This window comes from Enterococcus viikkiensis (assembly GCF_005405345.1).
Taxonomy (GTDB): domain Bacteria; phylum Bacillota; class Bacilli; order Lactobacillales; family Enterococcaceae; genus Enterococcus_A; species Enterococcus_A viikkiensis.
Genome location: NZ_BJDW01000001.1, coordinates 230,687 through 288,357 on the forward strand (window position 1 = coordinate 230,687; position 57,671 = coordinate 288,357).

55 protein-coding genes and 1 pseudogene (2 of these 56 running past the window's edge) are annotated in these 57,671 nt (G+C 40.8%); 24 read left to right on the forward strand and 32 right to left on the reverse strand.

Annotated features, from left to right (window positions below; all coding sequences use genetic code 11):
* The 12 genes from FFM67_RS01075 to dnaX form a co-directional block, all read right to left on the reverse strand.
* Nucleotides 1–460, reverse strand: the start of a protein-coding gene (locus FFM67_RS01075) for a baeRF6 domain-containing protein (protein WP_137612826.1). Its footprint begins 644 nt before the window's first position; the window shows 460 of its 1,104 coding nt (coding positions 1–460); the start codon lies at nucleotides 458–460; the stop codon falls past the left edge of the window.
* 555 nt (nucleotides 461–1,015) lie between these two features.
* On the reverse strand, nucleotides 1,016–1,360 hold the full coding sequence (locus FFM67_RS01080; protein WP_137612827.1) for a P-II family nitrogen regulator: 345 nt from the start codon (nucleotides 1,358–1,360) through the stop codon (nucleotides 1,016–1,018).
* A gap of 62 nt (nucleotides 1,361–1,422) precedes the next feature.
* Complete coding sequence (locus tag FFM67_RS01085) at nucleotides 1,423–2,637, reverse strand: ammonium transporter (RefSeq protein ID WP_174784445.1); 1,215 nt, start codon at nucleotides 2,635–2,637, stop codon at nucleotides 1,423–1,425.
* 150 nt (nucleotides 2,638–2,787) lie between these two features.
* Nucleotides 2,788–3,645, reverse strand: a complete 858-nt coding sequence (rsmI, locus tag FFM67_RS01090; protein ID WP_137612829.1) for a 16S rRNA (cytidine(1402)-2'-O)-methyltransferase — start codon at nucleotides 3,643–3,645, stop codon at nucleotides 2,788–2,790.
* A 108-nt stretch (nucleotides 3,646–3,753) separates the two neighbouring features.
* Entirely contained in the window at nucleotides 3,754–4,101 is a 348-nt protein-coding gene (locus tag FFM67_RS01095; protein WP_170177969.1) for a DNA replication initiation control protein YabA, read from the reverse strand.
* Nucleotides 4,101–4,913, reverse strand: a complete 813-nt coding sequence (locus FFM67_RS01100; protein WP_137612831.1) for a PSP1 domain-containing protein — start codon at nucleotides 4,911–4,913, stop codon at nucleotides 4,101–4,103. The genes FFM67_RS01095 and FFM67_RS01100 overlap by 1 nt, the downstream gene beginning before the upstream one ends.
* A gap of 28 nt (nucleotides 4,914–4,941) precedes the next feature.
* The gene (gene holB, locus FFM67_RS01105; RefSeq protein ID WP_137612832.1) at nucleotides 4,942–5,880 is read right to left on the reverse strand and encodes a DNA polymerase III subunit delta'; all 939 of its coding nucleotides are present in this window, start codon (nucleotides 5,878–5,880) and stop codon (nucleotides 4,942–4,944) included.
* 2 nt (nucleotides 5,881–5,882) lie between these two features.
* The gene (gene darA, locus FFM67_RS01110; RefSeq protein ID WP_137612833.1) at nucleotides 5,883–6,212 is read right to left on the reverse strand and encodes a cyclic di-AMP receptor DarA; all 330 of its coding nucleotides are present in this window, start codon (nucleotides 6,210–6,212) and stop codon (nucleotides 5,883–5,885) included.
* A 5-nt stretch (nucleotides 6,213–6,217) separates the two neighbouring features.
* Complete coding sequence (gene tmk, locus FFM67_RS01115) at nucleotides 6,218–6,871, reverse strand: dTMP kinase (protein ID WP_137612834.1); 654 nt, start codon at nucleotides 6,869–6,871, stop codon at nucleotides 6,218–6,220.
* A 65-nt stretch (nucleotides 6,872–6,936) separates the two neighbouring features.
* Nucleotides 6,937–7,533, reverse strand: coding sequence for a recombination mediator RecR (gene recR, locus FFM67_RS01120; protein ID WP_137612835.1), 597 nt, complete (start codon nucleotides 7,531–7,533; stop codon nucleotides 6,937–6,939).
* A 28-nt stretch (nucleotides 7,534–7,561) separates the two neighbouring features.
* A complete protein-coding gene (locus FFM67_RS01125; protein WP_071860670.1) occupies nucleotides 7,562–7,876 on the reverse strand; it encodes a YbaB/EbfC family nucleoid-associated protein in 315 nt (104 codons plus the stop codon).
* A gap of 36 nt (nucleotides 7,877–7,912) precedes the next feature.
* Nucleotides 7,913–9,646, reverse strand: coding sequence for a DNA polymerase III subunit gamma/tau (gene dnaX, locus FFM67_RS01130; protein ID WP_137612836.1), 1,734 nt, complete (start codon nucleotides 9,644–9,646; stop codon nucleotides 7,913–7,915).
* Between the two features lie 181 nt (nucleotides 9,647–9,827).
* Between dnaX and FFM67_RS01135 the strand changes: the two genes are divergently transcribed.
* The 4 genes from FFM67_RS01135 (at nucleotide 9,828) to FFM67_RS01150 (ending at nucleotide 14,839) form a co-directional block, all read left to right on the forward strand.
* Entirely contained in the window at nucleotides 9,828–11,063 is a 1,236-nt protein-coding gene (locus FFM67_RS01135) for an SPFH domain-containing protein (RefSeq protein WP_137612837.1), read from the forward strand.
* A 477-nt stretch (nucleotides 11,064–11,540) separates the two neighbouring features.
* Nucleotides 11,541–12,611, forward strand: a complete 1,071-nt coding sequence (locus FFM67_RS01140; RefSeq protein WP_137612838.1) for a TFIIB-type zinc ribbon-containing protein — start codon at nucleotides 11,541–11,543, stop codon at nucleotides 12,609–12,611.
* A complete protein-coding gene (locus FFM67_RS01145; RefSeq protein WP_137612839.1) occupies nucleotides 12,608–13,402 on the forward strand; it encodes a TPM domain-containing protein in 795 nt (264 codons plus the stop codon). Before FFM67_RS01140 ends, FFM67_RS01145 begins: the two co-directional genes overlap by 4 nt.
* A 141-nt stretch (nucleotides 13,403–13,543) precedes the next feature.
* Nucleotides 13,544–14,839 (forward strand): serine hydrolase, encoded by a 1,296-nt coding sequence (locus FFM67_RS01150; RefSeq protein WP_137612840.1) that lies wholly within the window; start codon nucleotides 13,544–13,546, stop codon nucleotides 14,837–14,839.
* A gap of 46 nt (nucleotides 14,840–14,885) precedes the next feature.
* Here the strand turns inward: FFM67_RS01150 and FFM67_RS01155 are convergent, their stop codons facing one another.
* Nucleotides 14,886–15,371 (reverse strand): GyrI-like domain-containing protein, encoded by a 486-nt coding sequence (locus FFM67_RS01155; RefSeq protein ID WP_137612841.1) that lies wholly within the window; start codon nucleotides 15,369–15,371, stop codon nucleotides 14,886–14,888.
* 173 nt (nucleotides 15,372–15,544) lie between these two features.
* On the opposite strand from FFM67_RS01155, the gene FFM67_RS01160 reads away from it, so the two are divergent.
* Nucleotides 15,545–16,738 carry a YdcF family protein gene (locus tag FFM67_RS01160; protein WP_137612842.1) on the forward strand — a complete coding sequence of 398 codons (1,194 nt, stop codon included), beginning with the start codon at nucleotides 15,545–15,547 and terminating at the stop codon, nucleotides 16,736–16,738.
* A gap of 196 nt (nucleotides 16,739–16,934) precedes the next feature.
* Here the strand turns inward: FFM67_RS01160 and FFM67_RS01165 are convergent, their stop codons facing one another.
* Nucleotides 16,935–19,283 carry an ABC transporter ATP-binding protein/permease gene (locus FFM67_RS01165; protein WP_137612843.1) on the reverse strand — a complete coding sequence of 783 codons (2,349 nt, stop codon included), beginning with the start codon at nucleotides 19,281–19,283 and terminating at the stop codon, nucleotides 16,935–16,937.
* 130 nt (nucleotides 19,284–19,413) lie between these two features.
* On the opposite strand from FFM67_RS01165, the pseudogene FFM67_RS01170 reads away from it, so the two are divergent.
* The 3 genes and pseudogenes from FFM67_RS01170 (at nucleotide 19,414) to FFM67_RS01180 (ending at nucleotide 21,523) form a co-directional block, all read left to right on the forward strand.
* Nucleotides 19,414–20,085, forward strand: a pseudogene (locus tag FFM67_RS01170) (response regulator transcription factor).
* Nucleotides 20,082–21,131 carry a HAMP domain-containing sensor histidine kinase gene (locus tag FFM67_RS01175; protein ID WP_137612844.1) on the forward strand — a complete coding sequence of 350 codons (1,050 nt, stop codon included), beginning with the start codon at nucleotides 20,082–20,084 and terminating at the stop codon, nucleotides 21,129–21,131. The pseudogene FFM67_RS01170 and the gene FFM67_RS01175 overlap by 4 nt, the downstream one beginning before the upstream one ends.
* Nucleotides 21,132–21,217: 86 nt before the next feature.
* Complete coding sequence (locus FFM67_RS01180; RefSeq protein ID WP_137612845.1) at nucleotides 21,218–21,523, forward strand: hypothetical protein; 306 nt, start codon at nucleotides 21,218–21,220, stop codon at nucleotides 21,521–21,523.
* A 114-nt stretch (nucleotides 21,524–21,637) separates the two neighbouring features.
* Here FFM67_RS01180 and FFM67_RS01185 read toward each other — a convergent pair whose 3' ends face one another.
* Together FFM67_RS01185 and FFM67_RS01190 are read right to left on the reverse strand one after the other, a co-directional pair.
* Nucleotides 21,638–21,955, reverse strand: a complete 318-nt coding sequence (locus FFM67_RS01185) for an AzlD domain-containing protein (RefSeq protein ID WP_137612846.1) — start codon at nucleotides 21,953–21,955, stop codon at nucleotides 21,638–21,640.
* A complete protein-coding gene (locus FFM67_RS01190) occupies nucleotides 21,948–22,703 on the reverse strand; it encodes an AzlC family ABC transporter permease (RefSeq protein WP_137612847.1) in 756 nt (251 codons plus the stop codon). Before FFM67_RS01190 ends, FFM67_RS01185 begins: the two co-directional genes overlap by 8 nt.
* A gap of 439 nt (nucleotides 22,704–23,142) precedes the next feature.
* On the opposite strand from FFM67_RS01190, the gene FFM67_RS01195 reads away from it, so the two are divergent.
* A complete protein-coding gene (locus FFM67_RS01195; protein ID WP_137612848.1) occupies nucleotides 23,143–23,826 on the forward strand; it encodes a YoaK family protein in 684 nt (227 codons plus the stop codon).
* Between the two features lie 186 nt (nucleotides 23,827–24,012).
* Here FFM67_RS01195 and FFM67_RS01200 read toward each other — a convergent pair whose 3' ends face one another.
* Nucleotides 24,013–24,963 (reverse strand): aromatic acid exporter family protein, encoded by a 951-nt coding sequence (locus FFM67_RS01200; protein ID WP_137612849.1) that lies wholly within the window; start codon nucleotides 24,961–24,963, stop codon nucleotides 24,013–24,015.
* Nucleotides 24,964–25,178: 215 nt separating this feature from the next.
* Between FFM67_RS01200 and FFM67_RS01205 the strand changes: the two genes are divergently transcribed.
* The 5 genes from FFM67_RS01205 to FFM67_RS01225 all read left to right on the forward strand — a co-directional run bounded on the left by FFM67_RS01205 (nucleotide 25,179) and on the right by FFM67_RS01225 (nucleotide 29,147).
* Nucleotides 25,179–25,640 (forward strand): DUF441 domain-containing protein, encoded by a 462-nt coding sequence (locus FFM67_RS01205; RefSeq protein ID WP_137612850.1) that lies wholly within the window; start codon nucleotides 25,179–25,181, stop codon nucleotides 25,638–25,640.
* A 113-nt stretch (nucleotides 25,641–25,753) separates the two neighbouring features.
* Nucleotides 25,754–27,496 carry an ABC1 kinase family protein gene (locus FFM67_RS01210; protein WP_137612851.1) on the forward strand — a complete coding sequence of 581 codons (1,743 nt, stop codon included), beginning with the start codon at nucleotides 25,754–25,756 and terminating at the stop codon, nucleotides 27,494–27,496.
* Between the two features lie 265 nt (nucleotides 27,497–27,761).
* Nucleotides 27,762–28,334, forward strand: coding sequence for an alkaline shock response membrane anchor protein AmaP (gene amaP, locus FFM67_RS01215; protein WP_137612852.1), 573 nt, complete (start codon nucleotides 27,762–27,764; stop codon nucleotides 28,332–28,334).
* An 11-nt stretch (nucleotides 28,335–28,345) separates the two neighbouring features.
* Nucleotides 28,346–28,534 (forward strand): DUF2273 domain-containing protein, encoded by a 189-nt coding sequence (locus FFM67_RS01220; RefSeq protein ID WP_137612853.1) that lies wholly within the window; start codon nucleotides 28,346–28,348, stop codon nucleotides 28,532–28,534.
* A gap of 61 nt (nucleotides 28,535–28,595) precedes the next feature.
* Complete coding sequence (locus FFM67_RS01225; RefSeq protein WP_137612854.1) at nucleotides 28,596–29,147, forward strand: Asp23/Gls24 family envelope stress response protein; 552 nt, start codon at nucleotides 28,596–28,598, stop codon at nucleotides 29,145–29,147.
* Between the two features lie 95 nt (nucleotides 29,148–29,242).
* Here FFM67_RS01225 and FFM67_RS01230 read toward each other — a convergent pair whose 3' ends face one another.
* The 4 genes from FFM67_RS01230 to FFM67_RS01245 all read right to left on the reverse strand — a co-directional run bounded on the left by FFM67_RS01230 (nucleotide 29,243) and on the right by FFM67_RS01245 (nucleotide 33,089).
* Nucleotides 29,243–30,193, reverse strand: a complete 951-nt coding sequence (locus tag FFM67_RS01230) for a P1 family peptidase (RefSeq protein ID WP_137612855.1) — start codon at nucleotides 30,191–30,193, stop codon at nucleotides 29,243–29,245.
* Nucleotides 30,194–30,280: 87 nt separating this feature from the next.
* Nucleotides 30,281–31,285 (reverse strand): nucleoid-associated protein, encoded by a 1,005-nt coding sequence (locus FFM67_RS01235; protein WP_137612856.1) that lies wholly within the window; start codon nucleotides 31,283–31,285, stop codon nucleotides 30,281–30,283.
* Nucleotides 31,286–31,345: 60 nt separating this feature from the next.
* On the reverse strand, nucleotides 31,346–32,017 hold the full coding sequence (locus FFM67_RS01240; protein ID WP_137612857.1) for an ABC transporter ATP-binding protein: 672 nt from the start codon (nucleotides 32,015–32,017) through the stop codon (nucleotides 31,346–31,348).
* 1 nt (nucleotide 32,018) lies between these two features.
* Nucleotides 32,019–33,089: an ABC transporter permease gene (locus FFM67_RS01245; RefSeq protein WP_137612858.1), complete on the reverse strand. Its 1,071-nt coding sequence runs from the start codon at nucleotides 33,087–33,089 to the stop codon at nucleotides 32,019–32,021.
* A 109-nt stretch (nucleotides 33,090–33,198) separates the two neighbouring features.
* Here FFM67_RS01245 and FFM67_RS01250 point away from each other — a divergent pair, with 109 nt between their 5' ends.
* Nucleotides 33,199–33,789, forward strand: a complete 591-nt coding sequence (locus FFM67_RS01250) for a TetR/AcrR family transcriptional regulator (protein WP_137612859.1) — start codon at nucleotides 33,199–33,201, stop codon at nucleotides 33,787–33,789.
* A gap of 35 nt (nucleotides 33,790–33,824) precedes the next feature.
* Here FFM67_RS01250 and thrS read toward each other — a convergent pair whose 3' ends face one another.
* The 4 genes from thrS to FFM67_RS01270 all read right to left on the reverse strand — a co-directional run bounded on the left by thrS (nucleotide 33,825) and on the right by FFM67_RS01270 (nucleotide 40,898).
* Nucleotides 33,825–35,729 carry a threonine--tRNA ligase gene (gene thrS / locus FFM67_RS01255; protein WP_137612860.1) on the reverse strand — a complete coding sequence of 635 codons (1,905 nt, stop codon included), beginning with the start codon at nucleotides 35,727–35,729 and terminating at the stop codon, nucleotides 33,825–33,827.
* A gap of 382 nt (nucleotides 35,730–36,111) precedes the next feature.
* Nucleotides 36,112–38,793, reverse strand: a complete 2,682-nt coding sequence (locus FFM67_RS01260) for an ABC transporter permease (protein ID WP_137612861.1) — start codon at nucleotides 38,791–38,793, stop codon at nucleotides 36,112–36,114.
* A 479-nt stretch (nucleotides 38,794–39,272) separates the two neighbouring features.
* The gene (locus tag FFM67_RS01265; RefSeq protein ID WP_137612862.1) at nucleotides 39,273–40,616 is read right to left on the reverse strand and encodes a PFL family protein; all 1,344 of its coding nucleotides are present in this window, start codon (nucleotides 40,614–40,616) and stop codon (nucleotides 39,273–39,275) included.
* Nucleotides 40,617–40,628: 12 nt separating this feature from the next.
* Nucleotides 40,629–40,898, reverse strand: coding sequence for an ACT domain-containing protein (locus FFM67_RS01270; protein ID WP_137612863.1), 270 nt, complete (start codon nucleotides 40,896–40,898; stop codon nucleotides 40,629–40,631).
* Nucleotides 40,899–41,186: 288 nt separating this feature from the next.
* Here FFM67_RS01270 and FFM67_RS01275 point away from each other — a divergent pair, with 288 nt between their 5' ends.
* Nucleotides 41,187–41,918: a nitroreductase family protein gene (locus FFM67_RS01275; protein WP_137612864.1), complete on the forward strand. Its 732-nt coding sequence runs from the start codon at nucleotides 41,187–41,189 to the stop codon at nucleotides 41,916–41,918.
* A gap of 317 nt (nucleotides 41,919–42,235) precedes the next feature.
* Here the strand turns inward: FFM67_RS01275 and FFM67_RS01280 are convergent, their stop codons facing one another.
* From FFM67_RS01280 to FFM67_RS01295, 4 genes are all read right to left on the reverse strand, one after another.
* A complete protein-coding gene (locus FFM67_RS01280) occupies nucleotides 42,236–43,174 on the reverse strand; it encodes an NADP-dependent oxidoreductase (protein ID WP_137612865.1) in 939 nt (312 codons plus the stop codon).
* A 63-nt stretch (nucleotides 43,175–43,237) separates the two neighbouring features.
* The gene (locus FFM67_RS01285; protein ID WP_137612866.1) at nucleotides 43,238–43,600 is read right to left on the reverse strand and encodes a DUF1722 domain-containing protein; all 363 of its coding nucleotides are present in this window, start codon (nucleotides 43,598–43,600) and stop codon (nucleotides 43,238–43,240) included.
* 534 nt (nucleotides 43,601–44,134) lie between these two features.
* Nucleotides 44,135–44,815, reverse strand: a complete 681-nt coding sequence (locus FFM67_RS01290; RefSeq protein ID WP_137612867.1) for a fructose-6-phosphate aldolase — start codon at nucleotides 44,813–44,815, stop codon at nucleotides 44,135–44,137.
* Nucleotides 44,816–44,976: 161 nt separating this feature from the next.
* Nucleotides 44,977–45,933: a sugar-binding transcriptional regulator gene (locus FFM67_RS01295; RefSeq protein WP_137612868.1), complete on the reverse strand. Its 957-nt coding sequence runs from the start codon at nucleotides 45,931–45,933 to the stop codon at nucleotides 44,977–44,979.
* A gap of 84 nt (nucleotides 45,934–46,017) precedes the next feature.
* Here FFM67_RS01295 and FFM67_RS01300 point away from each other — a divergent pair, with 84 nt between their 5' ends.
* The 3 genes from FFM67_RS01300 (at nucleotide 46,018) to FFM67_RS01310 (ending at nucleotide 48,743) form a co-directional block, all read left to right on the forward strand.
* Nucleotides 46,018–46,515: a YbaK/EbsC family protein gene (locus FFM67_RS01300; RefSeq protein WP_137612869.1), complete on the forward strand. Its 498-nt coding sequence runs from the start codon at nucleotides 46,018–46,020 to the stop codon at nucleotides 46,513–46,515.
* 417 nt (nucleotides 46,516–46,932) lie between these two features.
* Nucleotides 46,933–47,616: a metal-dependent hydrolase gene (locus FFM67_RS01305; RefSeq protein WP_137612870.1), complete on the forward strand. Its 684-nt coding sequence runs from the start codon at nucleotides 46,933–46,935 to the stop codon at nucleotides 47,614–47,616.
* A gap of 101 nt (nucleotides 47,617–47,717) precedes the next feature.
* The gene (locus FFM67_RS01310) at nucleotides 47,718–48,743 is read left to right on the forward strand and encodes a threonine aldolase family protein (protein WP_137612871.1); all 1,026 of its coding nucleotides are present in this window, start codon (nucleotides 47,718–47,720) and stop codon (nucleotides 48,741–48,743) included.
* A gap of 109 nt (nucleotides 48,744–48,852) precedes the next feature.
* On the opposite strand, the gene FFM67_RS01315 is transcribed toward FFM67_RS01310, so the two are convergent.
* Both FFM67_RS01315 and FFM67_RS01320 read right to left on the reverse strand, forming a co-directional pair.
* Nucleotides 48,853–50,421: a PucR family transcriptional regulator gene (locus tag FFM67_RS01315; protein ID WP_137612872.1), complete on the reverse strand. Its 1,569-nt coding sequence runs from the start codon at nucleotides 50,419–50,421 to the stop codon at nucleotides 48,853–48,855.
* Between the two features lie 221 nt (nucleotides 50,422–50,642).
* A complete protein-coding gene (locus FFM67_RS01320; protein ID WP_137612873.1) occupies nucleotides 50,643–51,230 on the reverse strand; it encodes an ATP-dependent Clp protease proteolytic subunit in 588 nt (195 codons plus the stop codon).
* 334 nt (nucleotides 51,231–51,564) lie between these two features.
* On the opposite strand from FFM67_RS01320, the gene FFM67_RS01325 reads away from it, so the two are divergent.
* Together FFM67_RS01325 and FFM67_RS01330 are read left to right on the forward strand one after the other, a co-directional pair.
* Nucleotides 51,565–53,001, forward strand: coding sequence for an amino acid permease (locus FFM67_RS01325; RefSeq protein WP_137612874.1), 1,437 nt, complete (start codon nucleotides 51,565–51,567; stop codon nucleotides 52,999–53,001).
* 144 nt (nucleotides 53,002–53,145) lie between these two features.
* Entirely contained in the window at nucleotides 53,146–53,847 is a 702-nt protein-coding gene (locus FFM67_RS01330; protein WP_137612875.1) for a DUF554 domain-containing protein, read from the forward strand.
* Between the two features lie 23 nt (nucleotides 53,848–53,870).
* On the opposite strand, the gene FFM67_RS01335 is transcribed toward FFM67_RS01330, so the two are convergent.
* Nucleotides 53,871–54,296: a GNAT family N-acetyltransferase gene (locus FFM67_RS01335; RefSeq protein ID WP_137612876.1), complete on the reverse strand. Its 426-nt coding sequence runs from the start codon at nucleotides 54,294–54,296 to the stop codon at nucleotides 53,871–53,873.
* Nucleotides 54,297–54,519: 223 nt separating this feature from the next.
* On the opposite strand from FFM67_RS01335, the gene FFM67_RS01340 reads away from it, so the two are divergent.
* The 3 genes from FFM67_RS01340 to FFM67_RS01350 all read left to right on the forward strand — a co-directional run.
* Complete coding sequence (locus tag FFM67_RS01340; RefSeq protein ID WP_137612877.1) at nucleotides 54,520–55,260, forward strand: methyltransferase domain-containing protein; 741 nt, start codon at nucleotides 54,520–54,522, stop codon at nucleotides 55,258–55,260.
* Between the two features lie 18 nt (nucleotides 55,261–55,278).
* Complete coding sequence (gene pepA / locus FFM67_RS01345) at nucleotides 55,279–56,352, forward strand: glutamyl aminopeptidase (protein ID WP_137612878.1); 1,074 nt, start codon at nucleotides 55,279–55,281, stop codon at nucleotides 56,350–56,352.
* A gap of 505 nt (nucleotides 56,353–56,857) precedes the next feature.
* Nucleotides 56,858–57,671, forward strand: partial view of a cation-translocating P-type ATPase gene (locus tag FFM67_RS01350; RefSeq protein ID WP_137612879.1) — the beginning only. 1,856 nt of this gene lie beyond the right edge of the window; the window shows 814 of its 2,670 coding nt (coding positions 1–814); it begins with the start codon at nucleotides 56,858–56,860; its stop codon lies beyond the right edge, outside the window.

Genomic DNA, 57,671 nt, shown 5'->3' on the forward strand with positions numbered 1-57,671 from the left:
GCTCGACTACTTTAACCTCCTTATTACGAACACAATAAAGTTTCATAGAATCTCGATTCAAGGCCATTAAATAGTAAGAATAATTGAACTGGGCATTTTTGATGATCGCCAATAAATAAGGCAGATCACTGACATAATATTGATTATCCACTCCGATGCTTAACCGGTGAATATAGGTTTCCCCCGCTGTCAAAATGACTGCGACACCTTTTGTTCCACTACGCCAAAAATCACCGTCCGCTAAGAGTTGATCGATCTTTTCTTGGAATGGTTCAAAGCTATGATCAGTGTATTTTTTCTCGAAGCGTTTCTTCGCTTCTTTAGCAAAGTTTTTAAACATGATTTGATCTTTTTCCACATCTTGATGCGCGTGATGCGTATTTAACATAAACGTGATAAACGGTCCCGTTGCTTCTTCTGAAGTCAATTCAGCTAGTAACTTTTTACTGATATTTGCCATAAATGTACCCTCCTATTTAAGTCTTCCAAATCAAGTGTACCATAGCCAGCAATTTCCTTAAAACGAAATGCAACCGTTACATTATGTAAAAATATCGAAAAATTCCACAGAAATTTGCATAAGTTTTTTCTAATACATTTCTTAGCGATTAACAAACGGCTATTCATGAATTCATCGTAGCAGTCGATTATTATATGAATATACCAATTATCCCGAATTGGTTTTTTCATACTTACTCCTACCAAGAGTAAATAACAACCTTCATTTCCACCATAGTGACGGCTATGGTGGTTTTTTTACGCCTTCCATTTCGCGTCCAATGCTCTTAGTGATGTCGTATGCATATGAAAATAAATCATTTATCTAGGCTTCGAAATTATTTTTTTAACAGGAGCTAGCTATCAGCCAAGCATTTCTCAATTACTCAAAGTTGGAAGGATACTATAAAGAGTGGAGCTAGCTCCAAATTTTTCTGGACTCTTAAAAATTCTGAGTTAGTAAAAAAGAACCGTTCCGAAATGCATCGGTACGGCTCTTCGTTTACATTTTATTTCCTTATTGAAGTGCGGCTTTTCCAGATTCTCGTGTACGAATGCGGATCACCTCTTCAATCGGATAAACAAATATTTTTCCCGTACCGCATTCGTCAGATTGACAAGTATCTAAGATTAAACCAATCACTTGCTCCACATCTTCATCCGCTAAAATAAAACTGACCGAAACTTTTGGCAACAAGGTCGTAATAACTTCTTGTCCTCGGACATGAGTCTTTTGTCCTTTTTGCAATCCACAGCCTAAAACTTGGCTAACAGTCATCCCGTTTACTTCCACCTCATGATCAATCGCTGCCTTGAGTATTTCTAACTTTTCCTGCCTGATAATTGCTTCAACTTTTTTCATTGTACCTTGCAAACTCCCTTCAAAATGATATTTCTAGAAACACTCTCGCTTCCTTTCTCTAATTAAGAATCCATCCCCATAAATGTTGGATAGGCATTCTCAGCATGTTCAATTTGATCCAACCCCAGCGCTTCTTCTTGTTGCGACACTCGAATCGGCATAAAGACTCTAATCAAAGAAATAATCAAATAGCTGGCCACTCCAGCAAACATTAACGTAAATAGAACACTCTCGATCTGTGCGATGAACAAATGGGGCTGGCCGTAAATGAGTCCTGTTTTCCCACCTACTGACGGATCAGCAAAAATTCCCGTGGCAATTCCACCAAAAATTCCACCAACACCGTGACAACCAAAGGCATCCAATGCATCATCAAAACCTAGTTTTTGTTTGATTACAGCAATAAACAAATAGCAGAAGGGACTGACCAGAGCCCCAATCAAGAAGCTTGCGCCAATCGAAACAAAACCGGCACCAGGAGTGATGGCAACTAGACCTACAACAGCACCCGTACAGGCTCCAACTACTGTTGGCTTACCATTTAACAATTTTTCAATCAACATCCATGAAAGCATAGCACAAGCAGCGGCTGTGTTCGTCGTTATCGACGCGTGAATCGCTAAACCGTTGGCCGCTAATGCGGACCCTCCATTAAATCCAAACCAGCCAAACCATAACAAGCCGGTTCCTAATACAACAAAAGGCACGTTATGAGGACGATAATCTCCTAAATGATATTCTCGCCGGCGGCCTAATACGATCGCTAAGACCAAGCCAGATATCCCTGAACTAATATGGACAACATTTCCGCCCGCAAAATCAACCGAACCGATTTTATCAAGGAAGCCGCCACCCCAAACCATGTGCGCCATTGGGAAATACACTACCACTAGCCAAATTGCGATGAATAAGAAAATCGCTGAAAAGCGCATCCGACCTGCAACTGATCCGGTCAAAATTGCGGTCGTTATCAAAGCAAACATCATTTGAAAGAAGGCAAACAGACCTTCAGGAATACCCTCGCCTTTTGTCATGGAAACACCGTGAAAAAAAAGTTTGTCAAAATTCCCGAAAAAGTCGCCATGACCGCTAAAGGATAACGAATAGCCAATCGCCACCCACAGAACCGAGGCCAATCCCATCGTACAGATGACCATCATCATCGTGTTCAAAATATTTTTTCTACGCTCCAGTCCGCCATAAAAAAAGGCCAGTGCCGGGGTCATGAGAAAAACCAATCCAGAACAAATCAAAATAAATGCAATATTCGCTGCCATCAAACCACTCCATTCTTTTTATGTTAAGTATTCTAACATCGTTTTCTCAGATTAAAAGTGTTTTTACCCATTTTTTTCATCTTTTTCTAATTTAATTACTTTTTGTGTCAGAAATAGTAACATAAAAAGAGTAGGAGGATTCTCCTACTCTTATAAGTCGTGGTATTCTTTGTAAACTTCTTGTTTTTTCAAATTGTGCCTTTTGGCAACCGTTTTAATAGCTTCCTTTGAAGGCTGACCTGCTACAATCAACGCTTCTACCTGTTCCTTAAGTGTTCCTTCGAAAACTTCATCTGTTTCCTCCGCTTCATCAGCACCAGCCACTAAGAGACAGCATTCACCTTTTAAAGAATGATCTTCTAAATAAGTTAATAATTCTTCGGTAGTGCCTCGTAAATATTCTTCGTAAAGCTTCGTCAACTCTCGACAAATCACGACTTCACGGTTTCCCCAAACACCATTCATATTTTTCAAGGTTTCTTTCACCCGATGAGGCGATTCATAAAAAATCAAAGTCGCGGTTTGTTTCTTTAATTCCTCCAACTCTTTTTTCTGTGCACTCCTCTTTCGTTGTAAAAACCCGTAAAAATAAAAAGGCTGCGGCAATAAACCGGAAGCGATCAAAGCAGTCATCCCAGCAGTTGCTCCAGGCAACGCAATCACAGGAATGTCCTCATTAATACAAGCGACGACTAATTCATGACCTGGGTCGCTGATTGAGGGCATTCCGGCATCACTGACTTGCGCAATACTTTGACCACCTTTTAAAAAGCGAATCAACTCTGGGATACGTTCATTATAATTATGTTCATGGAGACTTTTTTGTGGCACCTTTATCTCAAAGTGATTCAATAATTTTTGGGTATTTCGTGTATCCTCACTAGCGATCAAATCCACTTCCTGCAGCGTCTTGACTGCTCGAAAGGTCATATCTTCTAAATTTCCGATTGGCGTCGGTACTAAATAGAGCACCCCAGCAGCTTCAGCAAAACTCTTTTGACTTTTCACGACTTTCCTTCTTTCTAATTAGCGATTCAACCTGCGATCCCAAGAGTAGAACTCCTGAAAAGCAATCATCAAACTACTAAAAAACCGGAACAATTCGTCCCGGTTCGCTTATTTTTGTTTACTTTCGCGATAGATGACATCCAAACAAAAGGCACAAGGTTCATCTTGCTCCCGTCTTGAGCCATAAAGCAAATTGCAGACGTGAAACCCGTCTTCGTATATTTTTTCAAGATTCAACCGAGATTCAGATAATTCCTGACGTTCATCAAAGACAGGAGATTTCTTTTCATCGATTTGTCGAATACGTTCCCGCAATCGTTCGTTTTCCATCTCTAAGGTCGCATTCTTCTCTACTAGCTCTAATAATGTCTCTTTCATCGAAACAAGATCCGTGAGATTTTTTTGCATCTCATGTTCTAATTGATTTAAGCCATCATATAGCGAACGTCGATCCATCATGCTTGTTCACCTGCTTCAACTAACTCTTGATAATCAAAATCTACAGTGGCATCACGGCCGAACAGGCGCACTTTCACCACTTTGCTTAACAAATTCAAACCGATCACTTTTCCCCGACCTTCGGGTGTATTGATTTCTTTGCCATAATCAGGCATAGCTTTTTTAGCAGCTTCATATTCGCCATTCTCATATTTCAAGCAACACATCAAACGACCACACAAACCCGAAATTTTTGTTGGGTTCAAGGATAGTCCTTGATCTTTTGCCATCTTGATAGACACTGGGATAAAATCGCCTAAAAAAGTCGAACAACACAGCGGTCTGCCACAAGGACCAATTCCACCCAAGATTTTCGCTTCATCCCGCACACCAATCTGACGTAATTCGATCCGTGTCCGAAAAACACCGGCTAAATCTTTCACTAATTCACGAAAATCAATCCGGCCATCCGCCGTAAAATAGAAAACCATTTTGCTACGATCAAACGTATATTCAACTTGAATTAGCTTCATATCCAGTTCGTGTTCCCGAATCTTTTCTTTAGCCGTTTTAAAGGCTGTTGCTGCATCCGCTTCGTTTTGAGCCACTTTTCTTAATTCTTTTTCAGAGGCTTTATGCAAAATTGTTTTTAACTCATATGATAAATCATTTTTAGCAATCTCGATTTTTGGAATCGCCACTGTCGCAATCTGGTGCGCCTGTTGTGACTCAACCAAGACTTTATCATTATAGTAGTATTCTTTGTTCCCGGGCGCATAATAATAAATATGTCCTGCGTCACGAAACCGAACACCTACAACTTCAACCATGGTTTTCCCTACTCTCTGTTAAATAACGCTATGCAAAAACAGTGTGCAACGTTATTTGTTCTGCGATATTTTGAAATGAGACGTTTGCTTCTAATTTTTGACTGGCAGCTAAAACTTCAGCTAACAAGTTATTGGCTTTCACTACGCTTGTTTGCTGGTTTTTCAAGTCTCGATCCCGTTTTTCCTTGACAAAATAAGCCAGCAGTTCAAAACAAAATTGCTGCTGCATTTTATCTTTAAAGGTCTTTACGAGCTTCTTCTGCACATAAATAAAAGCTTGCGGGTCATTTTTTTCGAGATAATTAAACCATTGAATAACGCTATCTCTAGCTTCATTAAACCATTCATCTTTTGAGATTTCAACAGCTTTTCCATAACTATTTGTTAAATTTGCTAATAGTTGTGCGGTTTTGGTTGGGATTTGATCAGCTTCTAAGCGTGCTTGGAGATGTTCCTTTGATAATGCTTGAAAATGGATGATCTGACAACGAGAACGAATCGTAGGTAATATTTTTCCTAACGATTGCGTTTCTAAAATAATCATAAAATTCGCTGGCGGCTCTTCAAGAAATTTCAGCAAACTGTTTGCTGAATTGAGATTCATTTTTTCTGCTTGATGGATGATTACAACCTTTTTTGCAGACTCAAAACCACTCTTTGCTAATTCGCTTTGCAACGCGCGAATTTGATCCACCTTGATTGACTGTCCGTCTGGTTCGATTTCAACGACATCGGGGTGATCCTTACTATTTATTCGCAGACAATTATTGCACTTTTCACAGGGCATCCCAGCTTGTAAGTTCAAACAAAAAAGATGTTTCACAAACCACAGTGCCAATTCAGCTTTGCCAGTCCCTTGATCGCCTTCAAAAAGATAAGCATGAGCCATACGCCCATGCTCAAAACTGTTTTGTAATTGGCGAAAAACGATCGGTTGAATGGTCTCGAGTCTTTTCGCTTCTTCCATCATTAATACTGCTGGAAGCCTTCAACTGGTAAGACAAAGACTGTCGCACCACCGACTTCAACTTCAACTGGATAAGGAACTTGCCCGTCTAAAGAAATATCAAGGGTCACAGGCGTAGTAACATATTGTGTCCGCGCTTGACACGTTTCTTTAATCAATGCTAATGCATCGTCTACCCGTTCGTCTTCGATCCCAATAATGAAGGTGCTGTTGCCAGCCTTCAAAAAGCCACCGGTAGAAGAGAGCTTCGTTGCTCGAATATTGGCATCAATAAATTCATTGGCTAAGCGGTTAGAATCTTTGTCTTGGACAATCGCTAAAATAAGTTTCATCTCTTTTACACCTCTCGTGATTGAAAATACTCTGGAAAACAGGTCAACAATTCGTAGAAGCAATCTTCTACAACTTCATCAAGACGCTTTCTAGCATCAATTTTTACGATTCGATCAGCATTTGCTTCTGCAAGTTTTAAGTAAGCATGTCGAACCCTTTGATGAAATTGTAACCCTTCGGAGTCCAAACGGTCAATTTGATTGGTTCGGTTCTTCATAATTCGTTGCAGACCTGTATCTGAATCGACATCTAAATACAAAGTAATATCTGGAATGGTTCCTTCAGTAGCAAACTCATTGATTTTTAACACCTCATCCATCCCAATACCTCTGCCCGCTCCCTGATAAGCTAAAGAGCTATCTACAAAACGGTCACACAAAACAATTTTCCCAGCATCTAAAGCTGGCCAAATTTTCTCAACCAGATGTTGACGACGAGCCGCTGCATAAAGCAATGCCTCAGTTCGATCATCCATCTGATCGTTGATTGGATCAAGGATCACGTGGCGAATTTTCTCTGCGATTGGAATACCACCTGGCTCTCTTGTTTTAACAATTTGTTTTGCCGCTGTTGCTTGTAATCTCGGATACAGTTCTTCGATTACACTGGTTTTGCCAGCTCCGTCTGGTCCTTCAATCGTAATAAATAGTCCCTTCACGTTCCTTGTCCCCCAAAATAATGATCTTCTCTATCTTCTATTTTCAAAAAAAAACCGTGAAAAAATTAAAGTTCACGGCGTCCTTCGACTGCTTTCAGCAAAGTAATCTCATCAGCATATTCAATATCACTGCCAACGGACAATCCATGGGCTAAGCGGGTCACTTTAATACCAGCTGGTTTGATCAAGCGCGACAAATACATCGCCGTAGCTTCTCCTTCAGTCGTCGCATTGGTAGCGATAATAACTTCTTTCACTTCATCATCATGCAGCCGTTTGATTAACGGTGCAATATTAATATCTTCCGGTCCGGTTCCTTCCATGGGTGACAACACTCCGTGGAGAACGTGATAAAGTCCGTGGTACTCACGAACCTTTTCCATCGACATGACATCTTTGGGTTCCTCCACTACTAAGATCGTACTACGATCACGAGTCGTATCTGAGCATATCTCACAAGGATCCTCTTCCGTGATATTACCACAGATGCTGCAAAAGCGCAGGTCACGCTTGACACTGATCAATGAACGGGCGAACTCATTAACGGATTCGTCCTTCATATCAATCGTGAAAAAAGCCAAACGAGTCGCAGTTTTTTGTCCGATCCCAGGAAGCTTCATATAGCTTTCAATCAGTTTCGCAATTGGTTCTGGATAGTGCATTGTGTTCTTCCTTTCTGATCAAAGTCGCTTACATTCCAGGAAGTCCCTTTGTATATTTACCCATCGTTTGATCGGTCTCGGTAGTAATTTTTTTAATCGCATCATTTACTGCTAACACAATCATATCTTGTAGCATTTCTGGATCTTCTGGATCAATCAGCTCAGGATTGATGGCCATTGTTTTCATTGTTTTATCTCCAGTGAAGGTCACTGTAACTAGATCATTGGTCGAGCTACCAGTGAATTCTTTAGCATTTAATTCATCTTGAGCCTTCACCATTTCTTTTTGCATCTTCTGCATTTGTTTCATCATACCTTGCATATTTCCCATTCCGCGCATCATTTTATTATTCGCTCCTTTAAGATTCTATCTTCTACTTTAATCTTCTTTAATTGTAACGAGATCACCAAACAAACTTTTCGCTTGTTCAACGACTTCATTGGTTTCTTTTGGCAATAAACTGATTTTTTCCTCTGAGTCACTCGCTTCCATCTCGATTGGACGGTCGTGATGTTGACTGAGAAAGGCTTGCCGTAAACGAGGCCAGCTTTCCCGAGTGATAAAGACAAACTCAGGGGTATAATTTTTGATCATCATGCTTAAACTGTTTTGTAAATTCAAGCGCAGCTCGTCATTACTGTCTGCTCGCTGACAAACGATCTCATAGTCAAAGGCGACTAACAATAATGAAGGTCCGGCCGCCATTGGTTCACTGGCTTTTAACATCGCTCGCTGGGTTACCGGCAAAGCCATCAGCAAATCTTCCCATACATTTTTGACGTTAAGCAGATGATCCTTTGTCGCTTCACTTAATACTTGGTAGACCCGTTCAGTCGGCACACGATAACTATTAGCACTTTTCTTCGGTGCGGCCGCTTTACGTTCTTCTTTTTCAACTGTTGGATTGGCTTTTAATTGCTGCAACTCTTTCTGCACTTGTTGTAGTTGCGTTTTTAAAGCCGTCAGCTCTGCTTGATCCACTGGATTTGTTGCTGGACTTACTTGAACATTCGCCGCGTTTGCTGCCGCAGTTTGCGGTGTTGCCAATTTTACCGTCGCAACTTCTAAATAAACATTCGCATGGTTAGTAAAGCGAATCTCATTTTGCGTATCACTTAAAATCTTGATCATCGAATACAAGCGCTCCGAAGCCGTTGTTTCAGCTAATTGCTTGAACGGATCGGTCAAATAGGCCGCGCGACTTTCCAAAAGTTTTGGGGCTTGCTGATACATCAATAAATCACGGCAGTACAATAATAAATCTTCTGTTAGACGGCGCGCTTCTTTTCCTTCCGCCAGAATATTTTCCAATACCTCTAACGCACTGCTGACATCTTGTTGTAAGCAAGCTCCGATGAAGCGGTCCATCATTTCAGTCGTTAAGCTGCCAGTCACGGCTAAGGCATCGGCTAACGTAATCGTCTCATTACTAAAAGAAATGGCTTGATCCAAAATACTCAACGCATCCCGCATCCCGCCTTCTGCCGCCCGCGCAATAACCGACAGTGCCTGTTCTTCATAAGGCTGATTGCTTTGCTCTAAAATGTAAGCCATTCGGCCAATGATCGCTGAGACACCAATCCGTTTGAAGTCAAACCGCTGTGTCCGCGAAATGATCGTCGCCGGTATCTTATGAGGCTCCGTTGTTGCTAAGACGAAGATCACATGCTCTTTCGGCTCTTCTAACGTTTTTAACAACGCATTGAAGGCGCCCGTCGACAACATATGCACTTCATCGATGATATACACTTTATATTTTGCCGCTGTCGGCGCGTAGTTTGCCCGGTCACGGATAAAACGGATCTCTTCCACACCATTGTTGCTGGCGGCATCGATCTCAATGACATCTTCCTGCCGTCCTTCAGTAATCGAACGGCACATTTCACACTCGTTGCAAGGTTCCCCATCGACACTATTGGGACAATTGATGGCTTTGGCAAAAATTTTTGCCGCACTCGTCTTGCCTGTACCGCGGGGGCCGGTAAATAAATAGGCGTGAGAAGTTTTCTGTTGTTGGATCGCATTTTTTAACGTTTTAGTAATCGCTTCTTGACCCACTAAGTCATCGAAACGCTGTGAACGCCAAACGCGGTAAAGTGCTTGATACGCCATATTTTCCCTCTTTTCTTACAAAATCACTGCTTTTCATTATACGTGATTTTGGACAAAAAAACTATAAAAACCAATTTTATCTAGCAATTGTTTAGGCTCTTTTAATTTGTCAGAGGGCTTCAATTCTATTTCAAAAAAAGCCTATGGTATAATAAAAAAAACGTTTAATGGAGGGATTTTGATGGGACTATTTAAAGCAGCAACTAGCAGTATCGGCGGTGGAATGGCAGATCAATGGCTAGAGGTCATTGAACCTGCCGACATGGGTCAGACAACTGTCATGTCAAAGGGCGTTGCCGTACGTAAAGATGATAAGCGCGGTAGCAATAAAAAGGGCACCCAGGATGTTATCACCGACGGCTCTGTGATCCATGTCTATCCAAATATGATGATGCTCCTAGTAGACGGCGGAAAAATTATTGACTATACCGCTGAAGAAGGCTACTACACCGTAGAAAATAATTCTGCACCTTCAATGTTCAACGGCTCATTAAAGGATGCTGTGGCCGAAACCTTCAGCCGTTTCAAGTTTGGTGGTGTTACTCCGCAAAAACAACAAGTCTTCTATATTAATTTACAAGAAATCAAAGGAATCAAATTTGGTACCAGTACTCCGTTGAATTATTTCGATAATTTTTATAATGCGGAGTTATTCTTACGGGCACATGGAACATATTCAATCAAAATTACCGACCCGATTCTATTTTTCGCCAACGCGATTCCTCGGAATATGGATCAAGTAGATATCAGCGACATCAATGAACAATACTTGCAAGAATTTTTGACTGGCTTACAAGCTTCTATCAATCAAATGTCCGCCGATGGTCAACGAATTTCTTACGTACCATCAAAAAGCTTAGAGCTAAGTAAATACTTGGCGGATGCCTTGGATGATAGTTGGAGAGAACTACGTGGAATGGAAATTGTTTCAGTAGCCGTTGCCAGCATCTCTTACACGGACGATTCAACCAAGTTAATCAATATGCGCAATGAAGGCGCAATGCTAGGTGATGCAAGCGTCCGAGAAGGCTATGTGCAAGGCTCTGTCGCTCGTGGCATGGAAGCGGCTGGAAAAAACGACGCAGGAGCAACGACTGGTTTCTTCGGTATGGGAATGGGCATGAATGCTGGCGGCGATTTTTTGAACCAAGCTTCGCAAAGTAATAACCAACAGATTCAGCAAAATCAACAAGCTCAACAAAAATCAGCAGATGATCAGTGGACTTGCCCAAAATGCGGCACGGAAAATACCGGTAAATTCTGTAGTAATTGCGGCGAACCAAAGCCCGCCCCCACAACAAGCGCAAAAATCCAAATGAAATGCAGCGAATGTGGTGAAGTCGTCGATTTAAGTAGCGGCGTTCCAAAATTCTGTCCTCACTGTGGCAAACCTTTTAAAGGAATTCCACTAGAGTAACGATAATCAGCATATCGTTCTGCTTTTCACAGTACCTATTAGTAAAAAAGTTAGATCTGGTATTTGATCTAAAAAACAGTTTAGCGGAATGATATACGTGACAAAAATCAAGCCCATCTTTCGCTTTTTGAAAAATGAATTCATTAATACGAATTAGGATGCCAGTTCCTCTCTTCACAGTTTGCTTGGCTAAAAAAGATTTTAATGGTCAAAGAAGTAGCTGCGTGTGACGCATAGAGGAATGATATACGGCTTGAGAATCAAACTCATTTTTCAACTTTTTGAAAAATGAATTCATTAATACGAATTAGGATGCCAGTTCCTCTCTTCACAGTTTGCTTGGCTAAAAAAGATTTTTAATAGTCAAAGAAGAAGCTGCGTGTGACGCATAGAGGAATGATATACGGCTTGAGAATCAAACTCATTTTTCAACTTTTTGAAAAATGAATTCATTAATACGAATTAGGAGGACCTGCAATGGCAGATGTAGTAACTCATCATTGCCCCAACTGTGGTGGACCTTTGACGTTTAATCCAAGTGATCAAAAATTTCACTGCGATTATTGCTTAAGTATTTTTACCGTGGAAGACATCGAAAAATTTGAAGCTAAAGAGCAGGTGACGACTAAAGAGGACACGGCGGCTACCGCGAACCCAACAGACACGGTTTCCGGCGAGATGGATTTATTTCTCTGCCCCAGCTGTGGCGCCCAAATCGTCACGGATCATACGACTGCTGCAACCTATTGTTATTTTTGCCATAACCCCGTCGTGTTATCTGGACGATTGACCGGCGAATTTTTACCTAATAAGGTCTTGCCTTTTACCATTGATCGCGAAAAAGCCGTGGCTGATTTCTTGAATTGGGCACGTAAAAAACGTTTTGTTCCGAAAGATTTTTTCAATGAAGCACAGATTGAAAAAATGACTGGTGTTTATTTTCCTTATTGGGTAGTAGATGCTGAGACAATTGGGAGCTTAGCCGGCAAGGGAACCTCGTTAAGAGTCTGGATCGTTGGCGAATTAGAATATACGGAAACTAAAGTTTATCAAATTTTTCGTAAAGGAAAAGCTTCTATCAAGCACCTGACGAAAAATGCACTGACGAAAAATATTCAGCAAAAAATGGTGGAAGGTGTCCAACCTTTTTCCATTGATCAAGCGGTGGATTTTCATACTGAATATTTATCTGGTTTCCAAGCAGAGAAGCGCGATATCGAAATCAAAGACTTAGCGCAGCAGATCGACCACGAATTAGATGAATACACGAAAGATTTATTGCAAGACACGATTTCCGGTTACACGACCTTCACGCCTGGCAATCAATCGACTCAGGTACAAAAACAGGACAATCATTATATGCTCTTGCCTGTTTGGTTGGTAACTTATCAGGACAACTCGGACAAAACGTACTATTACGCGATGAACGGCCAATCGGGAAAAGTCAGCGGAGTGTTGCCGATTAGTTATAAACGCTTAGGACTCTTCTCTGGCGGAATTTTTGCGGCAGTCATGGCGCTTGCGATGATTGTGGGGTATTTTCTATGAAAAAAATACTGTTCTTACTTGGTTTCTTCGTGTTGTTTAGTCCCTTGAAAGTCTTAGCAGCAGCAAATACTATCGATGACCAAGCCAACCTCCTTTCACCGGAAGAACGAACCGAATTAGCTGAGCGCGCTGACGCAATTAATGAAAAAATCAAGGGTGAAGTATTCATTCTAACAACCAATAACAACACCGAAGAGCCACGAAAATTTGCAGACGATCAACTGAGGGATCGGATTGGCAATAATCATAACGGGGCTTTGCTACTGTTGGATATGAATCAACGTGAAATTTATTTATCGACCTCCGGCAATATGATCGATTTTGTAACAGACAAACGTCGCGATCAGTTACTAGACGATGTTAGCAGTGCCATGAGCGACGGAAATTATTATCAAGCCAGCACTGCCTATCTAACTAATATCAAAAACTTCGTCGATGACGGCGTGCCTGGTGGCTCGTACCGCATTGATGAAAACACCGGTAAAATCACCTACTATAAATCCATCACACCACTTGAACTTGCGATTGGGGTGCTCGTTGCGTCGATTGCGGCAATTGGCTTTTTTGTTTCGGTACGCTTGCGCTATCAATTAAAATCGGGAACCTACAAATACCCCTATCGCCAAAATGCGCAATTAGATCTAACAGAACGACAAGATCAATTAGTGAATTCATTTGTCACCACACGCCGCATTCCAAGGGCCTCCAATAATAATGGCGGCGGGGGCGGCGGAAGTTCAACGCACTCTAGTGGTGGCGGGACTTTTGGTGGCGGTGGAAGAAGTTTTTAACCACAAAAAGAATACCTGCTAATAAAGAACACCGAAGACAGCCAAAATTAATGGAATCTTCGGTGTTTCCGTGTATTTTCTTGTATTCACCTAATGATTTTGCTAAACTTTTAGGGTTAAGAGAAATAAAGGAGATTATCAATGCATAAAAAGAAAAAATTCCCTCTCATTTTGGTTGTCTTAATTCTTTTCTGCCAGTCACTTGTAGGGATCACCGCTCGAGCGGCAGACGATTTTTCCGTCAACGCTAACGCCGGCTTTGCAATCGATGCAGACTCAGGAAAAGTTTTTTTCAATCAAGATGGCGACACACCAAAAGGGATCGCCTCAATCACTAAAACAATTACGGCATATCTTGTTTTAGATGCGATCAAACAGCAAAAAATTTCGTGGGATCAAGAAGTACCGATATCCGAGTATGCGGAACAACTAAGCACCACCCCCGAATTATCAAACGTTACGTTAGTTCGTGATCAAAAGTATACAGTCAAAGACCTTTTTGAAGCCATGATTATTCAATCCGCCAACGCGGCGGCTGTTGCTTTAGCTGAATTAGTCTCAGGCAATGAGCATACCTTCGTCGATCAAATGCGAGAACAAGTCAAACAATGGGGCATCACAGATGCCACTATCATTAATGCCTCTGGTTTAAGCAATGTTTACCTTGGTGAACACCGTTACCCTGATACACAAGAAAACGATGAGAACCTGATGTCTGCCAGAGATGTGGCGATTATCGCTCAGCATCTGATCAAAGACTTTCCTGAGGTTTTAGAAACATCGAAAATCGCGAAGAAAGTTTTTGCCCCAAACACGACTCATCCAGAAGAGATGGAGAACTGGAATTTGATGGTACTTGGCGGCAATGATCACAAAGACGGTGTAGATGGACTAAAGACCGGGACAACCGATTTAGCCGGTGCCTGTTTTGTGGGAACGATTCAAAAAGATGGACGCCGAGTGATTACGGTCATTTTGAATGCCCTAGATGAACCAAATAACAGCTCAGCTCGCTTTGTGGAAACAAACAAATTAATGGACTACTGCTTGACGAATTGGAGTCAGCAAGAAGTTACTGCTACTGGTCAAGAACCACCTAGCGGACAAAAAACACTAAAGGTTACCGATGGCAAAGAAAAGAAGGTATCACTAATCTTAGGTGCTCCGGTAAAATTATGGGTCCGCAATGATATGGATATCAAAAATCTAACAATCAAAGCGAACTTAGACCATTCTCTTTTAGATAATAATGCCATTATCGCGCCAGTTCATAAAAACGAAAAGATCGGAACCGTTAGTGTCCAGCTCGCACAAGACAACTTAGGGTATCTGCAAAAAGATGAAGGTGCAACGACCGATCTACTAACAAAAACTGCGGTCGAGAAAGCCAACGTCTTTGAACTTCTCTGGAAGAAAATCACAAATCTATTTGCTTAAAACAAAAAACTTTCGACCGAATCAAATCCATCGGTCGAAAGTTTTTTTATTTCTTTTTAAAGGGAAAATAGAGCTCCACTTCACCCTCCGCAAAATGTGGCAGATAATGTTCCTGAATTGCGCCGGCAAGCTCAAGCTTTTCTAACGGAAAGATCTCTCCCAGCATTAAATTCGTGGCATCTTCGATTTTTTCAGCACTGGCCTTGAGAGTCAAATAACTCATTGCTGGCAATTCCCAACGCACCCAACCTACGGGTGTTTCCGCATCCTTTGGTACTTGTACACCGGCAAGATAACGGCCTTCCTCCTGCCACGGCTCTAACCAATGAGTACCATCACTCATTAAGCCCCACAGGTGTAAGTCCTCCATTTTTTGTCCAGCTAAAAGTCCGACAATTTCTTCAAAATGAGTATTCATTTGATCCCATAATAACGGCACCCATGATGATCCTTCTTCCGCCAAGCCGCGGCCTTCTTTCCCAATCACATCTAACGGTGGCAAATCCACTCGATTTACGCCTTCAATCTCCATCTCTGTCCTCCTAATGTAAACTTATTTTCAGCCAAAACTGCTGTTACTCCTATTTACTTCGCGTCATTCTTTTATTCATTTTACTAATCTTCCTAAAGAAAACCAACTATTCCCTCTTGAGTGCGTATTATTCCAATTTTTTGCTATACTATGCTAGAAAGGTGTGATGATACATGCAACTGCAACGAGATTTGCTTTCCTTAGCACTTTATTTGATTGGATTCATTTTTATACTCGTTCGCTTTAAGAAAAAAAAATTGAAACACGTATTGATTTGGACAGGTATTTTTCTAATCTTATATTTTTGCTTTATCGAAATACGCGAAAAAACGTTTTATCTTTTAATTCCGCTATTTTTCTTTTTCTTATTTTATTATTTTTATTTCAAAGACAAGTGTCGTTTGAGAAACGGCTGGCTATTCAACCTTTTTCTACTTAGTTTTATGGGTTATTTAGTCATCTTAACATTCTCATCACGTTCCTTGATTTCTGCAGGCATTTTAGGTGTTTTAATTCTGCTGTTCTTATTTAGTTTTCTTTTTGGTATTTATGCCGCAATTATTTTTCTTATCGGTAATAGTTTCATTGTTTTACGGCATGAATCTCGCCGCTTACCCAACTTACTAACGCTGATCTTGGCTTTAGCGATTATTGCATTGGTCATTATACAAACCTACGGGGCCCAGCTTCTCCCTGAGTGGATGCTACCGCTCTTGTCTATTCCAACCTTGATTTCTGGTTATTTTTTTATTGTCTTTTGGAATTTTCTATCCATCTCAATGATCTATCAATTCAACCAACCAAAGGAAGATCAAGATTTTATTATTATTCTTGGTGCTGGCTTAATCGATGGACGGAAAGTAACACCACTCTTAGCACAGCGAATCAATCGCGGGATTCAATTTTATCAGCAACAGCTAAAAGAAACTTTATCTGCGCCGAAGCTCTTAATGTCTGGTGGGCAAGGTCCGGATGAAAAGGTCCCCGAAGCCATCGCTATGCAAGAATACGCGATCGAACAAGGAATTCCTGTTGAAGATATCTTACTGGAAGCCCAGTCTACAAATACGTTGGAAAATATGAAGTTTAGCAAAGAAATCATGGATCGAGAAAGACCTTCTGGCTACCATGCGATTTTTACATCAAACAACTATCATATCTTCCGAGCAGGGATGTATGCGTCCCAAGCGGGCTTAAAAATAGACGGAATCGGTTCAAAGACTGCACGTTATTATTGGCCCAATGCTTTTTTACGAGAATTCATCGCAGTGGCTCTGATGCACAAACGAATTCACCTATTTATTTGTGGGGGAATCGTTGTGCTCGGAAGTCTCTTGACTGCAGCAAGTTTTATTTCTTTACACTGATTTTCTGAGATTGAGAAAGGCTTTTGCAAGCTCGTTTTGCTTATTGCCGATAACGCTAGTTCGTGAAGCCGGACCTGGATATACTTGCTGTAAAGCGATTTATTTATTTGAAAAGTTTAAACTATCTTTATAGTGAATAAAATAGGGAGTGCGACCTGTAATGGCCGCACTCCCTATTTTTTATTTGATGGATAAATTATTCTGCTCGCAATGCGATAGCCGCATCTTTTTTAGCCGCCATTTTGGCAGGAATGTGTCCGCCGATCATGGTTAATACGGTCGAAACGAGGATTAAAATAACTCCGTGGACTGGATTTAATTGCGCCACGTCTTTAAGTTCAGTCATATTATAAAGAATCGCGTTGATTGGGAAGGTCGCAAGGTAGGCGATCAAGACACCTAAAGTTCCTGAAGCAACACCTAAAATACACGTTTCCGCGTCAAACACTCGGGTGATATCCTTCTTCCGTGCGCCCAGCGCTTTCAAGACACCAATTTCTTTGGTCCGTTCAATGACAGAAGTATAAGTGATGATCCCAATCATAATCATGCTGGTCACTAGTGAGATTCCAGCGAAAGCAACTAGAACGTAAGTAATGGCGTCCATTAAACCGCCGGTCAATTCAGTCATCGTGCCTGCCAAGTCAGTATAAATGATCTTGTCTTCTTTTGGTTTGCCTTTGTTGTAATCATCCAAATAGCTTAAAATTTGTTCTTTGTCTTTATAATTATTTGGATAGATCATGATGCTGCTTGGGATGCTGTCGCCGCCTAAGTAGGCCAAAGTATTCTCCTTAGCAGCCTCATCTAATTTTTCGTTGGTCATGACATTTGTATCCGCATCTTTTTGTGCTGCGACAATCTCAGAATTTTCATTATCTTTGACGATTTTAGATGTCAGTTCATTGCTATAAGCAATCCCTGGTGCTAATAAATTCATAGTCGAAGAACTTTTCACCCGTAAGATTCCTGAGATTTTTAACGTGTCATTGTTTGCATTATCAAACATTGCTTGGTAATCATTTTTAGGAATAAAATTCCCTGTCGGTAATTTTTGATAATATTCATTGTTGTTAATCAATTTGAATTGGGTGCCGACGATCTTATCAAAGTTCAGTTTTTCACCGTCTTTCAGCTCAAAGCCAAGATTTTTTAATGAATTGATATTGGTGCTATTGTTCGCGTCAACAATGAGTACCACATCGGTAGTCGCTTTTGGATAAGCCCCAGCTAACAATTTATAATTGTCCTCTAAAAAGTTCCCAGAGCTTTCATCTAGCTGCGTAGGGAAAGACGAAACGCCCATTCCGGTCATGCTAGACACTGCGCTCATCATGGAAGGGCCGCTGTCTGGTGCTTCATTTGATAGCTTGACTGGTTTCACATCCCCGTCGACATCACGCAAAAGGTTCATTCCCACAACACGCGTATAACCGATATTATTACTTAGCTTAGGATCGATATTATTAATGTAGTCGATATATTTTTGATCGATCTTATTCGTATGTTGCGCTTTGTCTTCATCACTGATTTTCGCGATGATTTCATTTTTGCCAGCTTTATTTGAGTCACTCACTTTTTCTGAGCCTAATGCTTGATTGCGATTCGCGGTCTGATCTGTCGTGGTTTTCGAGATCGTAATCGGATACTTCGCCATCGTTTCTGCTTGGGTCGTATCAATTTGCTTTTGAAAACCGCTGGACAGTGAAAGCACAATTCCGATACTGATGATCCCAATACTTGAAGCAAAGGCAGTCAAAAAGGTCCGCCCTTTTTTGGTACGCAAGTTATTGAAGGACAGCTTCAAGGCAGTGATGAATTTCATCTTGGTTCGTTTTAATTGAAACTCTTCCCCTTTCTTTCCTTCGATATGGGGATGTGAGTCATTCAAAATCTGTCCATCAGAAAATTGAATGGTCCGATCAGCATATTTATTTGCTAGTTCAGGATTATGCGTCACCATGATAACCAATTTTTCTTTGGACAATTCTTGGATCAAGTTCATGATTTGAACACTGGTCTCGGTATCCAAAGCACCCGTCGGTTCATCACAAAGCAAAATATCTGGATCGTTGGCTAACGCTCGCGCGATGGCGACCCGCTGCATTTGTCCTCCAGAAAGCTGATTTGGTTTCTTATGCATATGATCGGCCAGACCTACTCGCCGTAGCGCATCCTCAGCCCGTTGCTGCTTTTCTTCCTTCGAGACACCGCTGAGGGTCATCCCAAGCTCTACATTATCGATAATTCCTAAATGACTGATCAAGTTGTAACTTTGAAAAACAAACCCGATGGAATTATTACGATACGCATCCCAATCGGCGTCTTTAAAGGTTTTCGTTGATGTCCCGTCGATGATCATATCACCGGAATCATAATTGTCCAAGCCACCGATTACATTCAGCATCGTCGTCTTCCCTGATCCGCTGGCTCCTAGGATCGCGACGAATTCTTGTCGGCGAAATGCAACCGACACACCGTCTAACGCTTTTGTGGTGGTATCGCCCACATGATAATATTTTTTTATATCTTTTAATTCTAACATCGTGTCACCCTTTTCTCTTAGTTTACATCGTAAAGATAGCATGGCATTATTAACTCAAAATGAACAAAAATTCATACTAGGTTCACAGTAATTCGTTATCATTATTGAACAAAAAGGGGGGGCAACGCAAATGAATCGAATACTTATCGTAGAAGATGATGAAAATTTATCAATCCTTTATCAATCAGCTTTGAAAAATGAACGTTTCGAAGTGTTTCGCGCGAGTAATGGCGTCGCTGCACTTGAACTTTTAGAGCGACAATTCATTGATCTGATCATCAGTGATATCATGATGCCGGATATGGATGGCTATGAGCTTGCAGAAAGTTTACGGCAGGCGGGCTATGAACTGCCGATTTTAGTTATCACCGCCAAAGATTCTTTTGAAGATAAAAAACGCGGCTTCACCATTGGGGTCGATGATTACATGGTCAAACCAATCGATGTAAATGAAATGATTTTACGCGTAGATGCGCTCCTGCGGCGAGCCCAAATCGTCCACACGAAGGAATTAATCGTAGGTCATACGCAGCTCAGCCAAGAAACTTACCAAATTAAAACGCCGAAGCAACGTGTGACGCTACCGTAAAAGGAATTTTTACTTTTATATAAGTTACTGGCTTACCCCAATAAAATATTTACCCGTCAACAATTAATGGATGAGATCTGGGGATTAGATTCTGATACCGATGAGCGAACGATTGATGTTCATATCAAGCGCCTGCGAACTCGCCTAGAAAATAATCCCGATTTCACTATCGAAACAATCCGTGGATTAGGCTATAAGGTGGTCCTTCTATGAGGAAACGAATCTTTCCCCAACTATGGATGAATTTTGTCGCGATCATCTTTTTACTGATGGTAATCGTCTTAGCTTTTTTCATTGCGATGCTCTTTCTCGTGAATCATTTTCAGCTGCTGACACCAGAACGTGAGGGGCACCTCTTCCCACTTTATTTCATTATTTTTCTAAGCCTAGTAATCGGTGCCGCTCTTTCGATCTTTGTCGGCAAACGAATCCTGCAGCCCATTGGCGACTTGCGGCAAGCTATGAGTCAAGTGGCTAAGGGCGATTTCACGATCCAATTGAGTGAAGACAAGCAAATGGAGGATGTCGAGGAACTGTATCACGATTTCAATTTGATGGTAAAAGAATTAGGCAGTATCGAAACTTTGCGTAACGACTTCGTCTCAACGGTCTCCCATGAATTTAAAACACCGATCGCTACTATCAAAGGCTATGTCCAACTTCTACAAAACGAGACACTGTCTCCTGCTGAACGAGGAGAGTATTTGGAACGAATGCTTGATGGTACTCAGCAGTTGACGTATTTAACCGACAATATTTTGAAGCTCAGCAAATTGGAAAATCAAGGATTAGGATTAGACTTTCAAGCCTTTCGTTTAGACGAACAGATTCGTGAGGTAATTTTATTTTTGCAACCGAAATGGGAGCAATTAAATCTAAGCTTGGATTTGGATCTGCCTCGGACCGAATTTTATGGCAATGAAGAATTTTTGTATCAAGTCTGGTTAAACTTAATGGATAACGCCATCAAATATAGTCAAAAAGACAGCCGTATCCATGTCCGCCTGCAAAATACAGAAAATGAACAGATCATCACTCTCAGCGATGAAGGAATCGGTATGACCACTGAGATTACGGAGCGCATCTTCGATAAATTTTATCAAAGCGACACCAGTCGAAAAACAAAAGGCAACGGACTGGGTTTAGCTCTTGCCAAACAAATTGTTGACCTACACCAAGGGCGTATCGAAGTCAAGAGTTCTCCTGATCAAGGCAGCAAATTTAAAATATATTTGCCGACTAACTTGAAAAATTCATAATTTATTGTGGGATTAGGCATAAAAATTCACGAATAGTTACTATTTCTTTTGTACGCTAGATATAGTTAAAGGAGAGGATGACTCAAATGGAGGAACAAACAGTCACTAAATCTGTGTACTTTGTTGAGGAAACACAAAACATTGAAGGTGCGTATGTCGAAGTGAATACACTTTTTGTGGCCGAGGATCAAAAACAAGCCACAAAAGTTTATGAAGAACTAGTCAAAGAACAACCGAAAAAATCATTTGGTCTTTTATTAAATGAATATATCATCAACGCGGAAGGCGGCTTTTTCCAAAACCTGTTGGCATCTTGGAAAAACCTGCCCGCCGAATTTTATCGCAAAATGCAAATCCTAACCTATCGTCCGTTAGCTGAATATCAAAATTAGCCTATACAGCTACTTCAAAGTGGCTGATCTTCAGCACGTATACGATTCCATTAATCGCCTTAAAAATCCGAAGAGAAACGCGCAAAAAAAAGTCACTCACAAGGAGTGACTTTTTTAGATCATCGATAATAAAAAGACTGCAGCTAACCCCGTAATTACAGAGATCGCCATGGAACGAGTTTTGTAAGCAACCCCAGCCACTAAAAACATCGCGATAATTCGAACGTTGCCGATTACATCAAATTGATTATCGCTAATAAAGACATCTTTAAATACTAATGCAGCAAATAAAGAAATCGGCACATATTTCATCCAATCACTGAACCATTGCGGGACTTGACGTTGCGAAAAATATAGCATCGGAAACAATCGCGGCAAATAAGAAGCCGAGAAGAGACACAAAATTAGCAACAATAAAGAGCCATTACTCATGATGAACCTCCTCACCGGTCAAATCATAATGATTCGGCCCGTCATTTTTGGTGTTGGATGTTTTGCGAAAACGCTCAATCAGATAGCCGACAAAAGAGGCTAACAATGTGGCTAAAATCAACCCAAAGGTATTTTTAAACATCAGCATAAAAATAATCGCTAGCCCACCAGATAATAAGCCCGTGATTAGCAGCAAGCCATTGTTCATTTGCATCATGAACATAAAAATAAACATCGCTGTCAAAGCAAAATGAACCAGTTCAGTATCAACATGGATCACCGAACCAAAAATCGTTCCTAAAATTGTGCTTCCCGTCCAAGAAGCCATCGAAAACCAATTGACATACAACGCTTTCTTACGATTCCATTCAGGATCGGTAGAATACTTCAAATAATTTACAGCATAGTTTTCATCATTCATTGATTGCGAAAACAAAGCGATGAATGAACGTTTCTCTTTTTTAAAAAATTGCGATAAGCTGGAGCCAAGCAGTGCATAACGTAGCTCCAGGAAAAAGACCATTAAGATGGTGGACACAAATGATGCATGGACACTTAGCATTGAGACGACTAAAAATTGTGCGCCTCCTGAAAAGACCAGCATCGAAAGTAAGGCAGTCAGAAAAATATTGAACCCCGCTTTTTGCAGCAGCATGCCACAGGCCAAGCCGACTGGAATATAGCTTAAACAAAGTGGGAGCACTGCGTAAAACGCCTCTAACCATGGTGTCCTTTTTTTTACAGGCATGGTAATTTCTCAATTCCCTTCACGTTCACAGGATAAAAAGCATTCTCATTCTAACACATTCTTGCCAAAAAAGGAGTCCCTGTAATCATCTTATGAGTTTTATGAAAACGATCATAATCATTCGTAAAATTCAGGAATTTATCGAATTTTTCTTTTAAAAAATTTAATTTGGTTAATTAAACCGAATTATTTTTTTCTAAACTTTATAAACATCTGCTTTTGCGAAATAAAAAGAGGAAAGTTTTAAATGTTTCTTATGAAAAATTCATGTACAATTACAGCTTTGCTCCTTTTAACCGCTGAATAAGTTTTCTTTTTTTGTGAGTGAAGTGAGTTCATTTAACGAATCTACTTTACTAATTAGAGAGGAGATGAAATTTGAAGAATGATTTTCAGAAAAAATATGTTAAGATAGTTAGCGAAAAGAGTTGAAGTACAGATGGAAAACAGTTTTCATGAGAATCGTTCGGTAGGATTGCTCTTGACTTTTATCGGTGGAATGATGGATAGCTATACTTATATACGTTACGAAGCCTTTGCCTCGGCTCAGACTGGGAACATCGTCTTAGCAATCATTCAAGCGTATGAGCAGCAATGGAACATGGTAGGAAAAAAACTCCTTTCTACCTTATTCTTCTTCTTCGGGATTCTCTTAACTAAATTTATGATTGATTATTTCAAGAAAAAACAGCTTCATTTTTGGCGATTATTCCTGCTTTATTTTGAAGCGCTGGTCTTTTTTTTGATCAGTTTGCCTTTTTTACAGCCTCATCCAGCCATTATTACGATCATGATCGCCTTCACTGCCGCCATTCAATGGATTGCTTTTGATAAAATTAACGGCTTAGCCTATACGAATTTATTTACAACTGGTAATTTGAAAGGCGTTGCGACAAACCTTTACGATTATTTAACAACAAAAGATGCTGGCGCTAAAACCCGTTTCTTCCATTTCTTATTCGTCGTCGTAGCTTTCGTTTTAGGAGTCATCGTCTCTGTCTTCTTTTATCGCTGGATCGCAGCAAAAACAGTCCTTTTGATTGCAGGTTTATTTTTATACTTAGCTCTTTCAGAAACTTTTTTTGTGTGGCGTTTTCAAAGAGAAATACATTTATTCAGATAAAACAAAATCAGGCTCCTCTCTCAAATGAGAGAGGAGCCTGATTTTTTTATCCTTTGAAAGCTTTAACCAATAAAATCAATGGCGTTATCACGTTACTTGTCTTTAGATAGATGAACTTGGTTTCTCACAAAGGTTTCAAATGCATCGCTCCCGCTGACATAGACTTTAAATAGGATTCTTTCATCCTTATTTATTCCGATAAAAGCCCGCTTTGATTTCAATGAAATCTTGGAATAATTGAAATAAATGAAAAAGCTGGGCTCGTTCTTCAAAGGCTTGACGATTTTCCGGCAATGTTTTCTTCTGATAACGCTGATCAACTTCTTCGATCTTAAGTAAAATCGCTGAGCCATCATTTTCTTCTGATAAGGTTTCCGCAGTGAATTCAAATAATTCTTTTAGTTCCTGTACATCTTCTGGCGCTGCGGACAGCCGATTCAAAATTTGCAGCATGTCCGAAAAAATTTTTAATTGCAGACGCCGCATCGCAAAGTATTCAAAATAATAACTATTGCCGTTGAAAAAATGATTTTCTTCATATTCTAGCGACCGCGTTTGCGCCTTTTTCACAAAATTTTGCAGCGCTAGACATTCCTGCCGCAGGATTTCTTCTTTGTCTGGTTGATTAAGAAACGCCGACATCCGATCCAGCATTTTTTTCATTGTCACTTCAACGACTATCTGATCTTCCTGCAGTTGTTTTTCAGTATTTGGCATATAAAGATTGGCTGCCAACGCACAGCCCACGCCAATCACCATCAACAAATACTCGTTAATCACCAACGTCAGAGGCATGGCTTCAGCCGCTAAATAATGGGTGATCAAGACCGAGCTGACCGCAATCCCTTCCGCTAAATCAAAACGAATCGATAAGGGAATAAACAGGATTAAATACAGACCAAAGACGATTGGATGAAAGCCTAGCAGTAAAAAACAGCCGGCAGCAATCACCGTGGCTAAGGTCAGAGAAAACAACCGGTTCAACGCGGTCTTTGCGGTTGAACGCTTCGTATTGGTGACAGTCAAGATCGTGATAATGGCAGCTGAAGCGGCTGAATCTAATTGTAGTCCTCCCGCCAATAATAAAGCAATCGGTGCCGCCACCGCTGTTTTGATTGTTCGTAAACCTATCTTCATTTATACCCTCCTGCTTTTGGCTAAGCCATTGTTTGTACATTTATTTCAGCTTCTTAAAAAAGCTTACACTAAAATCACTTGGGAAAAAAGAATTATCCACATCAGAAAACCATTCGCAACTTCCGATCTTTTCTTGTATAGTAAATAAGTTGAACCCGTTAAGCAACAGACAAATAGTATTAAGGTCTTTATCTTTTTTTAAAGGAGTGATAGAAGTGGAGAGTTGGCTTTTTTTAGGACTGATTTTATTAGTGGCCTTTGTTGCGAAGAATCAAAGTTTGTTGATTGCTACAATCGCCGTCTTAGTGTTGAAATTGATCCCTCATTCGGATAAATTTTTAAGTCTCTTAAATAAACAAGGTATCAATTGGGGGGTGACGTTGATTTCGGCCACGATCTTAGTTCCCATCGCCACCGGTGATATCGTATTGAAGGATCTGCTAAATACGTTAAAATCGCCTTTAGGTTGGGTCGCAACCATTTGCGGCGTCTTAGTTGCTGTCTTATCTTCCAAAGGAATCGGGCTGATTAATCAATCGCCAGAGGTCACCGTTGCCCTTGTTTTTGGAACGATCATGGGTGTGGTCTTCTTAAAGGGTGTGGCCGCTGGTCCTGTCATTGCAGCCGGAATTACTTATTGTATCATGCAAGTCATTCAGACTGTAACCACTCGTTAAAGTTAACATCCAACTTAACCCCACCTTCTTTTGTGTAATCGGAAAGAAGGTGGGGTTTGATTGTGTCCAGAAAAGTTCTCTTGTAAGATAGAAGTAAGATGGAGGTGACGATTATGAGTAAACAATCCAAGACAGCTCGTTTGCGCCAAATCGTGACGATCGTTAATCGCTATAGTTTAGTAAAAAATATTACCCAGCAGAAAAATCCGGTCGATGTTCGCAAAGCCTTTGAAGAATTAGGTCCGACCTTTATTAAAGTAGGACAAATGATGTCCGTGCGAACCGATATTTTTGCTTTAACTTTTACAAAAGAATTACGCAAGCTTCAAGATGACGTAAAGACGGATGACTTCGACTCCGTGAAACAATTAGTCGAACGTGAGTTAGAAGTTCCCTTAACGGAAATTTTTGAAAGCTTCGATGAAGTCCCCTTCGCTTCCGCCTCAATCGCCCAAGCCCATCATGCGAAGCTAAAAAATGGCCAATCGGTAGTAGCTAAAGTCCAGCATCCAGACATCGCTTCTGAAATCGAAGTAGACTTGTCCCTATTTGAAAAAGCAATCCCTTTGGCTAGCTGGGTGCCCGAAAGTAACGTCATTGATTTAAAAAATATTTTAAAAGAAATCCGCACTTCTTTGCAAAATGAATTGGATTTTCAAAAAGAGTTGGACTTTGCGGAAAAATTCTACCAGCTGAATCATGGGTGGAAAGAGGTTCGCGTCCCAAAAATGGAACCCGCCTACTCCACCAAAAAACTGATCGTGATGGAATGGATGCCCGGGACAAATCTAAAAGAATTAATCAACGCGGATGACGAGCCGCAAATTCACACCGACTTATCCAATAAAGAGCTGAAAAAAATGGTCAGCGAACTGTTGATCGATCATTTTATGAAAGAAGTTTTTGAGGACGGCTTCTTCCATGCCGATCCCCACCCTGGAAATCTTTTGCTGCAGCTGATGACCGCTGGCGAAAATCAACAGAACCAGCCGTTAAAAACAAAGGAATATGCCGGCAAGCTGGGAAAGCTGCCTTATGAACTTACTTATTCAACTAAAGAAAAGCTGCGACCTTTTCGTTTAAATTTCATCGACTTTGGAATGATGGGCACCATTAGCGGTGAGATGCAAATAAAGATGAGCAATACGATTATTGCCATTTACAGTAAAGATACCCAGCGAATCACAAACGCAGTCCACGCAATCTGTAAGCAAGTTGGCAGTTTCGATGAAGAAACCTTCACCGATGAATTAGATGAATTTTTGAATCGCTATTTGACGCTGCCTATCAAAGAAATCGATCTGCAAAAAGTTTTCTCACAAGTCGTTCTGATTTGTCATGATAACAATTTACAAATTGACGACTCTGTAACCATGCTGATCAAAGCCTTTGGAACATTAGAAGGTGTGATTGAAGATTTGAACCCTGACTTGTCTTTATTTGAAGTCGTTGCACCTTTTGCTCAGAAGTATTTCATTCAACAACTTGATTTAAAAAATGAATTACAAGAGACCGGGCTAGATTATTTAACGACCCTAAAAGCTTTACCTAAACTTCCCAGTCATACCTTAAATGCCTTAGACACTTTTGCAAAAGGCAAAGGCAAGTTAAATCTTGAACTAAAAAATCAGCGGAATTTACTGGAGCGAGCAGAAGCGATGGTCAATCGACTGGTAATTGGTTTGATCCTCTCTGCACTAGTGATCGGTTCTTCTCTGCTAGTCCAAACTTCCCCACAAGGAGATACCTTAATTTCAGATTTAGGGATCTTCGGTTACGCCATCGCGGCCCTCTCCATTCTCTTTTTGATTTTAGAAAGTATTTATCGTCGCTATCGCAAATGGAAAGAGCGTTAGCTCCCCACTGAACTCACCCTTCAAAGAGGCTGTACAACGCCTCTTTCTTTTTGTCAAAAAAATCACCCTATCTTTTTTTTCCAACCTCTTAAAAAAAATGAAGTGTTATAGAAAAAATCGCTTGTCAGCCTTGTTTAATTCCTATAAACAACGTAAAAAGAGTCTCTATAGTAAAAGTGAAAATCATATTTTTTTACAGGAAAGGGATAACATTTTATTATTTTATTGTAAACAATTTAGAAAATTTGAAGTAAGGGGGTGCGACATGAACAAGGGGTTGAAAACCATCCTAATCATTTTCTTTTTGATTTTGCTTTCGATTTTTGTACCAGTCATGGCGATTTATTATTTTGTCGCTTCAAATCCATTCGATTTGAGTGCTCTGCAAGAATTTGTGCTATCAAACACATATGCACAGATTTATCTTTTCTGGGTAGCTGCTGCTTTAGCAATTTTGTCACTGATTGCCATTCTGATCATTATCTTCTATCCAAAAAGAATCACCAAATTTATTTTGCATGAGCAAAAAGGAAAATTGCTATTGGATAAACGAGCCATTGAAGGTTACGTCCGCACAAGTTTAAAACAGGAAGACTTCATGGACACGCCTAAGGTCAACGTGACTGCCACAAAAAACAAAATAAAAGTCAATGTGCGTGGACAGTTGAAAAAAACTTCATCCTTGATTGGTCGAACGGATTCTTGGGCCCAAGGCGTCGAAACACATATTCGCCAGTTACTTGGACCTGAAGAAAAAGTTGCTATCAAGGTGAAATTCCAGGCGCTTGAGCCTGAAAAAAGTCCAGCGACGACGGTCAGTCGACCGCGTGTAGAATAGGAGGAACAGCGATGCAAGAATATTTATCACGAGACAAACTACCTTTAATCTGTGGTGTCTTAGGTTTTATCTTAGCTGTACTATTCTTTACGGTCGGCTTCTTTAAAACTATTTTATTAATTTTAATCACAGTTATCGGTGTAGCTGTCGGCATTTATTTGCGAAACAACCACATTTTAGATGACTATCTAAAAAAATAAACAACAAATTGATTGAATCTTGGCAGGTTCGTACATTAATAATACTTAGGAGGAATAAATAATGGAAAACTCAACAATCAAAACAGGAATGAACACAGGGGCAGATACAACAAAAGATGTAAGAGGCGAATTAACTTATGATGACAAAGTAATCCAAAAGATCATCGGAATCGCTTTAGAAGACGTGGATGGCTTATTAACAGTTGATGGTGGCTTCTTCTCAAACATCAAAGACAAATTAGTGAACAGCGACGATATAACTTCGGGTATAAGTACTGAGGTTGGTAAGAAACAAGTGGCAGTTGACATGGATATCGTTGCTGAATACGGTAAAGATATTGACGACATTTACGAACAAATGAAAAAATTAATTTCTGAACAAGTGGCTAAAATGACTCACTTAGATGTGATTGAAGTCAATGTCAACGTTGTTGATATCAAGACTCGTGAAGAATACGAAGAAGATAGCGAAACGGTTCAAGATAAAGTAAGTAGCGCTGCACAAACAACTGGGAAATTTGCATCAAAACAAACCAACCGTGCGAAGAATGCTGTCAGCAATCAAACAGACAAAATCAGTGAAAATATGGAATCAGAACCCCGCGTTCAATAATCGTTCCCCACGGACTAGCTGCTCCTTGGCTAGTCTTTTTTTAAGCGCCGCAGCCCTCATTATCAGGGCTACGGCGCTTTTTGATTTTATTCTATTTATACATCTTGATAGGCTAAATAATCGCCATAGGTTTCGGCTGCTTTTGTTCCTTTGATAATTGCTTGACGGACGGCTTCCACCGTTAAAATCGAAACCGCTTCAAAGCTAGCTTCAATTTGATTGGCTCCCAATACAAATAGCGTATCGCCATCATAAGTTGTATGGGACGGTCGAATCGCGCGAGCAATTCCATTATGACTAATATCCGCCAGTTTATTCATTTTGGCTTTTGGAAAAGTAGCATTGGTCATGACACAACCAATCACGGTATTTCCTTCGAAAAGACCAGACTCATTTTGATAATGTTCCAAGAAAAGTTCTTCGGAAAAGCCAATCCTACTTTCACCAGTTTTTCGTGCGCCAGCAATAATTTTTCCAGCTTCTTCTTCAAAAACATCCCCGACTGCATTAACGGCGATAACGGCAGTCACCCACAAATCCCCATGGCGCATCGTATGCAGTCCAATGCCACCTTTCATCGCCTGCTGCGGGCCGTTAACCGTTCCCACGCTACAGCCCGTTCCAGCACCGTAATTTCCTGCTTGAAAAAGTTGTCCATCAAATGCCGCTTCACAAGCTTTCCGTCCAGCCTGATAATCTGGTCGAACACCTGAACGACCGATCCGCAAATCAAATAGACTAGCTCCCACAACATTAGGGACATAGGTGATTCCCATGTCTCGTCCAATATTATTTTCTTCTAGAAAATCTACCACGCCGGCATTCGCTGCCAAACCAAATGCGCTCCCTCCAGAGAGGGTGACACCGTGAACGAATTTCCGATTGTTTTCTGACTTTAATGCATCTGTGTCTCGCGTATTCGGTGAACCACCTCTCACTGAAACGCCACCTGTCACACCGTCCTGACATACGATCACGGTGCAACCAGTCATTGCTTCTGCATCAGTATATTGTCCAATGCGAAAAAATTCTTGATATGCTTCCATTCATTTTCCTCCGGTCATTTTCTTTATTTTAGCCGATTTGTCCGTCTCTCTCAATCCTTGGCAAAAAGTCCAAACAAAAACCGCCAATTACAGGCGGTTGATGACTTCATCGACATTTTTGATGGTAACTGAGATGGTTCCATCCGGATTGTTGATGAATTCGATTAATTCAGGATTGCGATAGACATCTAAAGGAACGATCAATTCGATGCCGTTCGATAATTTCAATTTTTGCTTGCCATATTTTTTCTCGGTGATCTCTCGAACTTCTCGTAGAAGTGGCGCTTGATCGACATATCCTTTTTCCACAACTTCTTCTTGAAACGCCATTTGCGCTGAGACATTGTCTTTAAAAACTTTTTGTGCGACGCTCTTGGCATCGATCTGTCCGCTTTCTTCCACAATATCGTAGACCGCTTCTTTTACATCGGCGATGACATCATGCTTTTGGCTTTCAAACTTTGCACCAATTTTTTCGGCGACTTTTTTAATCACCCGAACATTTTCTTCCAAAGACGGGGCCGGTTGACTTTCAATCACTTGAGTAGAAAAATACAACCGCTTCTCACCTGAAAAAGGATACTTTTTCTCGATCAATTCATAACTTAAATTGCTTAAATTAACGACGATCCCTTCATCAGCCTTTTGGGTCTTCCCAGACAGTAGCGCCCGATGAATGATCAATTCATTCTTCAGACCACTCTCATCTGAATCGACAATGTGAGTATAACCTTCATGATAATTAACCTTTAAAAAAGCTAAATACAGTTGCGTATCTTCTTCATACAGCGCGACAAACGCATCGGCACTGGGCGCCTCTTCACTTTCTTTATACGCTTCATACCAGCGAGAGACCAACCGCTCACTAGCGGACAAAAATTCATGCTCCGCCTGTTGACTCACTAAGGCAAACATTGAATCTTCCGCCAACGTACCCGTCTTGGTTTGAGCGGAAGATAGCTTTTGAATTTTTTTCGTTAAGTAATCCCGCACATATTCCTTCGTTAAATCAAGTTCACTTTGACTAAAGATTGGGTCGCCAGACTCGCGATCCACAATATGCAGTGCGGCTTTTTTTAAATAAATGTCCATATATTCCCTGCTTTCTATCTCAACTTTACTACTATACACAGGAAGCAGGGTGTTGCGCAACTACTCTTTCACGACAAGTTGACCATCTTTCATTTGGTAGACCTTATCACTCCATTTTGTCATTCGTTCATCATGGGTCACCATCACAATCGCTTTGTTGCGTTCATGAGACTCTTTTGCCAAAAGCTTGACAACATCAAAGGCATGATCAGAATCTAAGCTGGCTGTCGGTTCATCCGCCAAAATCAATTTAGGATCATTGAATAACGAACGGGCGATAGCGACACGTTGGCGTTCGCCACCGGACAAGGCTTTCGGATATTGCTCCCGCAATTCCCAAATATCTAACGACTTCAACAAGTCTTCCGCTTGAGCTGTCTTTTTTTCTTTTTCGATCTTTTCGACGAATTGAAATTGTTCCTTGACCTTTAGAAAAGGAATCAAATTAGAGCTTTGTAAAATAAAGCCGATTTCCTTAAACCGTGCCTTTGAGCGTTCCTTTTCCTGCATTTGACCAAAGTCTGCACCGTTGATCATTATTTTTCCTTCGGTGGGGGTTTGTAATCCCCCAGCGATTGTTAGAAATGTGCTTTTCCCTGAACCAGAAGGCCCAATCACACTGACGAACTCGCCTTCAGCAACCGTAAAGTCCACATTTTTTAAAGCCGTTACTTCGGTATGTCCTTGACCAAATTTCTTCACGACACTTTTCATCATTAATACATTATTCATTTTATTCTCCTCCAATCGCAGTGACCGGATCGACTTTTGTAACCGTTCGGATCGAGAACAATCCACCGATCATGGCAACGAATACTAAAATCACACTATACAATGCCCACTCTTCCCAGTGAACTGCAAACGGCATTGCAGTTGGCAAGACAGAACTTGTCAAAACGCTCAGTCCGACTGCTACGGCAACTCCAATGATGCCAACGAGAAAGGCTTGTGCTAAGATCGAGCGAACTAAATAGTTCGTTGCCACGCCTTGTGCTTTCATCACGCCGAAGATCGACGTTTTTTGTAGCGTGATGACGTACATAAAGATTCCGATGATCGCAGCTACAACAACAAATAAGAAATAAATCATTGTATTCAACGTCAATTTTTCTGGTGAATAGCCTGGAATATTTTCAATAAACGTCTCAGGCGTCATACTCGTTAGTTTTGTCTGATCCTTCTCTTGGTCAATCGTCGTTTTTCCTTTGGTGGCAATCAAATTGATTGGCTGGTTGCCGCTTGGCTGTGCCCCATATTTCAATGTTTTGAAAGCTGCCGGCGTTACATACAGCACCGGAGCGATCGTATAAGTACTCGCCTTGGTCACACCGACGATTTTCAATGTTTGATCACCGATTTTTATCTCTTGATTTAATTTGTAGCCTTCTGCTAAAAGATTTTCCGAAACGATTGCTTCTTTATCATTTTGATACAACCGTCCTTTGATGATTTTTGGTACAACAAATGAATCCTTGGCAGTCCCAAAAATCGAAACATTCGTCTTTTCTGACCCGCCTTTGTGCTCTACCGCAGTGGCGTAGACACCAATCCCGGCTTTTTCTTTAGCCGTCACTCGATCCAAGTCCTGCATTTGTAGTTGTGAGGCGTTGGCAATTTTATTACTGTCCTCCGACAAAATTATTTTTGTGGCTTGCCAATCATCCACTGCCTTCCGATTTCCATCAGCCAAACCGTTGGCTAAACCAGATAACATGAAGACCACATAGGCCACCAAGATCATAATACCGACAACTAATCCGTATCTTAATTTCGCATAGCGAATTTCTTTCCAAGCTAAAAACATCTCTCTCATCCTTTCCAATGGGACAATCATACATCATCGGTGACATAATGTCACCGATTTTGTTTTATGCTATACTAAAAGAAAAGAAAATAGAGGTAGAGGTGTCTTTATGCCGAAAAAAACTTTTTTAAATTTACCGGAGGAGCGACAAGGAGAAATCCGCGATCTGCTGTTGACGATTTTTTATGAAAAACCGGTCAGTCAAGTCAAAGTCAGCGAGATCGTCGATGCGTTGCAAATGTCGCGAGGCATTTTTTATAAATACTTTGAAGATTTGAATGATGCTTATGACTATTTGATCCATTATTATGCTGGACAGATTCACGGGGAGATCATTGCCTACATGATGCGGCAGCAAGCTGATTTTTTCAAAGGCATCGAAGACTTTTTAGTGATGCATGTTGACCTTTCTCACGAGAGTCCCCGCTATCAGCAGCTCGTGCTATTAACGCAAAACAGCTACCTTTTCTCTTATCGTCCAACTACAAACCACGGTATCCTCGAATGGCAAGAGCTTTTGGTGAAGAATCATTTTGACATGCCTTCTGTTGACGAACAAATCAGCTTTTTATACTTTTCTATGAAGCTGGTAATCGATTCCCTAACAGATATGCTGGCCAACCACTGGAACAAAGAGCAATTATTACAAGACTTCCAATTCAAAACACAATGGCTAACTAAAGGAATCAAAAAGAGCTGAGATTTCCTCAGCTCTTTTTGATTTATGCTGTTGCTTTAGTATTGATGCACTTTTGTTTGGACTTGCTTTTGAATCATTTGGATCAGCTCAGCTTTAGGCATTTCAATTACTTCTTGACTGCCGTGTTTACGTAACGAAAATGTTTCTTCCGATAGTTCCTTATCGCCAATGACTAAAATATAAGGAATTTTCCGTAGCTCTGCTTCCCGGATCTTCTTCCCTAATTTTTCATTACGAACATCTTTTTCTACACGAATTCCGGCTTCATTAAATTCTTGGAATAATTGTTCCACCCCTGCTTCATGAGCCTGTGCAACACTGATTAATTCTACTTGTTTCGGTGCTAACCAAACTGGAAAGGCCCCAGCATAATGTTCGATCAAAATTCCTAAGAAACGATCTAGTGACCCAAAGACCGCACGGTGAATCATCACCGGACGAGCTGCTTGATTTTGTTCATCAATATAGCTTAAATCAAATTTTCCAGGCATTTGGAAATCTAATTGAACAGTCGCACATTGATGACTACGATTCAATGCGTCTTTGATATGAATATCAATCTTCGGACCGTAGAAAGCGCCGTCGCCTTCATTGATATTGTATTTATAGCCTTGATCAGTCAAGACTTTTCCTAATGAAGCTTCTGCTTCATCCCATAATTCAATTTCACCCATGAAATCATCTGGACGAGTCGATAATTCCACCGAATATTCGAAACCGAAAATTTTGTATACTTCGTCAATAATCTTTAACGCCAAAGCAATTTCTTGCTCGATTTGATCACGACGGACAAAGATATGGGCATCATCCTGACAAAAAGTCCGGACCCGCAGCAAGCCATTCAAAGCCCCACTGAATTCATGGCGATGGACTTGACCGAATTCAGCCATGCGAATCGGTAGATCCCGATAGGAACGCTTGCGATCCTTGAAGATCAAACAATGTCCCGGGCAATTCATCGGTTTCAAAGCATAATCTTCATCCCCGACTTTTGTGAAATACATATTATCTTTATAATGATCCCAGTGACCTGATTGCTCCCATAAACGTTGGTTCATGATCAAGGGTGTTTGGACTTCTTTATATTCATATTTGGCCTGTAATTCCCGTAAGAATTTTTGCAGCTCATTGCGGATGATCAGACCATTTTCTAAATAAAAAGGCATCCCTGGTGCTTCGTCAGAAAACATAAACAAGTCTAATTCTTTCCCTAATTTTTGATGACTACGTTTTTCTGACTCTGCCAAAAATTCTAAATGATTGTCTAGCTGGCTTTTTTCTGAGAAGACTGCACAGTTCACTCGCTGCAACATTTCATTTTTCGCGTCACCTAGCCAATAAGCCCCAGAAACTTTAGATAGGGAAAAATGTTTTGCTACTGATAAATCCAATGCCGCTGGCTCTAAAAAGAATTCGGATACCTCGCCTAACGTATAAACAAAAACCGACTGCTCATCCTCTAGCTCATTCAACGCGAATAATTTTAGCTCGTTGTCTTTAAAGACTTCTTTTGCTTCTGAAACAGCCAAACGTGTACTTTCAATCCGGACACCTTTTTTGATTTGCTTTTTCATATGACGTTCCAGTTCTTTCAATACTAAAACACTTAGAGGTTGATCTACTCGCAAGTCTACCCACAGACCTTGACCAGCACCTTGCGCGTGGGCAAACAGTGCTTCAGGAAAACGTTCTTTGATCGCTTCTTCTAATAACAGGCTGACCGTGTGACGAATCGCTGTCATACCTTCCTTAGAAGACCGGTTATAAAATAAAATTTCTGTATTATGATCGATCGGAGTTGATAAATCAACAACTTCTCCATCGATACTGCCAACAACTGCCTGCTTAACAGAAGGGTCATTTATCTCAAACAAGGTAGTGTCTTCAACCACCTCTTGCTTATTTCCATTAGGTAAAACGACTTCGATTTCTTTTGACATACAACTCAACTCCAATCTATTTTTAGTAAATTTTTTATTCATTGATTTCCTCAACTCCATTCAATTTTAACAAATGATGAAAAGGGTTTTCAATAAAAAAACGCCCCTATAAAAATAGGGACGTGAATAAACGTGTTACCACCCAAGTTCCCAAAAAGTTTGCACCTTTTGGCTCTCATAATACGTAACGGGTATCAATCGGACCGGTTTTTTCGATCACTTAAAGGGAGTAATTTCTATTTTTTCCACTAGAAGCTTCCAGCCAAGGCCTCTTTCTCTTGTCGTGAAGTGAAAATAAAATCATGTCCTTCTCGTTGCTTTCAACTATTGATTATTAGGATAGACCCGAAAAAAAAATTTGTCAACAATTTTTCACAAAACTTTATTCATTCGACTTTAAGGCGTCGATCATATTGATATGCCGCAGGCGGAAATGAGTCGCAGTCATGACAATCACTGTAAAGAGAATCGTTAACCCGCCAGAAATCAAATACGCACCTGGTCGAATCACTAAAGGAAAAATAATTGACTCCATCGAGGCTTGGTCCAAAATGAACTTAGTCAGGCCAATCCCCAACCCATATCCACAGATAATTCCTAATAAGGTAAAAACAATATTCTCACGGAAAATATAGGCGGTGACTTCACGATCATAAAAGCCTAAAACTTTGATCGTAGACAATTCCCGCAAACGTTCTGACACATTGATGTTGGTCAGATTATATAAAACGATAAAAGCCAACAAACCAGACAGAACGACAAAAATCCAGACGATCCCGTCAAGATTATCCATCGAATGCTCTTGCGCATCGATTTGCGTTGACATGAAGGAGGTGTTCGTGACTTGTGCTGAGCTTAATAACTGCTCCGCCAATTTTTTTTCAGCGGTTTGACTCATGTCTTTACTCTTCAGCAGATAACTGTTGGCGACAAAATTTTCACCGCGAACTTTTTGGAAATAATCTTTCGATAGATACAAAAAGTTTCCTAAATAATTTTCGGTGATATGGCTGATGGTCACTTCGAAGGAGCGTTGATCGCCATCATAAACCGTTAGCGTGGCACCTTTTTCCAATTGGAACATTTCCGCGATTTTTTCAGTGATCACGGCGCCATCATCCATTAAACTGAAGTGTTTGTTTTGATTTTTCAGGTGTACATACTTTTTAAAGGCGTGACGATCCGACGGAACCATCATCGTCAATTTTTGATTGGCTTGTCCTTTTTGTTTCAATTCAATCGTTTGATTTAGCGTGGCCAGCTGATCGGTGATTTGCGGCGTCTCCGCGAAGATTTTTTTCACCGCCGCTGTATCTGGCTGATTGTCTAAGGTCACGATCCCTTGATAATCAATGATGGGACCAAATTGCTTCGCGCCAACCGAGCTGAGGGAATCTCTCAAACCGACACCTGCCACCATTAACGCCGCACAGCCAGCGATCCCGATCACTGCCATAATCATGCGGGATTTATACCGTAAGAGATTGCGGTAGCTGACCTTTTGATTAAAACTCAAACGCGACCAGAACGGTGTGAACCGTTCTAAGAAAATCCGTTTGCCGGGTTTCGGCGCTTTTGGCTGTAATAACTCCGCAGGTTTTTCATGCAGCTCCCGTAGCAATACTAATAATGCCGCACCAAGGCTGGCGAATAAAAAAGCAATCGCTGCTTGAATAATCGGTCGGGCCAAATAGAAGGCTTCAACACCAGGAAAATTATAACGATCACTAGAAAGTTCAAAAACCAGTCGTGGTAAAGTATTGGTTCCAATTACACTACCAAGTACGATTCCTAATGTTGCAGCAGATACTGCATAAATAATATATTTGATAGCAATTTCAAAGCGGGAATACCCTAAAGCTTTGAGTGTCCCGATCTCTCGCCGATTTTCTTCTACCATTCGCGTCATTGTCGTAAATGTAATCAAAGCCGCGATAAAAAAGAAAAACACAGGAAAGACATTGGCAATCGCCGCGATGCGTTCAGATAAGTCGCCATACTCCTGAAAGCCAGGATTTTCAGCCCGTTGATCGTAAGTATAACTGGGGTCCGCCAACTCTGCGATGCTTTTCTCGCTGTCCTTGATTTGCTGCTGGGCGGAAATTAATTTCTCCCGGTTGGCCGTCAGCTCCTTTTGCTGAGTTTCCAGACGCTGTTGGGCCTCTTCTAATTGTGGATTACCGGTCGGCAAACTAGCCGCTTGCTGCTGTAGTTGCCCCTTCACTTGATCCAGTTCCTTTTGACCCGCTTCCAGCTTCGCTAAGTTCTTATTGAGCTCAATTTTCTTCGGCTGCAGCTCTTTCTCTGCGGCCTCACGAATCTCCATCCCTCGTTCCTTTGATCGATCAGCGAAAAGCTTTTTGATCTGGCTGATATTTTCATCCATCTTCTCTTCATAGTCTTTACCAAAAGTCTCTAAGCCCTTGACATTATCAAATCGGAGATAAATCACACTTTTTACTTCTGACGAAAAATTTTTTTCTGGCAAATAAGCAAAAAAATCCACGCCGCCGTTGCCGACATTTGAAAGGCCTCGTTCATCGGTACTCGTATAGATTGGCGATTGAACGAAGCCGACAATCTTAAAGTTTTTACGCTTCAATTGATCCGGTTGATCAATCTGATATGTTTGCTTCAAGCGATATCCCTCTGCTTGGGCTTTTTCATCCAACACAATTTCATTTTCAGTTTGCGGCAAATGACCGGATTTAACGATCAATTGGTTTTGCTGATCGTCTTTGTTATAAGAATACAATTTCACCACTTGATTCTTTTCACTGTCGGCATAGAAAAATTGATAGCCGCTCTCTGCTTCGGCATGAGGAATATCCGCAGCTATTTGCTCATCTGCTCCAGTCAAGCCCCCGGTAGAAATAATTTGCACGTTAGATAATTCTTGACGATCCACATAACGACTAGCAGAATGATTCAAGATTGGGCCTGTCGCTTTGATCCCAACGTACAATAATGTGCCTAATAAAATAATCAAAACGATCGCGATAAAACGACCCTTCGAATAAAAAATTTCACGGAAGCTAGCCTTCATATAAGTTTTATTTTTCATCTATCTACTCCTGTATCTGCTTCTAACAGTTAGTCCCTTTTATTCTAACACAAAACGTTTTCATGCTAGTGAGGAAGCAACTAAAAAACCGCCGCAAATTAGCTTTTTTTGCAGCGGTTGATAGTTAAAAATGATCGGCACACAGAGGAAGCAAACAGAATGATCGAGATCCCCAAAATATTAACAAACACGAATAGACCTGCATGAAGCGCGTCGAAAATCAAATTCGCCTTCACGATACTATTACTAACGGCCAAAAATAACATTCTTCCGATTGTTTCTCGATTCAACTCGAGAGCAGTCAGAAAATCTATCACCGAGTAGGAGTCTCAGTCTTCTACCTCCGGATTTACTTTGTCGTTCGAATATTCTTTTACACAAATATTCGTATCAAACCCCTTTAATTCAAAACTAGAGTGGTTGCTATTTTCATTCGATTCTTCTAATCTCCCCAGGAAGATTTTCTAATAATTAAAGGATTAATTTTTAAATGAATGGATGGGCGCTGGAATACGTCCACCACGAGCAATAAAATCATTTGACCCCGCAGCATTGACCGCCATCACCGGCGCTCTGCCAAGTAGGCCGCCGAATTCGACCATCTCGCCGATTGTTTTGCCTTTTGCTGGGATGATTCGAACCGCTGTGGTCTTATGATTGATTACACCGATCGCCGCTTCATCTGCGATCATCGCCGCAATACTGCTGGCTGGTGTGTCGCCAGGAATCGCAATCATATCCAAACCAACGGAACAAATCGCGGTCATCGCTTCCAACTTTTCGATCGTTAAGTAGCCCTTGTTCACCGCATCGATCATCCCAGCATCTTCTGAAACTGGAATAAAAGCGCCGGATAATCCGCCGACATGATTACAAGCCATCACACCGCCTTTTTTCACGGCATCATTCAACAACGCTAACGCTGCCGTCGTTCCATGAGTCCCGACACTTTCCAAACCCATTTCTTCTAAAACGTGGGCAACGGAATCCCCAACTGCCGGCGTAGGAGCCAATGAAAGGTCCACGATCCCAAAAGGAACAGCTAACCGTTCCGAAGCAATCCGTCCAACCATTTGTCCCATTCGAGTAATTTTGAAAGCCGTTTGTTTCACGACCTCAGCCACAATATCAAACGATTCGCCCTTAACTTTTTCCAATGCTCGCTTCACTACGCCGGGGCCACTGACACCGACATTGATCACACAGTCCGCCTCACCCACGCCATGAAAGGCTCCAGCCATGAAGGGATTGTCCTCCACCGCGTTAGCAAACACGACTAATTTGGCACAACCAAGATCAGATGCCGCTGCCGTTTCTTTTACAATTTTTCCCATGTGAGCGACCGCATCCATATTAATTCCAGCCTTAGTCGAACCGATATTGACTGATCCACAAACAAAATCAGTCTCTGCCAATGCTTGCGGAATAGAATTCATTAAGATCGCATCCCCATGTTGATAGCCCTTTTCAACCAGTGCAGAAAAGCCGCCTAAAAAGTTTACACCCACTGCTTTAGCTGCTTTGTCCAATGTTTTCGCAAATTTCACATAATCCGTGTCTGGCGTCGCCGCCGCAATAATCGCGATGGGCGTCACTGAAATCCGTTTATTAATGATGGGAATCCCGTATTCCGCTTCAATCGCCTCACCAACTTTGACTAAGTCTTTTGCCTTCGTGGTGATTTTTTGATACATTTTTTCACAGGCGCGATCACTGTCGCTATCAATACAATCTAATAATGATATCCCCATGGTAATCGTTCGAATATCTAAATTTTCTTCTTCGATCATCCGAATCGTTTCCAGTATTTGATTGGTTTCCACAAAGAGCCCTCCTTATAATTTATGCATCGTATCAAATATTTCTTGATTTTGAATACTGATTTTCACACCTAAATCTTTTCCTAACTCATGCAGTTGCTCACGCGCCCCTTCAAACCCTTGTTCCGCATTCGTTAGATCCACTAACATCATCATGGTAAAATAATCCCCCATGATCGTTTGAGAAACATCAAGAATATTAATTTTTTGTTCTGCTAATTTTTGGCTGACACTGGCAACGATACCGACCTTATCTTTTCCAATAACCGTAACTACACCACGCATTTACAGGACTCCTTTCAGATAATTGTTTTCAATTATAGCATATCGATGGCAAGCCGATTAGAAAATTATTAATATAAGCAAATTTTTTCTATTAAACGTTCGTGTTTTGACAGTTCCACTCCTTGCTTTAGCATGGCTAATCGAATCGTCTATGTATAAAAATAGTGTACTTTTTTTGTTAAAAAAAGGACTCCTCAAAATAGAGCTAGCAGCGATTTCTCCCGCTTTCTTCTTTACTTCTTTCCGCACCAGCTTTATTCTGACATTAACAAGAGAGGAGGAATTCTGATGGAGCTTTTTGAAACAATGATTCAACATACCTCAGTCCGTTCATTTACCGATCAAAAACTATCGGTCAACTTGCAGGAGCAATTAGTTTTAGCTGCTCAAAGTGCCAGCAGCTCGAATTTTCTTCAAGCTTACTCATTGATTCAGATCACAGATACTGTAAAAAGAAGAGCGATCGAAACAATCGCAAAGTTCCCGGTTGACAATGGAACGAATGGGCAGCTTTATATTTTTGTTGCGGATTTAAATAAACACGCCCAAGTTTTGCAGCAACAAGATCTATCCATTGAACATTTGCGCACGCTGGAATCCTTAGTGGTTGCTATTGTTGATACTGCTTTGGCTGCGCAATCGATGGCCGTTTATGCTGAGTCGATTGAGCTAGGCGTTTGTTATGTTGGCGGTATTCGTAATGATTTAGTTAAAATGAAAGAGTTGCTCGATCTGCCAGAATTCACGTATCCGGTTTTTGGTCTTTTCGTCGGCTATCCTGCCGAAAAAAATGAAGTTAAACCACGACTGCCAATAACAGCCATACTTAATACAAATACTTATCATCCTTTCACTCCAGCAATGCTTGCCGATTACGATAAAAGGACAACAGCTTATTACTTAGAGCGCAATACAAATACGCAGATAACTAGCTGGTCAGAAAAAGTTCGGCAACATTTTGCCCAAGCACGCCGTAGCAATACAATCGATTTTCTAAAAAAGCAAGGCTTCGTCTTTTAAGCGAAACCTTGCTTTTTTCGTCTACTAGTTATCCAGAACAATTGCAACTGCCATAAAGCTCCCCTCAAGAATTTCTCTCCATTCAACTTCAAATTTTTTTGAGATCTTTTACCGTTAAAGAACAATCTGTATTTTTCACCACATCTTCTTTATTCATCCCAATCAGTGACAACAAAAAATGTTGATTGCTAATTGATCGACAGACCTTCGATCCTCAATAAAATAAATCGATACCTCACTGTGCGTTCCTTATGGGTGCACTAAACGGTATTTCTCCACAAAAAAAGACTGCATCAACATTTGATGCAGTCCGTTGCTTATTCATTTGTCAATACAATTTTTCCTTTAGCGTGATGTGTAGCACTTAATTCGTGGGCTTCTGTGACGCCTGCTGCTGTTAATGGATACGTGTGTCCAACCACGCTTTTCACTTTACCATCCGCCATTAAGTCGGCGATTTCTTGCAATTGTTCCCCATTAGGCTGCAGCCAAATACTTTCCGCTACCGCCACCGTGTTAGCAAGCTCTTCGTCGGGTTGACTCACAATTGAAATCAAACGGCCGTGTTCATTTAAGATTTTAAAACTCTTAGCTTGGACTTCTCCACCCATCGTATCAAAAACCAAATCAACGTTTTCCAATACTTCTGAAAAATTAGTCGTATGGTAATCAATCACTTGATCAGCGCCAAGTTCTTTTAACAAGGCATGATTTTTCTCACTGGCAGTTGTGATAACTGTTGCCCCTGCATTTTTGGCTAGTTGGATCGCATAAATCCCAACGCCACCAGCTCCTGCGTGGATCAAGACTTTTTCTCCCGCTTTTAACTGACCATGGGCGAACAACCCTTGATACGCCGTTAAACCAGCTAACGGAACCGCCGCTGCTTCCTCAAAGGAAACATTCTCAGGCTTCCTTGCTAATAGATGATCGTCCACAATCGTATAATCCGCATATGTACCGAAGCGCGTTGTCTCAGGGCGTGAGAAAACTTTTTGTCCTACTTGCCAATTCTTTACTTCAGAACCAATCGCTGCAATTTCACCAGCAACATCCCAACCTAGCGTAATAGGAAATTCCCACGGCATCATTTGTGCCAAATAGCCTTCTCGTAATTTCCAATCAATCGGATTGACTGATGTGGCGTGTACTTTTACCAACACTTGATGTTCACCTAGTTCTGGTAATTCAACTTTGCTTTCTTCCAATTGGTCCGCATGACCATAATTTTTAATGACAATTGCTCGTGTTTCCATCCTTACATCCCTCCATGTGTGATCATTATAAAAGTCCTTCAAATAAATCGGTAGCAATTTGCTTCAATCGAACAGATGAGAATCCAATAGATAGGTAATCTGGTACTTCTCAGCCAATTTTTTTAAATACGGCAACGCGAAATCTTCCGTCTCATTCAGTCTATCCAAACGACGAAAAAACTCCCCTCTTTCTTCCTTACTGGCGATTTTTTTGAAATACCCCCAAACATGTTCGTAGGCATTTCTCTGAGCTTTGACGTTGACCGGCAGTGTTTTGACATGTTCAATCCGCTGATAAAAAAGTTGTGCTTTTTCTTCACTCCAGTGGTTACCCGAAAAAAGCTGACGAATCACCAAATAGTCTTCCTGAGAGCGAGCCATCACAAAATATTTCCAACGCGCCCATTCCTTTTGCTGTTCTTCCATCCACTCACCTCAGGCTAAGGGTAACATCAGTTGGGCGAGATGTTGGAAAAAATGCTCAGCTTCTGGATAGCAAGATAGGTCGCTATCTTTTTTCATACGCAAATCATCCCACTAAACTTTTCGAACAATGACTTAGTGATACATTTATTTTTCTGCACCATTCGTATTACCTGCAAAAAGTGGGACTGACAGCTATTTCATTTTTAAGGAACCCATTTTTTCCTCCGAAAAAGATGAGTCTTATCTTCCTTCGCATGTCATCCCACTAAACTTTTCGAACAATGACTTAGTGATACATTTATTTTTCTGCACCATTCGTATTACCTGCAAAAAGTGGGACTGACAGCTATTTCATTTTTAAGGAACTCATTTTTTCCTCCGAAAAAGATGAGTCTTATCTTCCTTCGCATGTCATCCCACTAAACTTTTCGAACAATGACTTAGTGATACATTTATTTTTCTGCACCATTCGTATTATCTGCAAAAAGTGGGACTGACAAAAAACAGACAGATTTCTCTGTCTGTTTGCGGGATTTATAAATCAGAAATGGTGGTTCCTTCACCGAAACTTGTTTCCCAATCGGCGGTAAAATCGGTAACCGCTTGAGCAATTGACGGCATCGCTAAGGCTTGTTGAATTATATCAACCCCCATCGTTGCTGCTTGGCTGCCATTCTCTAAGGCTGCGTTGACTTGTCCGACATTTTTAAAGCTGGCTGCCAAAATTTTTGTCGCACTCTTTGTCCGGGCGATTTCTTCCGCCATTTCAAAAATCGCTTCTCGCGGATCGATATTCAAATTTTCCATTCGATTGAAATACGGCGCGATATAATCAGCCCCCGCCGCAATTGCCAGATAGGCTTGGAATTTCGTATAGATGGCGGTTGCGGTCACATTGACTCCGCGACGTTTTAATTCTTTGATCGCTTTTAAGCCGGGTTCGTTGACTGGAATTTTAATGAAAACTTTTTGATCAATATTGGCTAAAATTTTTTCAGCATCCTTGATAATTCCTTCATAATCTTGAGCTACGACTTGTACATGCAATGAACGATGTTCGCCGATAATACCGCGAATTTCCTTCATGTGTTGGAAGAAATCAATTTTCCCTTCTTTTTTTACGATAGACGGATTAGAAGTAACTCCGGCGATTGGTAAAACATCCGAAAAATTTTTAATTTCAACGAGGTTCGCTGTATCTAACATAAATTCCATTGAAAAAATCCCCTTTACTATTTTCTATAAGTTAAGCATAGCATCCTGCCCCAATTATTTCCGTATCCTCCAAACAAAAAAAGGTGAAAAGCGTTCGTTCAAGCCTTTCACCTTTGAATCTTCTTTATTTTTCGCACAGATGTGCATATTGAATAAAAAAACTACATTCGCTGACTAATCCGTAAAATTTCTTCCGCTGTTTCTTGATCCGTGATTAAGGTATTGAGATAGCCCTTTTGCAGCAAAGGAATGATCGAGCGAGCTTTGGAGCGGCCACGAGCGATTCCAACTGATTGGGGTACTTTTGCCAATTCTTCTAATTGCAGTCCAATCGTCCGCTGATTCAACGAACCATCCAGCGCCTTACCATAGCTATCATAAAAACGACAGCAGCAATCGCCAATAGCTTCTCGTAATTTCAACTCTTCAAAATCCGCTGTTGTCAATAAATCCCGCCATTGACTTTTTTGATAGCTCAACGGTCCGCCAATTCCGACGATCGCCATATCTAGTCGTTGCCAGCAGTCCTTTAATTCATAGAAATATTTTGAGTTCACGATTCCTTCCGCCAATGCTTTCGTTTCTTGGATCACAGAAGCATTGATAAATACGCTTTGGCCATTTAATTTCCGTGCTAACTCGTAGACGAGGGTATTAACGTGATAACGCGAATTAATATGACTCGGTCCACCCGCCACAGGTACAACAACGACTTTGCTTAATTGTTTCGGTTCAATTTTATTAATCGCGTTGCCAACACTAGCCCCCCAAGAAAGACCCACCACCAGCTCATCCGTCAATTGTCGCCGCAGCCAAGCACCGGCTACTTCTGACAGTCGTTTCTCTTTGTCCTCTTCACTAGCATCTTGCTCATTAGAAACTAGCTCCACGGCTTTTAATGCAAATTTTTGCTTCAACTTTTCTTCCAATTCAAACAACGCAGAATCAAAATGATTGATCTTGATTTCAACGATCCCTTTTTTTTTTGCTTGGCTGATCATTCGGCTGACTGTCGTGCGATAGATCGATAATTCTTTGGCAATCTGAGCCTGTGTAAGCTCTTGTTCGTAGTACATATAAGCGACTTTGGCTAATAGTTTTTGCTTGTCCTCTTTCATGTTGCTTCCCTCCTTGCTGGACATTTTATTTACCTGTTCCCGAAAAGCGTGTATCATTCTAATTAACGAATGGAGGAGAGCTCAATGTCTATCGAAACCACAAAGGCCTTTTTCTCACAATATGAAATGACTGATCGGATCCACGAATTTCCCGTTTCTAGCGCAACCGTTGAGCTGGCTGCTAAAGCCTTGAATTGCCCACCGGAATTAATCGCGAAAACGATGTCTTTCACACTGAAAAAGAGTGACAAAACAATTGTAATCGTGATTGCCGGGGATGCAAAGATTGATAATAGCAAATACAAAGCGACCTTTAATGAACGTGCCACGATGGTAAAAGCCGCTCAAGTCGAAGAGGCGATCGGTCATCCTGTTGGCGGCGTTTGTCCTTTTGCCCTCAAGGCTGACGTTGACGTTTATCTTGACGAATCGTTGCAGCGTTTTGAACGAGTCTTTCCCGCCTGTGGCAGTCCCAACAGTGCGATCGAGCTAACGATACCTGAATTAGAAACCTATAGTCGTTATAAAAAATGGATCGATGTCTGCAAAAACTGGCAAGAAAATAAACGGTCATTGATTTGAGAATACCCTTTTGTTGAACGCCCCATCGTCACAAACGATCTGAAGAAGGACGAAATTGGGCCGAATCTTTGCCTAATGTACGATAGGCTTTTTTAGTTGCGACGATTCGTGGATCATTCTTAATCCTTTCAAGCATCCCTCAAGCTTATTTTTTTTAACAAAGGATTCAACCACTCTTACCGATAGCGGGTTGAACATCTTGATTCGTGAATTCGATTACTGTGCAGGCTACCAAAATTCCTAATTGCTTTAACTCCAACACTTTCCTTCTAGTTTAAACGTTTTCGCTAAAAAGCAAAAGGCTTCTTGTTACTGCTTGCAAAAAATCTTCGTTATAATGAGCAGTAGATAAACATAGATAAACCACTGAAGAACTATCAGCTTTCTAAAAAACGTACGAACAAGGAGGAATTTCAGATGGAAATCACCTATCATGGCCATTCCATTCTTTCGATCGTCATGAAAGATGGTCAGAAACTATTAGTTGATCCATTTATTACCGGCAATTCATTAACCGATCTGAAAGCAGATGAAGTCACGACAGATTGGATTTTAGTCACTCATGGTCACAGTGATCACATTGGCGATACGGTACCCATTGCTAAACGAAATGATGCCACCGTGATCAGTATCGTCGAAGTGTGTTCTTTTGCAGAAAAGAACGGTGTAGAAAAGACTCACGGTATGAACATTGGCGGAAAATATGATTTTCCATTTGGCCGCGTAAAAATGGTCCACGCGCAACACAGCTCCGGCTATGAAGTCGATGGACAAATGGTTTATATGGGCGAGCCCGCCGGCTTCATTATCCAGGCTGAAGGAAAAACAATTTATCACGCCGGTGATACCTCGAATTTCGGCGACATGGCACTTTTCGGCGATGCTTTTGATATTGATGTAGCTTTCTTGCCGATTGGCGATAATTTTACGATGGGGCCTCATGAAGCTGCCAGCGCCGCAAAACGGCTGAAAGCCAAGCAAGTCGTGCCAATCCACTACAATACCTTTCCTGTCATCAAACAAGACCCTGAGGCCTTCGTTAGGCTTCTACCGGAAAGTGTTGGTAAGGTTTTAGCTGTTGGGGAAACGTTAGAACTATAAAATTCAACGGGCAGCTTATCTGCTTTCCGACTTGAGCCCTATAAATAAAGCTGTGCCTTCTCTAAAAATTCGTTATACTGATAGAAAAAGGGAGTTTGCCTATGTTGAACTTTGAAAGTGATTATTTAGAAGGGGCCCATGAAAAAATTTTAGCCCGTTTGGTAGAAACCAATCAAGAAAAATTAAGCGGCTATGGGCGGGATAAATATTCTGCCTCTGCGATTAATAAAATCCGCCAAGCGACGCTTTGTCCTGAAGCTGAAATTTATTTTATTTCTGGTGGCACTTTAACCAACGCCTTAGTGATTGCTTCACTGTTAAAAAAACACGAGGGCGTTATCGCCCCTGAAACTGGACACATCACCACCCACGAGACCGGCGCCATCGAATTTTCCGGTCATAAAGTTTTAAGTTTGCCGCAAACCAACGGAAAAATTTCTGCGGGACAAATCCGCGAATATCTTGAACAATTTTGGGCAGATGACAATCGTGAATTCATGGTTTTTCCTGGAATGGTCTATCTCTCTCATCCTACCGAATACGGGACGCTCTATTCACAGACAGAATTAAAACTGATTTCTGAAGTTTGTCAGCAATACAAGATCCCTTTATTTTTAGACGGTGCACGCTTAGGTTACGGCTTAGCCAGTCCTGAATCAGATTTAAGTTTGCCTCAGATCGCCGAATACTGTGATGTTTTTTACATTGGTGGAACAAAAGTCGGTGCGCTGTTAGGGGAAGCAATCGTCTTTACCAAAAAGAATACTCCCGATTATTTCATCGCCCACATGAAACAACAAGGCGCACTGTTAGCCAAAGGCCGTTTATTAGGACTGCAATTTGATACGCTGTTTACCAATCAACTGTATTTTCAGATCAGCCAGCACGCTATCGACATGGCAATGCGTTTAAAGCAAGGGTTATTAGCAAACAATTATCGCTTTTATCTTGATTCCCCAACGAATCAGCAATTTGTTATTTTGGAAAACAAACAAATGGAAGAACTCAAACAACACGTTGCCTTCAGCTTCTGGGAAAAATACGATGAGCAGCATACGGTGATTCGTTTCGCTACCAGTTGGGCAACGAAACAAACTGAGATCGATGAATTATTGGCATTATTGTAAACGGCTTATCGTTAAAGCCGTTTTTTTATTTCCCTGCTCTGGTGATCCTGTAACTTTTTAATTGTAGAACCGACAGCTAACTAAAAAAAACTTCCGAGTCTCGGAAGTTTTAAAGGTTGATCAAACGGTAGGTCAAACAAGCGATGTAGCATTCATAACTTTCTGAAAAACGCATTACATTGTAGCCAAGTGCTTCGCTGATTTTTTTGATCCGATATTTTACTGTATTTTTATGGATAAACAGCTGCTCACTACAAATTTGAAAATCGGCTCCGGCATCTAATAGAAAACTGCATAATGTCATTAACTGCTCTTTGCTATCTTTACTATTCATAATGGGACTTAACAGTGCTAGCGTCTCTTCGACTTCCGCCTCACCCGATTGAATTAATTTATTGGCGTAAACGACTTGCCGAATCTCGCTAATAGAGAAACTTTTTTTCTCGTGAAATAGCTTTGGCAACTGCAACACAACTTCATTGACTAATTGGTAAGTCGTTCGTACATCAGTGGTATTGCGTAAACGAGGACACAAAACGATACTATCGATACTCTCTTTGTAGGGGCTGTTTTGAATATAGATCTCACCTAGTTCCAGCTCGGAATCATTGTGTCGATAATTTCCCAAGAGCACGATCAGTTGATCATCTAATATTTGAGTGACACACGTTTGATAAAACTTTGAAGCATAACTGAAAACGTCTTTCTTTAAGTTTTTTTCTTCTTTAAGATCGTTTAATTGCAAGAACCACATTAACTCGATTCCCTTCACATCAATCTTCAATTGATTCGCCAAGCGATACATCTTTTCGCTTTCATCATTTAAAATTGCGTGAACTAGTGCCGCTTCATTGACCTCACCTTGCTTCTTTCCCCATAAATTCAAAGCAACTTGCAGCAGTTCCACTGTTTGTTCGCATTCAGCTTCTGTCAATAGTTCATGTTCCTTTAACAAATAGAGAGAGAGAGGTCCGCTTTCCTTCTGATGAAGTTCCTTATAAAAAATAGAGAAATCATTTTTAAGCACTTGCTGGCCGTCCTCTACCGCGACTTTCCGTAATAAACGCTCTACATCAGTCGTAGAACTTCTCGGCCACTTGATTTGATTGGTTACTTCGTTGGTAGTATTCATCAAAACAATATTCGTCCGTAAAAGATCCGACACTAGTTTCAATGTAATATCCACCGTCCGTAAGTGCTCCGGCAACAAAGAGGCTTTCTCCAGTACTTCATTGACGATATTATCGGTCGGTCGTTTTTTTAAAATTTCTGCCATCAACTCAATGATCACTTCACTATATCGAATAGAACGATATCCTTTTGGCATTTGAATAATAATAAAACCTAACGCTTGAGCCGTTTCTAAAACTTTAGGGGCGATTTGCGGCAAAACCGTTCCAACATTACATAAAATGATCCCAATACCGCCCATTCGCTGTAATTGGCAAATCGTTGCACACTGCTTGTCGATGTCCTCTCTGATGCTAAAAAAAGAAGTCAGTGCCAACTCACCAGTATGGTATTCATTCAATTCGAAATGTTCCTTACAGTATGCCATATCGGCGATCTCTAAAAAAGAGAGCGATGTTACCGTCTGACTTAAATTATTATGTCCCGTCAACACCAGGGCCTCTCTTAAAGAAGGCAACAATAACAAATCCTTTATTTTAGCTCCCAATCTCATCCCTCCTAAGGATTTTCACATCAAATTTTGTTTTTCCTCTAACATTAGCAGATTCACTTTTCCTTGTCTATTCTATTTTTCTTATTCAGCCAAATTATTTTAGTAAAAAAAACTCGTGACAAAAATATTGTCACAAGTTCTATTTATAAATAACTGGCAGTCCAATAGTAGCTTCTTTGGCCCTAAGCCGAATCCTTCTGCCACGACTTCTGGTCTTATTTAACTGCTGATTCTGATTCTACGATTTTATTGACGATGCCGTAGTCCTTCGCTTCTTCAGCCGAAAGCCAGAAGTTGCGGTCGGTATCTTTTTCAATTTTTTCCAAAGTTTGACCGGTTGCTTTGGCGATTAATTTATTCACCCGTTTGCGCATCCGTAAAATTTCTTTGGCTTCAATTTGAATTTCGGTTGATTGCCCTTGCACGCCACCAGCTGGTTGATGAATCATGTAGCGCGTATTCGGCAAGCTGTAACGATCTTCTTTATCCGCCGCCAAATAAATCGTGATCCCCGCACTTGCTACCCAGCCGGTTCCGATCACTTTTACTTTTGGTTTGATAAATTTAATGACGTCGTGGATCGTATCACCGGACTCCACATGACCACCTTGGCTATTAATAAACATTGTAATTGGTTCTTCACTAGCAGATGATAAATAAAGCAGCTGTTCAGTCACCGTTTTGGCCAACTCTTGTGTGATCTCGCCATAAATCAAAATCGTCCGTTGTTTCAATAATTTTAAGAGCATTGGATTTTGTTCCTCTGGTTTTGGTGTATCGGCTTCTGCAAAAAGATGATTCATAAAAAAATTCCTCCTCGTTTTCTAAGACCTCTCCTTTAGTATAGCCAAAAAAAATTAGAATGAACAGAAAGAGCCTCTGGCTAGCTGACTCACTAAAGTGATGAAAAGCTGTGGTAAACTAACCAAAAGACTGTTGATTATTGCTGAGCTTTGGCGAATATTTTTTTATTTTAGCAAAGCATTCATTTTTATTGGCACTATTTATTTTTTTATGGGATGATAGATCGTATTTGTAAAAAAGGAAGGGGATCTTCGTGGCTTATCGAAACAAGCCTCCGTCATCTGCCCGTTAAAATAATCTGGTTTCTATTATTTTACTGAAGGAGCAATTTACATGATCGAGGAAAAGAAAAGTTTTATCTCATGGCCAGTCTTAGCCATGATGTCGTTTGTTACTGTTATTGGTTTTGATGATATTATTTATAACTTTGCCAACCAAGGCTTAGGGGTTATTACTTCTTGGATAATTTTACTGCTATTATATGTGATCCCTTACTCTTTGATGGTAGGGCAACTAGGTTCCGTGTTCAATCATGAAGGCGGCGGTTTAACCTCGTGGGTACGAGGGACCAGCGGCGATCGACTGGGCTATTTTACCGCTTGGACCTATTGGGCGGCGTCAATCCCTTATGTCGTTGATACAGCGAACGCGGTCGTCGTCGGTTTCGGCTGGCTAGTCAACGGCAATGATTCAATGGAAGATAAAATGTCCAACTCAATGTTTGCCTTATTGACCTTCTGTGTTTTCTTAGCCTTTATTTTCTTGCAACGGCATTTTAAAAAATCGTTGGAAGTCTTGAGTACTCTAGGCGGCGGTGCGATGTTCATCATGGCTTTGCTGTTTGTCTTTATGACCTTCGCTTCCTTGTTTATGCCAAACGGTCATATCGAAACACAGCCAATGAATCTAGGTGCCATCGTGCCCAAATTCAATTTGCATTATTTAACCACGATTGGCCTGTTAATCTACGCCATTAATGGAGCGGAACTCGTCGCGCCTTTCGTCACTCGGATGCGCAAGCCGCAAAAAGAGTTTCCTAAAGCGATGATCATGTTAACAGTGATGACGATCTTCTTGACGGTCTTTGGTTCATTCTCGTTAGGCGTCTTTTTCAATGCCCATCACCTGCCAAATAATTTGAAGATGAACGGGTCGTATTATGCGTTCCAACGATTAGGTGAGTTTTTCCATCTTGGAAATAGTTTGATGTATGTTTTCGCCGTGACCCAAATCATTTATATGTGCGCGCTGTTGGCGGTCTTATTGGATGCCATGACACGGATGCTGATCTCTGACACCGGCAAACAATTCATGCCGAAGAAATTAACCAAACTAAACGCGGAAGGCTTACCGATCAACGGCTATATCTTAACTACCGCCTTAAGTGCCTTCATTTTATTATTAGGCGTTTTCTTGCCAGAGATGAATGATATCTTTAACTGGTTGTTAAATCTTAACGGGATTATTTCACCAGGTGTGACTTGCTGGATTTTTTACGCCTTCATTCGGATTCGCTTAGACAGTCGGAAATTTCAATCCGAGTATGTCTTTATCAAAAATGATCGGATGGCAGTCTTTGTTGGTGGCTGGTGCCTCGCAGTAACAGTGCTGGCAACATTGTTCGGGATTTTACCGCAAGACGCGGCTTATGGTTCTAGCTTGTTCTGGCATGAATTGATTATTAACATCATCGGAATTGTTGTCTTAATTGGTTTAGGTTTTGTGATGCCAACGTTAGCCAAACGGGAACGCGAAAAAGAAATGAATTAATTTTTTTAGACTGTCTACTGCCTCTATTAGGAAGGTTTAGGACAGTCTTTTTTTGCTATTTAAAAAAAATCCAACTCGTGGTAAGATGTTTTCTAAATAATATTTCATTTATTTTTAATCATATTCATAGAAGTGGGTGGACTTATGTTGCTGTTAGGGTCAGCAGTGAACTGTTTGGCGATTATCGCCGGAAGTTTTTCAGGGATTGTTTTACGAAATATCTCGGAACAAACAAAAGATACGGTGACAAAAGGAATTTCTTTAGGGGTCATTGCTCTAGCGATTCAGATGTCGCTAAAAGCCAGCTCCTTTACTATTATCATCATCAGTATTTGTTTAGGTGGGATGATTGGCGAGTTTTTAAAGATCGAGGACTCCATGACACGCTTAGGATTATTTTTAGAAAATCGCTTTGCCCGTGGGAATAGTAATTTTGCAGAAGGCTTTGTGACCGCAACGTTGATCTATGTGATCGGTTCGATGGGGATTATTGGGGCGATTGAAAGCGGCGTAACTGGTAATCATCAAACTTTATTTACCAAAGCAGTAATGGACGGCTTCATGTCCATTATGCTGACAGCTTCATTAGGGATCGGCGTACTTTTTTCGGCTTTTCCCGTTTTTATCTATCAAGGAATGATCACCCTCTTCGCCAGTTTCATCGTCCGTTATTTACCACCGGAATTATTAGATAGTCTGATGAATGAAATCAGTGCGATTGGCGGCTTGATGATCTTAGCAATCGGATTGAACGTCATGAAGCTGACGAAAATCCGCGTCTCAAACTATTTACCGGGGATTCTCGTCTTAATCATCATCATGGTGATCCAATACTTTTACTTTTAATCAGCAAGAGAGTTGAATCTGACTCACTTGCTGATTCTTTTTGCTAAATAATACTTTGTCGTTCCTATCATCGGTACATCTGCTATCTCGCCAAAGACCTCATAGCCCTGTTTCAAATAAAAATCCAATGCTTGATACGCTTTGGTAGTCAAAGTAATCGTCTTCAAGCCTTTTTCGACTGCTTGTTTTTCGATAGCTTGCATCAACTTTGATCCAATCCCCAGCTTTTGAAAGCGGGCATCCACGCCTAATAAAGAAATATACAGCGTGTCATATTGATACCTGCCAACGATCCCGCCAGCTAATTGATCCTCCACCCAAGCAGCCAAGACTAACGACTGCTCTGTTGATTCTACTAAGCCATCAGAAAATTCTGCGTCATGCTGCTGCTTAAAAATGTCATCTAGAAATGGAACTAGTTCCTCTTTCACACTTTTTTTAATTTCCACTTTTCTCACCTCACAACTATTTTAAAACAATTCTACGTTGAGAAGTAGTTTAAATGAACGCGGCCGAAAAAAAATCAAAATTGATTCAGCCGTCAAAATAATGATTGGATTTTCTCAAAGCCTTTTTACGTTCATTCATATTTAAGCAATTTCGTTGGAGTAACAGTTTCCTTTTTCTTTGTGTATACTTAAGAGCAAAAGATGAATCGAAAGGATTTTTTTGATGAACGAATACATGGATGAGTTAAGAGAATTTTGGGATGATTTTGCGGAAAATTATGAACAAATTCAACAAGAATCTAGTTTTCCTGTAGCAGAAGATTTAACAGCATTTCTAATCAGTGAAAAAATTTTCCCCTGTCAGACTTTTTTAGACTTAGCTGGTGGTACTGGCCGTTATTTACCTAGCTTTCAGCAACAGGTTGAACATTATATCCTCGTTGATATTTCAGAGAAGATGCTACACTATGCGCAAAATAAAGCGGCAGACAATGTTTTGTTCATCAACCAGTCGCAAGCAACTTTTTTAGCTCAAGCCAACACCCGATTTGACGTTGTTTTTTCGGCGATGAACCCCGCCTTGAAAACAAGTCGTGACCTCACTGCTTTTCAGCGTATCAGTCGAAATTGGTGCCTGCTTTTTCGGACGATTCAAGAGGAAGACACGCTCTTTTCTCCTTACGAAGCAGCCAATCCAGATTTGCTATTGAACCAGCAATATAAAAATTTTTTACAGGCTGAAAAGATTCCCTATAAAATCAAACAATTTTCCTACAAAAAAAGCGAAAAAATTACTCGTGAATTTTTCCAGGCTTATTTCGAAAACGATTTTTCTGCGGCAGAGTTGGCTAAGATGACCGAAAAAACTTTTGGTGATGCGCAGCAAGAAAATAATGAAAGCCGGCTTACTTTTGAATTGATTTATTTTCAAGTCTCAAAGGCTTATAATGAGAGCGGCTTATAACACTAAGGGGGAAAAATCATGGAAGAAAAAACATTTCAACGAATCAAAGAATTAACCCAACTGCAAGGAACCAGCGGCTTTGAGGAGGATATTCGTGCCTATATGCGAAGCGCGATGACTCCATTCGTTGACGAAGTCCAACAAGACGGACTTGGTGGCATTTTTGGCTTAAAAAATGCGTCGGAGAATAAACCACGTGTAATGGTCGCAGCCCATATGGATGAAGTCGGTTTTATGCTGACAGAAATTACTCCGCGAGGCTTATTCAAAGTCGTCCCTCTAGGTGGTTGGAATCCTTACGTTGTTTCAGCGCAACGTTTTACTTTAAAAACCGGAAAAGGCAATTATCCTTGTATCTCCTCTTCCGTACCGCCTCATTTATTACGAGGAACCAGCGGACAAGGTCAAGTTAAAGTGGAAGATATTTTATTCGATGCCGGTTTTGAATCAAAAGAAGAAGCGCTAGCCTTTGGCGTATTACCAGGCGATACGATCGTCCCTCAAACTGAGACTGTAAAAACCGCCAATGGCAAAAATATTATCAGCAAAGCCTGGGACAATCGCTACGGCTGCACCGTTGTCTTGGAAGCTTTAGAAGCCCTGCAAAAAGAAACGTTAGATTATACGCTGATCGCTGGTGCCAACGTGCAAGAAGAAGTTGGTCTGCGAGGAGCCAAACCCGCCGTAACAAAATTCCAGCCTGATTTATTCTTTGCGGTAGATTGCTCCGCCGCCGATGATTTAGTGACTACTAATGGAACTTTTGGCCATCTGGGCGAAGGCACCCTCTTACGAATCCAAGATCCCGGTATGATTCTTTTACCGCGTTTACGGGAATATTTATTAGACACGGCAGAAACCCATAATATCCCTTATCAATACTTTGTTTCAAAAGGTGGCACAGACGCTGGCGCCGCTCATACTGCAAACGAAGGAATTCCAAGTACGGTAATCGGTGTATGCGGACGCTATATCCATACCCATCAAACGATGTTCAGCATCGCCGACTTTGATGCCGCGCGAGAAATGCTGATCCAAGTATTGAAAGGCTTAGATGAAAGTACTATCAAAACAATCATCGCTGGAAAATGATTACTTTATAAAAATTAAATACTTTGTTAAAGTGATGATTATCACGCTTTTACTAATTTATTTAATAATAATATTCTTTTTAGTAACCATTTTTCTTGCAATCAAACATTATTTCCGTTAGTCTTTAAACATATTAATAACTCCTTAGGGGAGTAACCGGCAACAATGTTGTTGTGATATCAACAGTAAGTCAACCAGCAATGGTTTTCTGGTATCGTATGAAATGGTGAGACCTAAGACAAGTTTAAACACTTGCCTTAGGTCTCTTTTTGCGAGTTCTACTTCTTGCTTTAGCAAGATTAGTAGAATCGTAGGCGTAGTGAGATTCATATTATTTTTTGCTCTTTGAAAAATAATTTCCTTACTACGAGCTAGCTGTCAGCTCAACTTTTGCTGTTTAATAAAGTACGAAACAAGTTTTACTTGGTTAAACTAAAATATTAAACGGTAAGTTTCGTTGAATGATAGGCGTACGAGGATAAATCAAAAAATTGGAGGATATAAATTGACAAAACAAGTTTACCAACAAGAAACAGAAGAATTAATGAACGGTCTCAATACGGCACCAGAAGGCTTAAGCCAAGCCGAAGCGCAAAAGCGCCTGCAAGAAAATGGCCCGAATCAATTAAAAGAAGCGAAGAAAAAAACAACCCTGAGTTTATTTTTGGAAACCTTCAAGGACGCAATGGTCGTCGTCCTGCTGATCGTTGCGATTATTCAAATGGTGATGGGGGCTCACGTGGAATCCATCGTGATTTTCGCCGTCTTGATACTGAACTCAGTTGTAAGTGTGATCCAAACAAAAAAAGCGGAAGGTTCCTTAGACGCTTTGAAAAAACTTTCTGCCCCGGATGCCAGTGTTTTACGCGGCGGTCAAGAACAAAGTATCCCGGCCAAAGAAATCGTCACTGGTGACATCGTCATTTTAGAAGCTGGCGATTATGTCCCAGCGGATGGCCGCTTACTTGAAGAAGGTTCGCTGAAAGTTGACGAAGGTATGCTGACTGGTGAATCAACACCGGCGGAAAAAGAAATCACACTCTTGACTTCTGACGTTCCTGTTGGTGATCGACTTAACATGGTTTTCAGTGGAACGATCGTCACCTATGGTCGTGGAAAATTTCTAGTTACTGCGACTGGTGCTGAGACTGAGATTGGTCAAGTCGCGGACTTATTAGAATCAACCACTGAGCAAAAAACACCACTGCAACGCGGCCTGGATCGTTTTAGTAAGAAATTAAGTATTGCAATCTTGATTTTATCGATTGTGATTTTAGGTGTTCAACTAGTTCGGGTCTTTTTAGAAGGTTCGACGGATA

What these genes read in the sequence shown, in the direction of transcription:
- FFM67_RS01180 (WP_137612845.1), top strand. Translation starts at nt 21,218, where the DNA reads ATGGAGGAACAAACAGTCACTAAATCTGTGTACTTTGTTGAGGAAACA.
- FFM67_RS01245 (WP_137612858.1), bottom strand. Translation starts at nt 33,089, where the DNA reads ATGTTTTTAGCTTGGAAAGAAATTCGCTATGCGAAATTAAGATACGGA.
- FFM67_RS01155 (WP_137612841.1), bottom strand. Translation starts at nt 15,371, where the DNA reads ATGGAGATTGAAGGCGTAAATCGAGTGGATTTGCCACCGTTAGATGTG.
- holB (WP_137612832.1), bottom strand. Translation starts at nt 5,880, where the DNA reads ATGGAAGAAGCGAAAAGACTCGAGACCATTCAACCGATCGTTTTTCGC.
- FFM67_RS01085 (WP_174784445.1), bottom strand. Translation starts at nt 2,637, where the DNA reads ATGGCAGCGAATATTGCATTTATTTTGATTTGTTCTGGATTGGTTTTT.
- darA (WP_137612833.1), bottom strand. Translation starts at nt 6,212, where the DNA reads ATGAAACTTATTTTAGCGATTGTCCAAGACAAAGATTCTAACCGCTTA.
- FFM67_RS01275 (WP_137612864.1), top strand. Translation starts at nt 41,187, where the DNA reads ATGGAGCTTTTTGAAACAATGATTCAACATACCTCAGTCCGTTCATTT.
- FFM67_RS01175 (WP_137612844.1), top strand. Translation starts at nt 20,082, where the DNA reads ATGAGGAAACGAATCTTTCCCCAACTATGGATGAATTTTGTCGCGATC.
- FFM67_RS01280 (WP_137612865.1), bottom strand. Translation starts at nt 43,174, where the DNA reads ATGGAAACACGAGCAATTGTCATTAAAAATTATGGTCATGCGGACCAA.
- amaP (WP_137612852.1), top strand. Translation starts at nt 27,762, where the DNA reads ATGAACAAGGGGTTGAAAACCATCCTAATCATTTTCTTTTTGATTTTG.
- FFM67_RS01250 (WP_137612859.1), top strand. Translation starts at nt 33,199, where the DNA reads ATGCCGAAAAAAACTTTTTTAAATTTACCGGAGGAGCGACAAGGAGAA.
- FFM67_RS01295 (WP_137612868.1), bottom strand. Translation starts at nt 45,933, where the DNA reads ATGAAAGAGGACAAGCAAAAACTATTAGCCAAAGTCGCTTATATGTAC.
- FFM67_RS01225 (WP_137612854.1), top strand. Translation starts at nt 28,596, where the DNA reads ATGGAAAACTCAACAATCAAAACAGGAATGAACACAGGGGCAGATACA.
- FFM67_RS01125 (WP_071860670.1), bottom strand. Translation starts at nt 7,876, where the DNA reads ATGATGCGCGGAATGGGAAATATGCAAGGTATGATGAAACAAATGCAG.
- FFM67_RS01285 (WP_137612866.1), bottom strand. Translation starts at nt 43,600, where the DNA reads ATGGAAGAACAGCAAAAGGAATGGGCGCGTTGGAAATATTTTGTGATG.
- FFM67_RS01195 (WP_137612848.1), top strand. Translation starts at nt 23,143, where the DNA reads ATGGAAAACAGTTTTCATGAGAATCGTTCGGTAGGATTGCTCTTGACT.
- pepA (WP_137612878.1), top strand. Translation starts at nt 55,279, where the DNA reads ATGGAAGAAAAAACATTTCAACGAATCAAAGAATTAACCCAACTGCAA.
- FFM67_RS01330 (WP_137612875.1), top strand. Translation starts at nt 53,146, where the DNA reads ATGTTGCTGTTAGGGTCAGCAGTGAACTGTTTGGCGATTATCGCCGGA.
- FFM67_RS01310 (WP_137612871.1), top strand. Translation starts at nt 47,718, where the DNA reads ATGTTGAACTTTGAAAGTGATTATTTAGAAGGGGCCCATGAAAAAATT.
- FFM67_RS01260 (WP_137612861.1), bottom strand. Translation starts at nt 38,793, where the DNA reads ATGAAAAATAAAACTTATATGAAGGCTAGCTTCCGTGAAATTTTTTAT.
- FFM67_RS01340 (WP_137612877.1), top strand. Translation starts at nt 54,520, where the DNA reads ATGAACGAATACATGGATGAGTTAAGAGAATTTTGGGATGATTTTGCG.
- FFM67_RS01140 (WP_137612838.1), top strand. Translation starts at nt 11,541, where the DNA reads ATGGCAGATGTAGTAACTCATCATTGCCCCAACTGTGGTGGACCTTTG.
- FFM67_RS01160 (WP_137612842.1), top strand. Translation starts at nt 15,545, where the DNA reads ATGCAACTGCAACGAGATTTGCTTTCCTTAGCACTTTATTTGATTGGA.
- FFM67_RS01305 (WP_137612870.1), top strand. Translation starts at nt 46,933, where the DNA reads ATGGAAATCACCTATCATGGCCATTCCATTCTTTCGATCGTCATGAAA.
- FFM67_RS01290 (WP_137612867.1), bottom strand. Translation starts at nt 44,815, where the DNA reads ATGGAATTTATGTTAGATACAGCGAACCTCGTTGAAATTAAAAATTTT.
- FFM67_RS01200 (WP_137612849.1), bottom strand. Translation starts at nt 24,963, where the DNA reads ATGAAGATAGGTTTACGAACAATCAAAACAGCGGTGGCGGCACCGATT.
- FFM67_RS01240 (WP_137612857.1), bottom strand. Translation starts at nt 32,017, where the DNA reads ATGAATAATGTATTAATGATGAAAAGTGTCGTGAAGAAATTTGGTCAA.
- FFM67_RS01080 (WP_137612827.1), bottom strand. Translation starts at nt 1,360, where the DNA reads ATGAAAAAAGTTGAAGCAATTATCAGGCAGGAAAAGTTAGAAATACTC.
- FFM67_RS01135 (WP_137612837.1), top strand. Translation starts at nt 9,828, where the DNA reads ATGGGACTATTTAAAGCAGCAACTAGCAGTATCGGCGGTGGAATGGCA.
- FFM67_RS01100 (WP_137612831.1), bottom strand. Translation starts at nt 4,913, where the DNA reads ATGGTTGAAGTTGTAGGTGTTCGGTTTCGTGACGCAGGACATATTTAT.
- FFM67_RS01320 (WP_137612873.1), bottom strand. Translation starts at nt 51,230, where the DNA reads ATGAATCATCTTTTTGCAGAAGCCGATACACCAAAACCAGAGGAACAA.
- FFM67_RS01325 (WP_137612874.1), top strand. Translation starts at nt 51,565, where the DNA reads ATGATCGAGGAAAAGAAAAGTTTTATCTCATGGCCAGTCTTAGCCATG.
- FFM67_RS01145 (WP_137612839.1), top strand. Translation starts at nt 12,608, where the DNA reads ATGAAAAAAATACTGTTCTTACTTGGTTTCTTCGTGTTGTTTAGTCCC.
- FFM67_RS01300 (WP_137612869.1), top strand. Translation starts at nt 46,018, where the DNA reads ATGTCTATCGAAACCACAAAGGCCTTTTTCTCACAATATGAAATGACT.
- FFM67_RS01220 (WP_137612853.1), top strand. Translation starts at nt 28,346, where the DNA reads ATGCAAGAATATTTATCACGAGACAAACTACCTTTAATCTGTGGTGTC.
- FFM67_RS01235 (WP_137612856.1), bottom strand. Translation starts at nt 31,285, where the DNA reads ATGGACATTTATTTAAAAAAAGCCGCACTGCATATTGTGGATCGCGAG.
- FFM67_RS01270 (WP_137612863.1), bottom strand. Translation starts at nt 40,898, where the DNA reads ATGCGTGGTGTAGTTACGGTTATTGGAAAAGATAAGGTCGGTATCGTT.
- FFM67_RS01190 (WP_137612847.1), bottom strand. Translation starts at nt 22,703, where the DNA reads ATGCCTGTAAAAAAAAGGACACCATGGTTAGAGGCGTTTTACGCAGTG.
- FFM67_RS01150 (WP_137612840.1), top strand. Translation starts at nt 13,544, where the DNA reads ATGCATAAAAAGAAAAAATTCCCTCTCATTTTGGTTGTCTTAATTCTT.
- FFM67_RS01095 (WP_170177969.1), bottom strand. Translation starts at nt 4,101, where the DNA reads ATGGATCGACGTTCGCTATATGATGGCTTAAATCAATTAGAACATGAG.
- FFM67_RS01230 (WP_137612855.1), bottom strand. Translation starts at nt 30,193, where the DNA reads ATGGAAGCATATCAAGAATTTTTTCGCATTGGACAATATACTGATGCA.
- dnaX (WP_137612836.1), bottom strand. Translation starts at nt 9,646, where the DNA reads ATGGCGTATCAAGCACTTTACCGCGTTTGGCGTTCACAGCGTTTCGAT.
- FFM67_RS01185 (WP_137612846.1), bottom strand. Translation starts at nt 21,955, where the DNA reads ATGAGTAATGGCTCTTTATTGTTGCTAATTTTGTGTCTCTTCTCGGCT.
- FFM67_RS01165 (WP_137612843.1), bottom strand. Translation starts at nt 19,283, where the DNA reads ATGTTAGAATTAAAAGATATAAAAAAATATTATCATGTGGGCGATACC.
- recR (WP_137612835.1), bottom strand. Translation starts at nt 7,533, where the DNA reads ATGCACTATCCAGAACCAATTGCGAAACTGATTGAAAGCTATATGAAG.
- FFM67_RS01210 (WP_137612851.1), top strand. Translation starts at nt 25,754, where the DNA reads ATGAGTAAACAATCCAAGACAGCTCGTTTGCGCCAAATCGTGACGATC.
- thrS (WP_137612860.1), bottom strand. Translation starts at nt 35,729, where the DNA reads ATGTCAAAAGAAATCGAAGTCGTTTTACCTAATGGAAATAAGCAAGAG.